At 44.9% G+C, this 57,671-nt stretch carries 57 protein-coding genes (2 of these 57 running past the window's edge); 28 read left to right on the forward strand and 29 right to left on the reverse strand.

Going from position 1 to position 57,671, the window contains the following annotated elements; genetic code table 11:
• Both FK220_RS09605 and FK220_RS09610 read left to right on the forward strand, forming a co-directional pair.
• Positions 1-607 carry the 3' portion of a DnaJ C-terminal domain-containing protein gene (locus FK220_RS09605; RefSeq protein ID WP_152574090.1) on the forward strand. Its footprint begins 287 nt before the window's first position, so the window shows 607 of its 894 coding nt (coding positions 288-894); its start codon lies beyond the left edge, outside the window; the stop codon is at positions 605-607.
• A 9-nt stretch (positions 608-616) separates the two neighbouring features.
• The gene (locus FK220_RS09610) at positions 617-910 is read left to right on the forward strand and encodes a chaperone modulator CbpM (protein ID WP_152574091.1); all 294 of its coding nucleotides are present in this window, start codon (positions 617-619) and stop codon (positions 908-910) included.
• On the opposite strand, the gene FK220_RS09615 is transcribed toward FK220_RS09610, so the two are convergent.
• The 3 genes from FK220_RS09615 to FK220_RS09625 form a co-directional block, all read right to left on the reverse strand.
• The gene (locus FK220_RS09615) at positions 907-1,854 is read right to left on the reverse strand and encodes a L,D-transpeptidase (protein ID WP_152574092.1); all 948 of its coding nucleotides are present in this window, start codon (positions 1,852-1,854) and stop codon (positions 907-909) included. The two genes, FK220_RS09610 and FK220_RS09615, sit on opposite strands and share 4 nt — an antisense overlap.
• 5 nt (positions 1,855-1,859) lie before the next feature.
• Positions 1,860-2,129 (reverse strand): heavy-metal-associated domain-containing protein, encoded by a 270-nt coding sequence (locus FK220_RS09620; protein WP_152574093.1) that lies wholly within the window; start codon positions 2,127-2,129, stop codon positions 1,860-1,862.
• 68 nt (positions 2,130-2,197) lie between these two features.
• Positions 2,198-2,953, reverse strand: a complete 756-nt coding sequence (locus FK220_RS09625) for an LOG family protein (protein WP_152574094.1) — start codon at positions 2,951-2,953, stop codon at positions 2,198-2,200.
• A gap of 174 nt (positions 2,954-3,127) precedes the next feature.
• Between FK220_RS09625 and FK220_RS09630 the strand changes: the two genes are divergently transcribed.
• The 4 genes from FK220_RS09630 to FK220_RS09645 are packed head-to-tail and all read left to right on the forward strand — an operon-like array spanning position 3,128 to position 6,525.
• A complete protein-coding gene (locus FK220_RS09630; RefSeq protein WP_238718968.1) occupies positions 3,128-3,931 on the forward strand; it encodes an MlaE family ABC transporter permease in 804 nt (267 codons plus the stop codon).
• A 4-nt stretch (positions 3,932-3,935) separates the two neighbouring features.
• Complete coding sequence (locus tag FK220_RS09635; RefSeq protein ID WP_152574095.1) at positions 3,936-4,730, forward strand: ABC transporter ATP-binding protein; 795 nt, start codon at positions 3,936-3,938, stop codon at positions 4,728-4,730.
• Positions 4,731-4,734: 4 nt separating this feature from the next.
• Positions 4,735-5,718, forward strand: a complete 984-nt coding sequence (locus FK220_RS09640) for an MlaD family protein (RefSeq protein ID WP_152574096.1) — start codon at positions 4,735-4,737, stop codon at positions 5,716-5,718.
• A gap of 6 nt (positions 5,719-5,724) precedes the next feature.
• The gene (locus tag FK220_RS09645; protein WP_152574097.1) at positions 5,725-6,525 is read left to right on the forward strand and encodes a hypothetical protein; all 801 of its coding nucleotides are present in this window, start codon (positions 5,725-5,727) and stop codon (positions 6,523-6,525) included.
• Positions 6,526-6,544: 19 nt separating this feature from the next.
• On the opposite strand, the gene FK220_RS09650 is transcribed toward FK220_RS09645, so the two are convergent.
• Genes FK220_RS09650 through FK220_RS09675 form a run of 6 tightly spaced genes read right to left on the reverse strand, consistent with a single transcriptional unit; the run spans position 6,545 to position 10,380 of the window.
• The gene (locus FK220_RS09650) at positions 6,545-7,645 is read right to left on the reverse strand and encodes a DUF6544 family protein (protein WP_152574098.1); all 1,101 of its coding nucleotides are present in this window, start codon (positions 7,643-7,645) and stop codon (positions 6,545-6,547) included.
• Between the two features lie 30 nt (positions 7,646-7,675).
• Positions 7,676-8,599: a hypothetical protein gene (locus FK220_RS09655; protein WP_152574099.1), complete on the reverse strand. Its 924-nt coding sequence runs from the start codon at positions 8,597-8,599 to the stop codon at positions 7,676-7,678.
• Positions 8,589-9,185 carry a CDP-alcohol phosphatidyltransferase family protein gene (locus FK220_RS09660; RefSeq protein WP_152574100.1) on the reverse strand — a complete coding sequence of 199 codons (597 nt, stop codon included), beginning with the start codon at positions 9,183-9,185 and terminating at the stop codon, positions 8,589-8,591. The genes FK220_RS09655 and FK220_RS09660 overlap by 11 nt, the downstream gene beginning before the upstream one ends.
• 2 nt (positions 9,186-9,187) lie before the next feature.
• Positions 9,188-9,703, reverse strand: a complete 516-nt coding sequence (locus tag FK220_RS09665) for a hypothetical protein (protein ID WP_152574101.1) — start codon at positions 9,701-9,703, stop codon at positions 9,188-9,190.
• 3 nt (positions 9,704-9,706) lie between these two features.
• Positions 9,707-9,922: a hypothetical protein gene (locus FK220_RS09670; protein WP_238718969.1), complete on the reverse strand. Its 216-nt coding sequence runs from the start codon at positions 9,920-9,922 to the stop codon at positions 9,707-9,709.
• Positions 9,923-9,930: 8 nt separating this feature from the next.
• Complete coding sequence (locus FK220_RS09675; RefSeq protein WP_152574102.1) at positions 9,931-10,380, reverse strand: hypothetical protein; 450 nt, start codon at positions 10,378-10,380, stop codon at positions 9,931-9,933.
• Positions 10,381-10,538: 158 nt separating this feature from the next.
• Here FK220_RS09675 and FK220_RS09680 point away from each other — a divergent pair, with 158 nt between their 5' ends.
• Positions 10,539-11,384 (forward strand): universal stress protein, encoded by an 846-nt coding sequence (locus tag FK220_RS09680; RefSeq protein ID WP_152574103.1) that lies wholly within the window; start codon positions 10,539-10,541, stop codon positions 11,382-11,384.
• Between the two features lie 36 nt (positions 11,385-11,420).
• Here FK220_RS09680 and FK220_RS09685 read toward each other — a convergent pair whose 3' ends face one another.
• Both FK220_RS09685 and FK220_RS09690 read right to left on the reverse strand, forming a co-directional pair.
• Entirely contained in the window at positions 11,421-12,314 is an 894-nt protein-coding gene (locus FK220_RS09685) for an SDR family NAD(P)-dependent oxidoreductase (RefSeq protein WP_152574104.1), read from the reverse strand.
• Positions 12,315-12,332: 18 nt separating this feature from the next.
• The gene (locus FK220_RS09690) at positions 12,333-13,352 is read right to left on the reverse strand and encodes a quinone oxidoreductase family protein (protein ID WP_152574105.1); all 1,020 of its coding nucleotides are present in this window, start codon (positions 13,350-13,352) and stop codon (positions 12,333-12,335) included.
• Between the two features lie 174 nt (positions 13,353-13,526).
• Between FK220_RS09690 and FK220_RS09695 the strand changes: the two genes are divergently transcribed.
• Entirely contained in the window at positions 13,527-14,708 is a 1,182-nt protein-coding gene (locus FK220_RS09695) for a polymer-forming cytoskeletal protein (protein WP_152574106.1), read from the forward strand.
• A 397-nt stretch (positions 14,709-15,105) separates the two neighbouring features.
• Here the strand turns inward: FK220_RS09695 and FK220_RS09700 are convergent, their stop codons facing one another.
• Positions 15,106-15,615: a nicotinate-nucleotide adenylyltransferase gene (locus tag FK220_RS09700; protein ID WP_152574107.1), complete on the reverse strand. Its 510-nt coding sequence runs from the start codon at positions 15,613-15,615 to the stop codon at positions 15,106-15,108.
• A gap of 252 nt (positions 15,616-15,867) precedes the next feature.
• Here FK220_RS09700 and FK220_RS09705 point away from each other — a divergent pair, with 252 nt between their 5' ends.
• The 6 genes from FK220_RS09705 to FK220_RS09730 all read left to right on the forward strand — a co-directional run bounded on the left by FK220_RS09705 (position 15,868) and on the right by FK220_RS09730 (position 24,157).
• Entirely contained in the window at positions 15,868-16,323 is a 456-nt protein-coding gene (locus tag FK220_RS09705; RefSeq protein WP_152574108.1) for a pyridoxamine 5'-phosphate oxidase family protein, read from the forward strand.
• Between the two features lie 160 nt (positions 16,324-16,483).
• Positions 16,484-18,886, forward strand: a complete 2,403-nt coding sequence (gene ppsA, locus FK220_RS09710; RefSeq protein ID WP_152574109.1) for a phosphoenolpyruvate synthase — start codon at positions 16,484-16,486, stop codon at positions 18,884-18,886.
• Positions 18,887-18,897: 11 nt separating this feature from the next.
• Complete coding sequence (locus FK220_RS09715; RefSeq protein WP_152574110.1) at positions 18,898-19,494, forward strand: hypothetical protein; 597 nt, start codon at positions 18,898-18,900, stop codon at positions 19,492-19,494.
• Complete coding sequence (locus FK220_RS09720) at positions 19,491-20,438, forward strand: 1-phosphofructokinase family hexose kinase (RefSeq protein ID WP_152574111.1); 948 nt, start codon at positions 19,491-19,493, stop codon at positions 20,436-20,438. The genes FK220_RS09715 and FK220_RS09720 overlap by 4 nt, the downstream gene beginning before the upstream one ends.
• A 410-nt stretch (positions 20,439-20,848) precedes the next feature.
• Complete coding sequence (pta, locus tag FK220_RS09725) at positions 20,849-22,942, forward strand: phosphate acetyltransferase (protein WP_152574112.1); 2,094 nt, start codon at positions 20,849-20,851, stop codon at positions 22,940-22,942.
• Positions 22,943-22,954: 12 nt separating this feature from the next.
• On the forward strand, positions 22,955-24,157 hold the full coding sequence (locus FK220_RS09730) for an acetate/propionate family kinase (RefSeq protein ID WP_152574113.1): 1,203 nt from the start codon (positions 22,955-22,957) through the stop codon (positions 24,155-24,157).
• Positions 24,158-24,182: 25 nt separating this feature from the next.
• Here FK220_RS09730 and FK220_RS09735 read toward each other — a convergent pair whose 3' ends face one another.
• Positions 24,183-24,668 (reverse strand): hypothetical protein, encoded by a 486-nt coding sequence (locus tag FK220_RS09735; protein WP_152574114.1) that lies wholly within the window; start codon positions 24,666-24,668, stop codon positions 24,183-24,185.
• A 29-nt stretch (positions 24,669-24,697) separates the two neighbouring features.
• Entirely contained in the window at positions 24,698-25,093 is a 396-nt protein-coding gene (locus FK220_RS09740) for a hypothetical protein (RefSeq protein ID WP_152574115.1), read from the reverse strand.
• A 133-nt stretch (positions 25,094-25,226) separates the two neighbouring features.
• Between FK220_RS09740 and FK220_RS09745 the strand changes: the two genes are divergently transcribed.
• The 5 genes from FK220_RS09745 to FK220_RS09765 all read left to right on the forward strand — a co-directional run bounded on the left by FK220_RS09745 (position 25,227) and on the right by FK220_RS09765 (position 27,523).
• On the forward strand, positions 25,227-25,613 hold the full coding sequence (locus FK220_RS09745; protein ID WP_152574116.1) for a hypothetical protein: 387 nt from the start codon (positions 25,227-25,229) through the stop codon (positions 25,611-25,613).
• A 130-nt stretch (positions 25,614-25,743) separates the two neighbouring features.
• Entirely contained in the window at positions 25,744-26,415 is a 672-nt protein-coding gene (locus tag FK220_RS09750) for a BON domain-containing protein (protein ID WP_152574117.1), read from the forward strand.
• A gap of 145 nt (positions 26,416-26,560) precedes the next feature.
• A complete protein-coding gene (locus FK220_RS09755; protein ID WP_152574118.1) occupies positions 26,561-26,890 on the forward strand; it encodes a YtxH domain-containing protein in 330 nt (109 codons plus the stop codon).
• Positions 26,891-26,896: 6 nt separating this feature from the next.
• The gene (locus FK220_RS09760; protein ID WP_152574119.1) at positions 26,897-27,238 is read left to right on the forward strand and encodes a hypothetical protein; all 342 of its coding nucleotides are present in this window, start codon (positions 26,897-26,899) and stop codon (positions 27,236-27,238) included.
• 9 nt (positions 27,239-27,247) lie between these two features.
• Positions 27,248-27,523, forward strand: a complete 276-nt coding sequence (locus FK220_RS09765) for a DUF6327 family protein (protein WP_152574120.1) — start codon at positions 27,248-27,250, stop codon at positions 27,521-27,523.
• A 4-nt stretch (positions 27,524-27,527) separates the two neighbouring features.
• On the opposite strand, the gene FK220_RS09770 is transcribed toward FK220_RS09765, so the two are convergent.
• Genes FK220_RS09770 through FK220_RS09780 form a run of 3 tightly spaced genes read right to left on the reverse strand, consistent with a single transcriptional unit; the run spans position 27,528 to position 32,554 of the window.
• A complete protein-coding gene (locus FK220_RS09770) occupies positions 27,528-28,598 on the reverse strand; it encodes a response regulator (protein WP_152574121.1) in 1,071 nt (356 codons plus the stop codon).
• A complete protein-coding gene (locus FK220_RS09775; RefSeq protein ID WP_152574122.1) occupies positions 28,595-31,468 on the reverse strand; it encodes a PAS domain S-box protein in 2,874 nt (957 codons plus the stop codon). The genes FK220_RS09770 and FK220_RS09775 overlap by 4 nt, the downstream gene beginning before the upstream one ends.
• A 33-nt stretch (positions 31,469-31,501) precedes the next feature.
• Positions 31,502-32,554, reverse strand: coding sequence for a mechanosensitive ion channel family protein (locus FK220_RS09780; protein WP_152574123.1), 1,053 nt, complete (start codon positions 32,552-32,554; stop codon positions 31,502-31,504).
• A 150-nt stretch (positions 32,555-32,704) separates the two neighbouring features.
• Here FK220_RS09780 and FK220_RS09785 point away from each other — a divergent pair, with 150 nt between their 5' ends.
• Together FK220_RS09785 and FK220_RS09790 are read left to right on the forward strand one after the other, a co-directional pair.
• Positions 32,705-33,487, forward strand: coding sequence for a patatin-like phospholipase family protein (locus tag FK220_RS09785; protein ID WP_152574124.1), 783 nt, complete (start codon positions 32,705-32,707; stop codon positions 33,485-33,487).
• Positions 33,488-33,571: 84 nt separating this feature from the next.
• Positions 33,572-34,219 (forward strand): YceI family protein, encoded by a 648-nt coding sequence (locus FK220_RS09790; RefSeq protein WP_152574125.1) that lies wholly within the window; start codon positions 33,572-33,574, stop codon positions 34,217-34,219.
• 11 nt (positions 34,220-34,230) lie between these two features.
• Here the strand turns inward: FK220_RS09790 and FK220_RS20045 are convergent, their stop codons facing one another.
• The 10 genes from FK220_RS20045 to FK220_RS09840 form a co-directional block, all read right to left on the reverse strand.
• Positions 34,231-36,888: a cation-translocating P-type ATPase gene (locus FK220_RS20045; RefSeq protein WP_152574126.1), complete on the reverse strand. Its 2,658-nt coding sequence runs from the start codon at positions 36,886-36,888 to the stop codon at positions 34,231-34,233.
• 124 nt (positions 36,889-37,012) lie between these two features.
• Complete coding sequence (locus FK220_RS09800) at positions 37,013-37,477, reverse strand: Hsp20/alpha crystallin family protein (protein ID WP_152574127.1); 465 nt, start codon at positions 37,475-37,477, stop codon at positions 37,013-37,015.
• 165 nt (positions 37,478-37,642) lie between these two features.
• The gene (upp, locus tag FK220_RS09805) at positions 37,643-38,296 is read right to left on the reverse strand and encodes a uracil phosphoribosyltransferase (RefSeq protein ID WP_152574128.1); all 654 of its coding nucleotides are present in this window, start codon (positions 38,294-38,296) and stop codon (positions 37,643-37,645) included.
• A gap of 164 nt (positions 38,297-38,460) precedes the next feature.
• Entirely contained in the window at positions 38,461-38,649 is a 189-nt protein-coding gene (locus tag FK220_RS09810) for a YgaP family membrane protein (RefSeq protein ID WP_152574129.1), read from the reverse strand.
• Between the two features lie 100 nt (positions 38,650-38,749).
• A complete protein-coding gene (locus FK220_RS09815) occupies positions 38,750-39,055 on the reverse strand; it encodes a hypothetical protein (protein WP_152574130.1) in 306 nt (101 codons plus the stop codon).
• A gap of 12 nt (positions 39,056-39,067) precedes the next feature.
• Entirely contained in the window at positions 39,068-42,295 is a 3,228-nt protein-coding gene (locus FK220_RS09820; RefSeq protein ID WP_152574131.1) for an efflux RND transporter permease subunit, read from the reverse strand.
• 155 nt (positions 42,296-42,450) lie between these two features.
• On the reverse strand, positions 42,451-43,533 hold the full coding sequence (locus FK220_RS09825) for an efflux RND transporter periplasmic adaptor subunit (RefSeq protein ID WP_152574308.1): 1,083 nt from the start codon (positions 43,531-43,533) through the stop codon (positions 42,451-42,453).
• Positions 43,534-43,626: 93 nt separating this feature from the next.
• The gene (locus FK220_RS09830; RefSeq protein ID WP_152574132.1) at positions 43,627-44,928 is read right to left on the reverse strand and encodes a TolC family protein; all 1,302 of its coding nucleotides are present in this window, start codon (positions 44,926-44,928) and stop codon (positions 43,627-43,629) included.
• Positions 44,929-45,050: 122 nt separating this feature from the next.
• Positions 45,051-45,950 (reverse strand): hypothetical protein, encoded by a 900-nt coding sequence (locus FK220_RS09835; protein ID WP_238718970.1) that lies wholly within the window; start codon positions 45,948-45,950, stop codon positions 45,051-45,053.
• A 92-nt stretch (positions 45,951-46,042) separates the two neighbouring features.
• Complete coding sequence (locus FK220_RS09840; protein WP_152574133.1) at positions 46,043-46,723, reverse strand: DUF6799 domain-containing protein; 681 nt, start codon at positions 46,721-46,723, stop codon at positions 46,043-46,045.
• Positions 46,724-47,261: 538 nt separating this feature from the next.
• On the opposite strand from FK220_RS09840, the gene FK220_RS09845 reads away from it, so the two are divergent.
• The 7 genes from FK220_RS09845 (at position 47,262) to FK220_RS09875 (ending at position 55,665) form a co-directional block, all read left to right on the forward strand.
• Positions 47,262-48,350 (forward strand): NAD(P) transhydrogenase subunit alpha, encoded by a 1,089-nt coding sequence (locus FK220_RS09845; protein ID WP_152574134.1) that lies wholly within the window; start codon positions 47,262-47,264, stop codon positions 48,348-48,350.
• A gap of 10 nt (positions 48,351-48,360) precedes the next feature.
• Positions 48,361-48,681, forward strand: coding sequence for an NAD(P) transhydrogenase subunit alpha (locus FK220_RS09850; RefSeq protein WP_152574135.1), 321 nt, complete (start codon positions 48,361-48,363; stop codon positions 48,679-48,681).
• On the forward strand, positions 48,678-50,060 hold the full coding sequence (locus FK220_RS09855; protein ID WP_152574136.1) for an NAD(P)(+) transhydrogenase (Re/Si-specific) subunit beta: 1,383 nt from the start codon (positions 48,678-48,680) through the stop codon (positions 50,058-50,060). The genes FK220_RS09850 and FK220_RS09855 overlap by 4 nt, the downstream gene beginning before the upstream one ends.
• A 446-nt stretch (positions 50,061-50,506) precedes the next feature.
• A complete protein-coding gene (ppdK, locus tag FK220_RS09860; RefSeq protein ID WP_152574137.1) occupies positions 50,507-53,242 on the forward strand; it encodes a pyruvate, phosphate dikinase in 2,736 nt (911 codons plus the stop codon).
• Between the two features lie 297 nt (positions 53,243-53,539).
• Positions 53,540-54,787, forward strand: coding sequence for a type III sulfide quinone reductase, selenoprotein subtype (gene sqr / locus FK220_RS09865; protein ID WP_152574138.1), 1,248 nt, complete (start codon positions 53,540-53,542; stop codon positions 54,785-54,787).
• Between the two features lie 18 nt (positions 54,788-54,805).
• Positions 54,806-55,114, forward strand: coding sequence for a TusE/DsrC/DsvC family sulfur relay protein (locus tag FK220_RS09870; protein WP_152574139.1), 309 nt, complete (start codon positions 54,806-54,808; stop codon positions 55,112-55,114).
• 77 nt (positions 55,115-55,191) lie between these two features.
• Entirely contained in the window at positions 55,192-55,665 is a 474-nt protein-coding gene (locus tag FK220_RS09875) for a DsrE/DsrF/DrsH-like family protein (protein WP_152574140.1), read from the forward strand.
• A 539-nt stretch (positions 55,666-56,204) separates the two neighbouring features.
• Here the strand turns inward: FK220_RS09875 and FK220_RS09880 are convergent.
• Together FK220_RS09880 and FK220_RS09885 are read right to left on the reverse strand one after the other, a co-directional pair.
• The gene (locus tag FK220_RS09880; protein ID WP_152574141.1) at positions 56,205-56,963 is read right to left on the reverse strand and encodes a hypothetical protein; all 759 of its coding nucleotides are present in this window, start codon (positions 56,961-56,963) and stop codon (positions 56,205-56,207) included.
• A 42-nt stretch (positions 56,964-57,005) separates the two neighbouring features.
• Positions 57,006-57,671: the 3' portion of a glutamyl-tRNA reductase gene (locus FK220_RS09885; RefSeq protein WP_166204853.1), read on the reverse strand. 549 nt of this gene lie beyond the right edge of the window; 666 of the gene's 1,215 nt are visible here — the last part of the coding sequence; the start codon falls outside the window, past its right edge — the gene reads right to left on this strand; its stop codon occupies positions 57,006-57,008.

Consider the following 57,671-nt stretch of genomic DNA (forward strand, 5'->3'; position numbering starts at 1 on the left):
CTATTCTGGTGGCCAGTCGACGGAAGATTTTTCCGATTTTTTCGAAAGCATGTTCGGGGGTGGCGGTTTCCGTTCTTCCAGGAGAGGAGGGCAGTTTCGTGGCCAGGACTACCAGGCAGAACTACGCTTGAACCTGACCGACACCCTTTCTACCCAAAAGCAGACGCTCACCGTCAATCAAAAAAATATACGAATTACCATTCCCGCTGGTGTGGAAGATGGGCAGACGATTAAAATTTCCGGTCATGGAGGGCCCGGCATCAATAAAGGTCCGGCCGGGGATCTTTACATCACCTTTCATGTAAAGAACAACACCTCTTTTAAACGCGATGGGGCCAATCTGTACAAATCGGTAGAAATACCGTTGACAAAGGCCGTTCTAGGGGGAGACATCACCATTGATACCTTGAGCGGAAAGGTAAAATTGAAAGTAAAGCCGGAAACTGCAAACGGGGCCAAAGTAAAGTTGAAGGGAAAAGGGCTGCCAAAATACAAAAAACAGGGCCAGTTCGGGGATTTGTACATCACCTATGAAGTAAAGATGCCTACCAAACTTACCGAAAGACAAAAAAAACTCTTTCAAGAGCTGGCAGAGACCAACCTTTAAGCAAAACATATGGAGCGGCACTATATACGTATTACCGATTTTTGTAAAAGCCACTACGTCGAGGAGTCTTTTATTTACGAATTGTTCGAATATGAATTGATATCGTTGGAGATCGTCGACGAACAAAAATTCATCCACGAAGCGGAATTACCCCAGTTGGAAAAAATGGTACGACTGTATCGAGACCTGAACATCAATCCGGAGGGCATTGACGCCATTCATCATTTGTTGCGTAAGACCTTATCGATGCAAGAGGAGATAAATCGACTCAGAAGACGCTTGAACCGCCTTGAGGAACCCTAATTACCATAGCCATAAATATCCTTTAAAAGAAATATTACCTGGCCTTCCTCGTAGACCTCCAAATCATAGCGGATTTTAATTTTAGTTCCTATCGGGGCATGGTAATAGATTACCCAGGCATCTGCCTCCTTTGTGCCTATACAACCGTTGGAATAGGCTTTTCCCAAAGTAGCTGGATTGGTCGTAGGGTGAATCATCTGCCCATTTCGAACCCCGTTGATTTCAGTTTCAATCCATGGTATTTGGGGCATCACAGTCGTTTTTCCATCATCCCGTTTCGTTAAAAAGAACTGTTTTCCATCTACCGGATTATAGAAATCAGGTTCCTTCACGTGGGCAACGATGAATCCTTTTCCTTCCTTGGTCCGTAAGTCGGTAATACGGTCGCCGAAGGCCAAGTACCGTTTCCGATTTTGTCCTACCCTAATAGGGAAAGTATACAGCAAAACGGAATCTTCATAAATGCGTAATTTAAACTCGGGAATATTAATGTCGATCTCGGTGTTTTCGATGGCTTGCAACAAACGGTTTGCGGTCAATGAATCAGGAATGCTGAGATTGCTTCCTTTCGATAATACAACCATTTTCCGCTGGTCGTACACAAACGAATCCCGTTGCTTCATTCGGTAATAATCGGTATTTTTCAAGGTATCGATGACCCAAGGATTGGCTCTGATCAACAGGTGTTCTGAAAGTGGATAGGGGACCAACGAGTCATATCGTGCCACCAAAGAGTCGATATAATCGAAATACTTCGCAACCTCAACATCATGGGGCACCTTGACATTTATTGGTAGTATGCGCTTTTCGATGCTGTCCTGAAGCAATTCCGTTTGGTCGAAGGTATTGTCGACCACACCCGGATTTCGATGGTTACAAGAGCACATAATCAATAAAAGCAACCATTGATACCCTATCTTACGGAGTGGAAATAGCGAAAACATACGATTTAGCCCCCTATTCGCCCCATAGCGCAGCTTACATACGATTTAGCCATTCTTCCCAGGCCATTTTTTTCATTTGCCAAAGGATAGCCCAGCTTAGCAAGTACATCTTTTACCGCATGAAAGTCTTCTTTCCTTTGATAGCCAAAGGAAACCGTACTGGAATCTGTATCGACCGAGACGTTTTCTACCTGTTCCAAAGAATTCAATTTGCCTAAAATGGTGGCTGCACAACCTCCACATTTCAGATTCTGTATTTCAATGGTTGTATGCATATTGATTTTTTTTGAAGTATAAAGGTAGGTATCGGATACGATTCGAAAAATGACATCTATCATAGTGTTTAAGGCCTAGCCTCGCCGAGCCACCAGTGAGTTTTTATGGGTTTCTTTACGAGTCCGAATTTTTTAACGGCATGTTCTTTCAGATGTTCGACCATGTCATCGACCGAATCGGTTAAAAAAAGTAACTTCATATCCTCCTCGTCGATGCTTTCGTGTTCCGCCATGATTTGAATATGCTCGTACAGCTCTTTATGGTATTTTTTTCCAAAGAGTACGACCGGGAAATGAAGAATCATTTTGGTCTGTATCAAGGTCAATGCCTCGAACAACTCATCCAGCGTGCCGATACCGCCGGGCATTACAACAAACGCGTAAGAATACTTCAAAAGCAAAAACTTGCGAACGAAAAAGTATGGAATATCGATCCATTTGTGCAAATAGGGATTGGCCTCCTGTTCCTGCGGTAAGATGATATTACATCCTATGGAATATCCGTTGTTCACATACGCCCCTTTGTTGGCCGCCTCCATGATGCCGGGACCACCTCCGGTCATCACCGAAAAACCAAGCTCCGACAATGCTTTGCCGACTTCCTCGGCCAGTTTGTAATAGGGATTGGAGGCATCAAATCGCGCAGAGCCAAAAACCGTCACGCAGGGACCCACAAAATGCAGTTTCCGAAAGGCCCGGATAAAATTATACTGCACCTTAAAAGTGAACCATAATTCCCTAAATCGGTTTCGAGGCCCCTTCAAAAAAGCACGTTCGGAGCGCGGATGCAATCCGTTGTTATTTCGCTGAATGTTGTTCTTCATAGGGTACGGTTATTCAAAATAGATGTTCAACCGAAAACAGGTTTTGAATCTGCTTACAAACTCGGTTTACCGCTAAAATTAGTTAGTTGGCCTAAGGCCAAAAATGACCATGGTCATAGTGCAGACTATGATATTGGTCATTTCAAAGCCTAAGAGGTCGCACTATATTTGAGTATGCCGGAGAAAGCAACAGTTATCGGTTTACAGCAACAAATGGCCGACCGGATAAAACTATTTTTTATCCAAATCGGTGACCTCTCCTATTTTGCCGGTCGTTTTTTCAAAGAGGTATTGAGGCCTCCTTTCGAGTTTAGGGAATTATTGCGGCAGTGCTATCAAATGGGCAACCGCTCGCTCATGCTGGTGGGTATTACCGGTTTTATCATTGGGCTGGTTCTTACCCTTCAATCCAGACCCACCTTGATTCAATTTGGCGCGGTTTCATGGATGCCCAATATGGTTGGGATTTCCATCGTTAGGGAAATCGGCCCGGTCATTACCGCCCTCATTTGTGCGGGGCGAATCGCCTCCGGTATCGGAGCGGAGTTAGGGTCTATGAGAGTTACCGAACAAATAGATGCCATGGAAGTGTCCGGTACCAATCCTTTTAAGTATTTGGTGGTGACCCGAATTTTAGCCACGACCTTAATGCTGCCGTTATTGGTGGTCTTTGGCGATCTGGTTGCGCTATACGGTTCCGCATTGGTCGAAAATCTTAAGGGGGATGTCTCTTTTCAACTTTATTTCAATACCGTTTTCGACGCCTTGGCCTATGGTGATCTGGTGCCTGCCACCGTTAAATCGTTCTTTTTCGGATTTGTGATCGGTCTGGTAGGTTGCTACAAAGGGTATTATAGTAAAAAGGGAACTGCTGGTGTGGGCTACGCCGCGAATACCGCAGTCGTAATGGCCTCATTACTCCTGTTTGTCGTAGACTTTATTGCCGTTTTTGTATCTGACATCTTTTATGAACTTTAAAATCATGAATAAGGAAGAAGTAATCGATACCGCCCATACCGCAACACCTGGCACAGGTAATGAAAGAAATGCCGTGATACGCATTCGCGATGTGTACAAAAGTTTTGGGGACAATCATGTGCTCAATGGTTTTAATATGGTGCTTTATGAGGGAGAGAATTTAGTGGTCATGGGCAAATCGGGTTCGGGAAAGTCTGTCATGATTAAATGCTTGGTCGGACTCATGGCGCCCGATAGCGGCTATATTGAAGTCATGGGGAAAGAAATTGCCACCCTCGATCATGAAACGCTCGACATACTCCGATCGGATATCGGATTTCTTTTTCAGGGCAGTGCATTGTACGATTCGATGACGGTACGTGAAAACTTGGAATTTCCCATGCGAAGGCACAAAGAGAAGTTGGGAGTGATCGATGATACCACACCCTTGGTACTGGAAGCCCTTGAAAATGTAGGCCTTGCCCATGCCATCGACCTGATGCCTGCCGAACTTTCAGGAGGGATGAAACGAAGGGTAGCCCTCGCACGTACCTTGATCTTAAAGCCTAAAATCATTCTGTACGATGAGCCTACCAGCGGTCTTGATCCCATTACCGCCAAGGAAATTATTGAATTGATGCGCTCCATTCAAAAGAAATATGGCACTTCTTCCTTGATCATTACCCATGATGTAGATTGTGCCCGGGTGATATCGGAGCGAATGATCCTATTGGTAGACGGTATCAACTATGCCGAAGGCACCTATGACGTACTATCGAAATCGACCGATCCAAAAGTAGACGCTTTCTTTAAAAAATAAGACCATGGCAAAGACAACATTGGAAAACTTAAAATTGGGAATTTTTGTCGTTTTGGGTACCGTGCTATTGCTAGTAGCCTCCTATCTAATCGGCAATCGGCAAAATATGTTCGGCAGGACCTTTCCGGTCACCGCTGTTTTTAAAAATGCGAACGGACTACAAAACGGGAACAACGTTCGATTCTCGGGAATCAGCGTGGGAACCGTAAACAAAATTGAAATGGTCAATGATACGGCTATTAGGGTGCACATGATCATCGAGGAAAAAATGAAGCCGCACATTAAAAAAGATGCGGTTGCCATGATCGGTTCCGATGGTCTGGTGGGGAGTATGCTGGTCAACATTGTTCCGGGAAGTGGAAACGCCCCAGTGATCCAACCTGGTGATGAGCTTCAATCTTATAGTAAGGTAGCGACCCAGGACATGCTTAGTACGCTGAACGTGACCAACGAAAATGCGGCCTTGCTTACCTCCGACCTCTTAAAGGTGACCCAATCGTTGATTCGGGGAGAGGGTACCTTGGGTAGGTTGCTCAACGATACGCTCATGGCGTCGGAACTACAACAAACCATCAGCAATTTGAAATATACCAGCAACCAAGCGAACACCGCGATCTCCGAATTGAACGAAATCATTGCCAGTATTGATTTTGAGGAGAGTGCGGCCGGGGTACTGCTGAGTGATACGGTCTCAGGAGGAAAAATGCGAAACATCATTGGCAATTTGGAGACTTCCAGTACCGAAATTGAAAAAATGGTCTTGGATTTGAACAGCGTGGTCAAAGAATTAAAGGAAGGGGATGGTGCTCTCCCTTATCTAACGAAGGACTCTCTGTTGGTGGGGCAATTGGAAAATACCATGCGAAATATTGAACAAGGTACTGAACGTTTCAATGAAAATATGGAAGCCCTAAAACATAATTTTTTGACCCGAAGGTATTTCAAAAGGCAGGAAAAACAACGGGTAAAGGAATCAAGGAACCAATAGCATAAGATGACCGACAAGACCTTACTACAAATAAGCTATGCCATCGTATTCCTCGCCGCCAGCTCCTGCATTATCAGTATCTACGACAACAGTATCTATCAGGATGGTGAATGGGCCAATGCCCAACTACTGGGGCAGGATATCGTTACCCTGTCCATCATAGTGCCCCTGCTGTTCGTCTCCTCGCGACAAGCCTTTCTGGAACAGCGATGGAAATGGCGGATGGTTCTTGGGGGCATCCTGTTTTACTTTGTATATACGTACGCATTTTTCATGTTCGTTACTTCCCTTACCTTCCTATACTTTTTTCACCTGCCCATATTCGGTCTATCCATTATGGGCTTCTTTGGAATAGTAGCAAAGCTTTTCCAAGAAGATTTTGGGCTGGTCTGCTACCATAAATTCGCAAAAGGAGCGGCCATCGGTTTTCTGCTCTTGATTTCCCTGATGTTGGGCTTTCTTTGGTTATCGGATATTATCTCCCATTTGACCGTTGAAGGACACCGTTCCGATACCCCGGATGGGGAGCCGCTCTTGATTGTTTATTCTTTGGACCTATCGTTAGTGGTGCCCCTGATGCTCTTGGCAGTCTTCGGTCTATGGAGAAGAAGGCGCTACGGATATCTGCTTGCGGGAATTATGCTCACTAAAGCCGCCACCATTGGTTTCGCCTTAATGGGCATGTCCTTGGCCCTGTACATCAAAAAATTGAGTTTGGATGTATTCCTTATGATATGCTGGTTTATTCTGGGGATTATGGGAACACTGACCGCACTATTATATCTACGGAAACTACGGCGAATCTGAATCTTATTTAAGAGACTGTTTAAAAAGGTTTCGTAAGATTATATTCCAAGTCGGTAATCTCTGGTCGTAACCACTCAAAATCTCCCTCCTTCAATTTCCAAATGACCGCGCATTTATAGGGAATTTTAATGCCTTCAAATTCGTTAAAGGCCACTGCTTCAATACGCCAGGTTTCCAAAGAGGCATCCTCCCCTCCTCCATAATAACGCGGTGCCTCAAAGGAAATCATCGCTCCTTCCGAAGTAAACTGAAATACTCCTGAAACTTCGTACCCCCCTATAGACAAACTTGCCTTTGCAGAAGAGGCATCCAACGCTTGCCAGCTGATATTTTTATGGAGGGCAGCCGATGGAAACCAACATATTTCCGCCAAGTACCGAAGTGCCGCGCCGGTATTGATTTTGTCATTGTTCCCTTCATGTACGACCGGTATCACGGATGCCAATTTGATCAGCATGTCACCTTTGCCATTCCGCAGTTTGTCCCTTCCCAGCGTTTTTACCATGGGCATGGCCCGAACCTCCGTCGACCATATGAACGATGTTCGCTCCATGTCAACATATTGTGTTGCTGTAAAAGGCATCCATGCACCGTCTGGTTTGTTTCGCACGCTACCCCTTTGCTTTAACCGTACCGATCGGGCCCACGTTTTCCCAACAACACCGGTATGACGCAACCACCGTTGCACAATCGGGGGTAAATCATTCAAATCGTTTTCCCTTACAATACGTGCGTCCCGTGACTCAATGTCTTGCAACAATTCCATGGTTTCGGCTCGCACCATCCGATGAAATCGATAGGTTCCAAAACCGGGAATAGCCACTAACAGAATGAGTAAATTGGCCAGGGTGCCAAAACGGGCATCCTTCCAAACCATGATAATCAATAGCTGGGAAAGTAACGCGGCCACCAGGCACAGAATGGCCCAGTAGTCTTTCTTGAGAAGAAAAAATACAAGGGTCGTCAAAAACAACACGGTGGCAAACAACCAGAGCATTCCGATCGGTTTTGAAATGCTCTGGGTCAACGCACTTATTTCTTTCAATTGAAACGCTTTCACGAAACCCATTAGATGAATGAGTCCGTGAATGGCCAGAATAACAGCGAATACTATTCTCATGGTATACAGAGTTGATACTTTTACCAAATTTCATGAAATTTCAAAATGCCGAAGTACCCTTAAGGCCCTCAACGTATTCCATCGACTGGGTTTACCCGCCTTTTCCATATCAAAATAGGTCTGTCCGGGATGTTTCGCCTGCACGTTCCAGGTACCTTCCTTGTTTCTCTTCCGTAACAAAACATCAAGAGCGGGCCGCATACGATCATCCCAGGCTACCCCGGCATGCCGAAAGTAATCCAATGCACTGAGGATATCGTACCTCCAGCGTCTTGGATAGGACAACCGCAGAAAATCCTTGTTGATTATTTTACCTGTTCTATCCGAGAGATACAAGCGATGTAGTAGCATGAATTCCTGTGAAGCGGTCAGGGCCAGTGCTACTTCTTTTTTTCGATACGAATACCTGTTTTGGAGGTACTCTGTCATCCCTTCGGCCACCGAAAGCGTGCTGTGAAGTGAGCTGTGCACGCAGCCGGAACGGTTCGAACGGCAGTTAAACCCTCCATCGGGCATCTGTTCCTTCAAGAGGCAATCGATGACCGATTCCAATTGAGCTCCATCCGCTTTAAAGTAGCTGGCATAATTCAGGAACATTCCGTTTACACAGACATCGCTTTTTTGGGCTTGAAGGAGTCGAATTCCACCATCCTCCGCTAGGCACGTATTCAGTATCATATCGATAGATTCCTTAATCAATCTATTATCGGTAGGAAAACAAAGATTTCGAAGGTCTAAAAGCGTGTAATGGGACGAAGTCCATTTAGGGTAGTAGAACTCCCTTCCCCAATGTCCGTTTTCCTTTCTTTCAGACAATAATCGCGCACCCCAACCTTCTTGGGCAATTCTATCTTGCAGATTGGGTCTTTCCGAGGACAACAGGTCGCGATGTACCTGATATTGTATGGCTACATCGCCTTTTAGAAGCCATGCCCGTATGGTATCATGGTTCATTTTTGATTTGTATTCTTCTTTCATCCCTTAAGGCCCAGTAAATTCCCTTGACATCCTTTACCCAAATATCATACATATAAATAAGGGTAATTTCTTCGATCGTTTCCAATACCCCGATGATAATCATACCATAAAATAGCCAGTAGACCGGGCCAAAGAACAACAACCATAGGATAAATACACTTTGCACCACCGCCGAAGTTTTGGCCAGGTAGGTGTGAAAGGCGGTCGCTTTACCATACTTTCGAAAGGCAAGCACCATTTGAATGAGATAGGGAACAAAGGCAACCGCAATTAAAAGAAGGTTTTCCCTAATAAACTCGTTTTCAAATAACCATAGGCCGATTAGTCCCATAATAAGGGTTAGCTGATCGCCTATGGAGTCTAATTGGGAACCTCGTGCACTGGAAATTTTCAATTTTCGAGCCAGAAAGCCATCTACCGCATCCGTGCTATAACTGATCAGTAAAAACCATGTGAACCATTCGCGTTCCCCAAACCATACCAACGCCAAAAGAAGGGGTACCGCTAGAATCCGATAGAACGAGAACCAGTCTGCGATATTAAAGTCTTTTAGTGTAAACATGGTCAAGGGTTTTGATCGAATAGGAGCGCTAGACGATCGGTAATCTTGTTAACATATTGAGGAACATTTTCAATGATCGATTCACCGGTCAAGGCATCCACACCCTCGATTTTATAAGAACCTTCGCCCGAAGTAGCCACCACAACCATACGATTCCTTTGTTCCTTGTTCTCTTCGATAAAGGCCGCCACAGGCTCAGGTGGCTTCCAATTCTCCCAAGTATGCATGATTACGATGGCGTTGAACGCATCCATATCGATTTCAGTCAATTCGTGCACATCGATGACCTTAATGTAGGTTGCGCGGGTTTTGTAATAATTTACAAGCTCCTGGGTGAGGGCGTTTTTAAAGTCGCTGCCCTGGGTAGCGATCAACAGGCTGTTCTCAAGAGCAGGGGTGTTCACTTCGTACGCGGTTACCCGATCCATCGAATACCGTTGTTGGTACCAGAACAGGAAAACAAAAAAAACAACCATCATGACCACGAGTACCGACAGTATTTTTTTCAATCTTTTCATACCCTAAGACAATGAATGGGTTTCCAAATAGTGCTTTAGCATTTGTTGTAAGCCCTCCAAGTAGTCTTTCAAGGTATGCAGGTCGATGGTAGGATGGGCGTCCGATGGAATGGTCATGGGGGTTTCGTCCAAAAATCGATACAGTTCCGGATAATCGGATTCAATCGTATAGGTCAACCGCGTAATTTCGGAAAGAACCGTTCCCAGATTTTCCATCATTCCCCTGTTTAAGTTTCCATCACACTGGTAAGTTCCTCACTATCGATAATGTATTCGGTGATATTAAACACCTCCTTTCGATTGGTCCTGAATAGCTTAACGAAATTGGCTATTTCTTCTTCCAAATGCTCATGTTCCGTTTTAATAACTCCCGCATCCGACCGGTTCGAGTCCTCGACCAAATAACCCAACTGTATCATATGCTTATGGAGTTTTTCCAGCAAATCCTTGCTTTTCACCTTCAACTCGAACAAGTTCGATTTTGTTTTTCCAACAAGATCCAAATTTTCCTTCTTCGTAATCCATATCAAATATTTATCGATTAGATGGTGTAGAAATCGCAGATCATCCTTGTAGAATTCCAGGTCGGATTTCCAATGTTGGGTAATAACATATAGCTCGTCCCATGGACCGTCTTTCAAGAAATCTTCTTCAGTGTTTTTACTTTTTGTAGCCATGATTAAGGGGTTTTACGTTACAACCTTAAATGTAGGGGAGCCTACACCCAATTAAAATGACTAAAGTCATATAAGAAGAACCTGTTAATGATTCATATCATTTTAAATTCGGATTTACCAAAGTAGTTTCACAAAAGCAATTCTAAACATCTTGGATAATGAAGAACATCCTGTATGCAACGGACTATTCCAAAAACTCCATAGCCGCCCTTAAGTTGGCCCATAAATTGGCAACAAGAATGGGATGCAAGTTAATCGTAATGCACGTATTCGACCCCCCGCTTTCACTCGCTAGTACCGTTTCGATGACCTATGTGAAAAAAGAAACCCGGTTGTTTGTAGAACACCGTGACAAATTGAAGGCCTTTTGTTTAGACCATTTGGGCGATGAATGGGAAAATGCCGATTTAAATATTGTGGTGGATGAAAATGTCTCGGCAACCGATAGTATTCTTGAAAATATTGTAAAATTGGACGTAACCATGGTCGTGGTAGGTACTAAAGGCGCAAGTAAACTAAAGGAATTTCTATTGGGAAGTACTACGAAAGCATTGATACGTAAGGCCCCAAGTGCCGTGCTTGCAGTACCGGAAACGTCCGAAGTAGCCCAAATTGAAAATATTATCTATGCCAGTGATTTCGAAAACAGCGATATATTTGCCATTCACCGACTTGTGAAAATCGCCGAACCCTTTCAAGCGACCATCAAATTGCTCCATATCGTCTCCGGGAAGCAAGGGCAGGCAAAGGAACAAATGGAATGGTTCAAGGAAATACTCAAAAGAAAAGTTTCCTATCCAAAAATTGAATTCCACCTCCGGTCTTCGGAAGATTTATTATTTGAACTACAAACGTTTCTTAAAACGGAAAAGGCCGATATGCTGGCCATGTTGGAAAGGGAAAAAAAAGGCATTTTTGGTAAACTTATCCATCGTGATAAGGTTATGCAGACCGTATCGGAGACCACCGTTCCCTTGTTGAGTTTTAGTGTGGGAGCGCTTTAACCCATGACGGGTGTTGGTTTGGACGAGGCAAAATGATTAGGCGTTGACCACGGAGCGATTCCTCTCTGCCGCAATTTTGAATCTTTTATCGTTTACGACCTTTTTACCGCCTATCATTGTAAACTGTTTTCTTATTTTTTCCCTATTGCCCTGAAGGAGCCAACCACTGAACCGAGGAAGGTATCGGGTAGCAAAACTGGTAAAACGCCCTAATGCGGTAAGTGTCACTATATTTTTCCTTTTGATGATCATCGATCGAATGCTTTTGGCAACCGACTCGGGCTTTGCCAACCGAATATTGGTTCTTCTAGGCAAATAAATCCACGTCCCGTCTACATCCAAAATGGCCTTCTTCGGATCATTTTCGGTGAAACCCACAAATGCAGTCCCGACATGTATGTTATCATCACAAAGTTCTATACGCAGGGCATCGGCAAGGGCAGCCTGTGCCATTTTGGAGGCTGAATAAGCGGAGTTATAAGGCATCCCCCTAAATCCGCCCGCACTATTGATAAAAATGAGATGTCCCTTGGTTTTCCTTAAATAAGGAATGGCATATTTACTCAAATAGGCCGATCCAATGAAGTTGGTCCGTATCAGGATATCGAAATTGGTTTCCGCCATCTTCGCTACCGAACCCCTGCTGCTGACAGCGGCATTATTGACCAATATATCGAGTTGTCCATAATAATCAACAGCCTTCTCAATAAGGTAGCTGCACTCCTCCAGATATCTGATATCTGCGGCAAAGGCGGTAACCTCATATCCTTTTTCCTTTAGTTCCGCTTCAGTACGTTCTAATTTATCGAGGTCCCTACCATTCAAGACAACCTTTGCTCCCTTCGATGCAAGGTCGGTTGCGATGGCTTTACCAATACCCATACTGGAGCCGCTTATCAAGACCACTTTATCTTTCAGATAATCTGACATAATTCCTTAAAATTTGGGTCACCAGCCAACAACTATTTTTCCCATAGACTTTCGGGACTCCAAAAAGCTATGTGCTTGTGCCAATTCAGTTATCGGGTATTCCCCTCCGACATGTGGTTCAAGAATACCTTGTTCGGTCAAATGAATGACGCTTTTCATCGCTCCGGCCACTTTTTCTGGATGTTCTTCGGCCAATTTCAGCATATTTACCCCTATCATTCCTTTGGATTGACTTAAGAACTGCACGGGGTGATAGACACCAAACTGGGCCAAGACCCGTAGCTTTCCAAAAATAGAGTTGGTTTTGTTCATCGAAGAGACCCCATAGGATACAATTCTGCCCCCTGCCCCGAGTAATCGATATCCCTTTTTGACCGATTTACCTCCCATAGGATCAAAAATGACATCCAATCCGCTTTTACCAATAATTTTTCGTACGGCCTCCCCAAAGTCGTTCTGTTTGTAATTGAGGGGATATTGCACCCCATTTGTACGGAGGTATGCGATTTTCTCCGGCGAACTACAGGTGCCAAAAACGATGCATTTTTTGTGGAGTGCCATTTGTGTCAATGCAGTGCCTACCCCCCCTGCGGCGGCATGAATCAGCACTTTGTCATTCTCTTGAAGATTCGCCATATGATGACTTAAAAAGTAGGCAGTGCTATATTGGGTAGCCAAGGCGACAGCGACCCCTGGCGGAAGGTTTTCGGGAATCTTATACACCACTTCCTTTTCGGCCACGGCGTATTCCGCATAGCCTCCAAAACGGGTCAAGGCCGTTACCCTATCGCCTTCTTGTAGATGTTCTACGTTTTCCCCACAGACCGCAATCCTACCGACCACATCATAACCAAGCACGGTCGGAATCGGAGGGGCACCCTTGTATAGCCCTAAGCGCGCCATCACATCCGCAAAATTGAGACCAAAGGCCTCCACTTGAATGAGTACCTGGTCAGGAGCGGGTTTGGGCTTCTCGATATCCCTTATTTCAAAGGCTGTAGCCGAAGGTCCGTATTTGACTAAGTGGGCAGCCCTCATAACGAGACGGTATTGTTTTGATCGCAAGTTAGGGTTTGCCGGCACCTTTCGATATGAGGAAAGTCATGATGGTTGATTTAAAAAGGAAGTAAAGGTCTTTGCTGACCTACATCATTGCCTAACTTATTGATTTTTAATTGTTTTGGACGTTACTAACAATAAATACATCTAATCATGAAAACGTTGATACTTTTCCTTGGATTGTTGTTTCCCCTGGCTGCCGTTGCCCAATACGAAAGTTCAAAACAAAAGACCATCTCCGAAAAACAGTACGATGACCTTTATCGCGCCGGAGACACGGTTAACATCGATGCTACGGTAGCAGGGGACGTGGTAATCGCCGGTGGTATTCTTACCGTGAGGGATACGGTAGAACAGGACCTCATAATGGCGGGTGGCGAGATTTTGGTCAAAGGGTATGTAGGCGACGATATACGAACCGCTGGCGGAACACTCACCATCGATTCCGAAATCGGTGATGATGTCATCATTGCCGGGGGGAAAGTATTACTTACCGAAAATGCCGTCGTTCACGGAAACCTCATCAATTTTTCGGGCGATATCGTGATGAACGGTGCGGTAAAGGGATCGGTCAGGTCGTATTCGGGTGAATTGGAAATGAACGGCACTGTTGGCAAAGGAGCACAGCTCTACGGGGAAGAAATAACGATCAACGGCGAAATATTTGGGGAATCCAAAATCGCGGCCGAGCAAATCCGCATCGGGAACGAGGCAGTATTCCGTGATAATGTCACATATTGGTCAGCCGATTCGGACGTGGACTTCAAAAACTCCTTAAGAGGCGCAACGGCCTCCTTTTCGGAGGAGCTCAAGGGTGAACGGGATGAATTCAACGGTAAAGGCTTCGGAATCGCCGCTATCGGATTTTGGATTTTCTATTTGCTCTCGGCACTTTTGGTGCTTCTACTCCTCAACTGGGCGTTCGGGGACTTTTTCTATTCGGCCGTCGAATACCTTGAGAACGTGCCCCTAAAAAGCTTCGGTTACGGTCTGGTGTACCTATTTGGTGTTCCCGTGCTTATACTAATCGCCTTTATAATCGTTATTGGTATTCCGTTAGGCTTGTTTTTGGCAGGGTTCTATTTGTTCAGCTTATTGTTCGGTCATCTAGTGACCGCCTTGTTGGCCAGTCATTATCTTAATAAAAAATCAGATGGTTCCTGGAGCTTTTGGACGATTGTATTACTGGCGCTGGGATTAGCGGCAACTTTACGTTTAGTAACCTTTATCCCATTTTTAGGTGCCCTGTTATCCATGATATTAATAGCCATTGGTTATGGGTCGCTCGCCTATACCCTATTGCAAAAAAGAGCGTTGCTAAAACTAGGTACCTAAAAGATCCTGCTAGATTCAGTTTGAACGCTAAAATACAGTCTGGAAATGGGCCAAGATACTCCTTGGCCCAAGGTGACGACATGGAACTTTCGAGGAGTAAGAGTACTTCCCCTTGGTTTCAATGGGAATAGAATTTTGCCCCCCCCCTTCAAAGCATGACTTCCCATAACCAAAAATATTCTGTGTACAGCAAGAAGACATCGATTCGGAAGATCCAGAACAAAAATGAAAGCTTAGTACTACCGAAATAAAATCAAACAAAACCAAAAAAAATCCCGGGCTTTCGAGCAGCTTGCGCTACGCCCAGCCCGGGAATAAAAGCTAACCAACACTTTTCGTCCTTAGTCCAAAACACCTAACTTCTTAGGAATTTTGTGCGAAGTGATTTCAGATTCAATTACATAAAATTACCCTGTTCATCCAACTTCACCCGAACGACCTTATCACCATTCTCCAATTTCAACTTATATTTTTTGGATACACCTTTTTTATCGTGATAGTTTACCAAATAAACATCCTTGGTAATAGTCCACCCTGGGAATCGCTCCAATACCGATTTTTTTACCGCATCAGGTAAATTAATATTCTCGAAACGCTCGGCAGTACGAACGAGCTTGCCATCTCTATCATAGGCCGCTAGAATCTTTCCTTGTGGGATGTAAAAGTTAATACGATAGAGATCCCAATCATCTTGGTAATAGTCGGAATCTTTCACATCAAAAGACGCTACTTTACGTTCCAGCATTTGAACAGGCAAGGAAGCGACCTCCCCCGTATTTACGTCATTCAAATACTTGTAATTTGTTGCATAAACGGTAACCTCTGAAAGCTCTTCCGTTTTAACGATTTGCGAGAATGCCTGGGTGGTTAGTCCAATCGCCAGTAAACCTAACAATACTTTTTTCATGATTCTTTTATTTAATTAATAATCAAGCGTTTGCATAAACCAAGTTCGGTTCATATTGCTAATTTATTCTGGTTTTGGCGGTACTACAATGACCTAGGTCAGTCAAATGTTAAAGCCCCGTAGCTAAGTTCCCGGTACCATACGGCACTGATCAAAATCATTTGTATTGAAGTCGAAAGCCCTTAGATTTGATAGTAATAGGGTTGCTCAAATATTGAGGCAGTCTTATCCACAATCCCTAAAACCATGGTTATGATAAAAGATATGGAGCTCAAGGAGTGTAAAAGTGTCCTCAGTAAAAATTATATCGGTCGGATCGGTTATATTTCACAAGGTAGTCCCGATATCCTGCCAATGACCTTTTATTATCATCCCGATCAAAATAGCATTATTTCCTATTCCTCCGAAGGCGGTAAAATTATGGCCATGCGAAACAATAGTTCCGTCTCTTTTCAAGTAGACGATATCGTTTCCGGGAATGAGTGGCGCTCCGTATTGGTGAGGGGCGAATTCGAGGAAATCAGTGGAACCGATGCCAAATACTTGCTTCATGAGTTTTCGGAAGCGGTAAAAGCGGTCATCAAGACAAGGGAAAATGCATCCCCAAAGTTTATCAGCGAATTCTCGAGCAAACTGGAATCCCAAGGCACACCCATCGTATTTCGTATAAGAATTTCAGAAATCACCGGTAAGCAAAGGGTTTCCTAGTCATTTTCAATTGCCGATTACCAGCTGACTTCCGAATTTTTCTACCTTGAGATAATCGATTCCTCTTATTGACCACATTCCAAACCCTATGACCGAAATCATTTGGAATAACCATTGATCGTACTAGTTTCGATAGTCGGCAATACCTAATGTAAAGGACATGAAAAAACAAATTAAAACCTTTGGTACCATCGGTATCTCGGATATAGCCTCCGTAGGGGGTAAAAATGCCTCCTTGGGCGAAATGTACAATCAACTGACCCAAAAAGGAGTACGCATCCCGAATGGTTTCGCCACCACTTCCAGTGCCTTTTGGCATTTCCTCGAAGAGCATGACATACGGGAAGCCTTAAAAAAAATCTTGACCGAATTGGATAGAAAACAGTTTTCGAATCTATCGGTTATAGGTGAAAGAGCAAGAAATCTCATTCTCAAGCATCCCTTTTCAGCTACCTTTTCCACAGCTATCATCCATGCCTACAGAGAATTATGTGGTCAAGAATACAAAGCCGTCGCCGTACGTAGTAGTGCGACTGCCGAAGACCTACCCGATGCCAGTTTTGCCGGGCAACACGACACTTTTTTAAACATTCAAGGGGAGGAAGCACTCCTAGTGGCCGTTAAAAAGTGTTTTGCCTCCCTCTACACGAATCGTGCCATCAAGTACCGGGAAGACAAGGGCTTTGAACATTCCGAAATAGCCTTGTCGGTAGGGATTCAGTTAATGGTACGTTCCGATAAAGGATGTTCAGGCGTTGGTTTTACCATAGAACCTGAATCTGGCTTCGATAATGCCATACTCTTATCCGGGGTTTGGGGCCTTGGGGAGAACATTGTCCAAGGAATTGTAAATCCGGATGAATTCTATGTGTTCAAACCAGGACTAAGGAAAGGCACCTACCCCATCATACAAAAAAAGTTGGGTGATAAGGAATTGACCATGGTGTATGCTTCCAACGAGGTAGCAGCCACGACACTAAATGTCGATACGCCACCTGAACGACAGCAACAGTATGTGTTATCGGACGAAGAGATCGTTACCTTGGCGAAATGGGCCTTACTGATAGAGGACCATTACAAAAAACCCATGGATATCGAATGGGCGAAAGATGGTGTTACGAATGAACTGTTCATTACCCAAGCCCGCCCGGAAACCGTACATCATACCAAAAATAAGAACATTCATATTGAATACCGGTTAAAGGAAAAAGGCAAGGTGTTGGCCCAAGGAAATGCAGTGGGTTCAAAAATAAAAGTTGGCCATGCCCTATTATTACAATCACCTAGAGAGGCCATTGATCTAAAACCTGACACGATTATCGTTACCGATACCATCACACCGGATTGGGACCCCTTGCTTAAAAGAGTGGGCGGAATTATTACAAATAAAGGGGGCAGAACCAGTCATGCAGCAATCGTAGCACGGGAATTAGGGGTGCCGGCAATCGTGGGGTGTGGGAATGCCACAGCAACCATTGAAAATGGCAAGACCGTAACGCTTTCCTGTGCACAGGGGAAAACAGGATACATCTATCAAGGAGCACTCGCCTTTGAGGAAGAGGAAATCGACTTTTCCAATATACGAATGCCCAAGACCGAAGCCAAGTTTATTTTGGCCGATCCCGAAAATGCCTTTTCACTTTCTTTCTATCCTAATAATGGCGTAGGTCTATTGCGAATGGAGTTCATTATCACGCATATGGTGAAAGTGCATCCCATGGCGTTGATCAAGTTTGATGAAGTCACGGATTCCGAAGACAAAAAAGAAATTGAAAAACTCACCAAGAATTATGTTGACAGATCCGCCTATTTTGTGGATACACTCTCGCAGGGCATCGCAACGATCGCAGCGGCTTTTTACCCAAAAGAGGTAATTGTACGTTTAAGTGATTTCAAAACCAACGAATACGCCAATTTGATAGGAGGAACCCCTTTTGAACCCAAAGAGGAAAATCCGATGCTCGGTTTTAGGGGGGCTTCTAGATACTATAGCGAACTTTATAAGGATGGATTTGCATTGGAGTGCGCCGCAATCAAAAAAGTACGCGATACCATGGGACTCACCAATCTAAAAGTGATGGTTCCTTTTTGTAGAACCGTTCAAGAAGGTAAACAAGTACTGCGCATCATGGAAGCAAACGGATTAAAACAAGGAGTCAACACCCTCGAAGTATACACCATGATAGAGATACCCAGCAATGTAATTCTGGGCGAACAATTTGCAGAAATCTTTGACGGATTCTCGATCGGTTCCAACGATTTGACCCAACTCACTTTGGGTATTGATCGCGATTCTGAAATCATGGGGCAATTATTCGATGAAAATGAGGAAGCCGCAAGAAAAATGATTGCGCTGGCCATTCAAACGGCACGTGAAAAGTCTGTAAAAATCGGTCTGTGCGGACAGGCTCCAAGCGACTTTCCCGAATTTGCCGATTTTTTGGTAAAGGAGGGCATCAACAGTATCTCTTTCAATCCGGATGCGCTGCTAAAAGGGATCAATAATATCAATAAGGCGGAGCGAAAAGCAATTGAATCGGGAACCTTGATCGGCAGCAACTAAAGAACTTTCACATGACACGAAAAAAAGGAAAACTGATACTTACCATCATTGTCGGGGCATTGGTATTTCTTTGGATAGTGCTAACATTCGTTGCACAGCGCAAAGGACCGGAACGGATGGCGAGCTTCGGTAATGAATCAAGTTCCCAAAAAGCGTTGATCGTTTACAACCCGGATGTGTTCTACAATTTAGACGAACAGGTCTGTACCGCATTTGCCGAAGGACTTACCGAAGCGGGCTGGTATGTCACCATTGCCACCGTAGCGGCGGCCGAGAAACTATCCCACGAAACCCATGAACTTCATGTTTTCTGTGCCAATACGTATAATTGGGCACCGGACTGGCCGACGAGCAATTTTATTGAAAACCATCCTTCGCTGGATAAAAGCAAGGTAGTTGCCATCACATTGGGAAGCGGCTCCACCAAAAGATCGCAATCGCTACTGGAGGAAATCATCCAACGAAAAGAAGCAGAGCTCCTTTCTTCGGAAGTTTATTGGTTGATGCGGCCAAACGAAGATACCAGCACCGAGAAATCGAACATAGAAGCTGCCCTTGAAAGCGCCAAGGCTTTGGGAAAAAAGACCGCACAAAGCATCCTGGAATGAATAATATCATCACCCTCACCGTAAACCCGGTGGTAGATAAGAATACCACTGTCCCAAGACTCATTCCCCATTCGAAGTTGCGCTGTACAGCACCTATCTACTTTCCAGGAGGGGGTGGTATCAATGTCTCGAGGGCCATTCGTAACCTAGGAGGTGCCTCCACCGCCATTTATTTGGCTGGCGGGGCTACAGGCATACGCCTCAGAGAATTAATGAACGAATCGGACATCGTACAGCAAACAGTACCTTTAAAAGGGGAGACCCGTCAAAATCTTTCGGTAATGGACCAATCGACCCAATTACAATACCGTTTTAGTCCTCCAGGTCCGTGGGTACATGAAAAAGAATGGAAAAAAGCCTTATTACTAGTCGAAAAAAGCCTTAGTCAAGGAGATTATCTGGTCGCCAGTGGAAAACTACCACCGGGTATTCCCCCTGATTTTTTTGTAAAGGTGGCCACAATTGTGAAGAACAAAAATGCCAAATTAGTGCTCGACACCAAAGGGGAAGCACTGAGACATGCCATTAAAGCGACTATTTTTCTTTTCAAACCCAATATTTCCGAGCTGGCCAGTTTGCTAGGAAAATCTTCGATTGTATTCTCTGAACTAGAAGTATTGGTCCAAAGTTTTATGAAAACCCATCCCTGTGAAATAATGGTCGTTTCCTTGGGTTCCCAGGGCGCTTTATTGGCGACCAAAACACAAATAGAGTATATTCCTGCACCCATCGTACCGCAAAAAAGTCTTATTGGCGCCGGCGATAGCATGGTCGCAGGCATGGTTTTAAGCTTGATGGAAGGTAAAACGCTTCGTGAAATGGCACAATTTGGCGTTGCTTGCGGTAGTGCTGCCACCATGCGTACAGGGACACAGCTTTGCGAAAAAGAACAAGTGCAACCCTTGTTTGACTGGATCAGGTCTAATGTTAAAGTTTTAAAATAATGGTAAAACTGACTTAGGTCATTTTATCTCGTACAAAAGCCTCGTAAATTAGCCCCATCATTAGCAGTAAAGCGGTTCTTTAGCAAATTAATGATATTGGTCCGTATCCCTGCAAGGGGGTATTGATCATAGTGGGGGATCGACGAAATCTTTGCTCCGATCGACCTCTAGTCCATTTTAGCAATAAAGTGGTTTAAAGGATGGATTGAAAGTATTGATGAACTTAATCTCTCATGGGAAACAGGAAGCTTCGGCTTCCTGTTTTTTTTTGTAGCGGAACAATAACCCCAATAACAATCGTTTTAGCGATAGGAAGCTCCTATTTTTATCTTTTACTTAACCTAGCCGGCATTCCCATTCATAAAATCTTTGCTTAACTTCGGCCCTTTTAAAACAAGTAGCTTTTATCAATGAGCAAAGCCATTTACATTGCCACTACCGAGCCCAATAGCGGCAAATCGATCGTTTCATTGGGACTCATGCAACTCTTATTGGGAAAAACGGCCAAAGTCGGCTATTTCAGACCAATCATCGACGATTTTAATAATGGGGAAACCGACAATCACATCCGCACAATATTGACCCATTTTGAGCTGGATATGGAATTTGCAGATGCCTATGCCTACACCCGTAGTAAGGTGGTGCAAAAAAAGAACGAGGATAAGGACGATGAAATTCTGAGTTACATCATCCAAAAGTACAAAGCTATTGAAGAGCGGTTCGACTTTGTATTGGTCGAGGGAACCGATTTCTCCGGTGAGGGAGCTATCATCGAATGGGATATCAATGTACTGGTCGCCAAAAACCTAGGTATCCCAGCTGTGATTATTACGGCTGGCACGGGAAAAACCCTCGAAGAATTGCTCGGAAACCTCTATATGGCCTATGATTCCTTCAAGGAACAAGGGGTTGAAGTGCTATTGACGGTGGCCAACAAAGTGCAGCCCGAGAATCAGGAATTGGTGGTTTCCGAACTTCGGAAAACACTTCCCAATAATGTATTGGTAGGATGTATTCCCTTGAATCCCATGCTCGCGAATCCATCGGTCAAAGAGATTGCAGACAAGCTAGGGGCCGAGGTATTGTTCGGGGAATCGTTCCTGAACAATCAGGCTGGCAGATTTAGTGTGGGCGCTATGCAGCTACGCAATTACCTTACCCATCTCAAAAAAGATAGTCTGGTTATTACCCCAGGTGACCGAGCAGACATTATTCTAGGTGCCTTACAGGCCAACCTATCGGCAAATTATCCCAACGTATCGGGCATGATCCTTACCGGCGGATTGGTACCCGAGGAGCCGATTATCAAACTGATCGAGGGGCTTTCGGATATTGTTCCCATTTTATTGGTGAAAGGGGGAACTTTTTCCGTCACCAATCGAATCGGTGCCATACGGCCCCGTATTTATGCGGAAAATATCCAAAAGATTACGACATCGATACAGGATTTCGAGAAGTACATACCCGTCAATGACCTCGCGGAACGGCTCATTACCTTCGAAGCAAAAGGGATTACGCCCCGAATGTTTCAGTACAATTTGCTCAAACGAGCCAGATCTGCAAAAAAACATATCGTTTTACCAGAGGGAATGGACGAACGAATCCTTATAGCTACAAAAAAATTAATTGATTCGGAAGCGGTGAGCATTACCTTGCTGGGCGATCAAGAGCAGATTCAAGCCAAGATTGCCGAGTTGGACATCGACCTTAAAACAAGTAGTATCGATATCGTTGACCCCAAGAAATCTCCCCATTTTATAGACTATGCAACCACCTTGTTTGAATTGCGAAAACATAAAAATGTAAACCTCGCCATGGCCATGGACCTCATGGAAGATGTTTCCTATTTTGGAACCATGATGGTGTACAAGGGACATGCCGATGGAATGGTGTCCGGTGCCGTACATACCACCCAACACACCATACGACCTGCGCTCCAATTTATTAAGACGCGTCCCGAGGTCTCCATTGTATCCTCCATCTTTTTTATGTGTCTCCCTGATAGGGTAACGGTTTTCGGTGATTGTGCCATCAATCCGAATCCTACTGCAGAGCAATTATCGGAAATCGCGATATCCTCTGCAGCCACCAGTGCCGCTTTTGGCATCGAGCCCCGTATCGCCATGTTGTCGTACTCTTCCGGTGCGTCCGGAGTGGGCGAGGATGTAGACCGCGTACGCCTGGCAACCGAAATAGTCAAACAGAAAAGACCGGACTTAAAAGTAGAGGGACCCATTCAATATGATGCCGCCGTCGATAGTAAGGTCGGTAAAAGCAAGTTGCCCGACTCCGAAGTGGCCGGGCAGGCGACCGTATTTATTTTTCCCGATTTAAATACGGGTAACAACACCTATAAAGCGGTACAACGGGAAACAGGTGCCCTAGCCATTGGACCCATGCTGCAGGGACTTAAAAAACCGGTAAACGACCTGAGCCGGGGGTGTACCGTGGACGATATTTTCAACACGGTCATAATTACCGCGATACAGGCCGAGGGAATCTAAGGAATTAAAACTATGAACATTCTCATCATCAATAGCGGGAGCTCCTCGATAAAATACCAGTTGTTCGATATGCCTTCAAAACGGGTGATATGTGCTGGAGCTATTGAACGTATCGGCAGTGATGAAGCTATTTTTAAGTATAAGGCCAAAGACGTTTTTGTCGAAGAAGAACGGAAAATACACACTCATAAACGAGGGCTAGAGGAAATCGCGGACATGTTGCGCGATACCCATAAGGGGGTCATAAAAATGGCGGATGAAATCCATGCCGTAGGTCACCGAGTAGTGCATGGTGGCAACCGCTTTTCAGAAACGACCTTGATCAATAAGGAAGTTAAGGAAAAAATCAGCGCCTTTTCAACCCTTGCCCCGCTGCACAACCCTGCAAACCTAGAGGGCATCATACTGGCCGAGGAGATCTTTCCAAAGGCCAGTCAGGTTGCGGTTTTCGATACCGCTTTTCATCAGACGATGCCTAAAAAGGCGAAAAAATATGCGATTCCAACAGCCTTATTTACCGAACATGGCATACAGGCTTACGGCTTTCACGGTACCAGTCACAAATATGTCTCCGAACGGGCCCTGGAATATCTAAATCAAGACAACCCCAAAATGATATCCATTCATCTAGGGAATGGCTGTAGCATGACGGCGATCAAGAATGGAAAAAGCGTTGACCACAGTATGGGTTTTGCACCTTCCAACGGATTGATCATGGGCTCCAGAAGTGGGGATATCGATCATTCGATTGTTTTTCATCTGACAGAGCAGCTGGGCTATGGGCAGCACGCGGTAAAGGAAATGCTACTAAAAAAAAGTGGTTTGTTGGGGCTCACCGGATACAACGACCTGAGAGACATACAGGCAGAGGCTAAAAAGGGAAATGCCGATTGTTCACTGGCCCTGGAAATGAGTGCCTACCGAATTAAGAAGTATATCGGTGCCTATACCGCCGCAATGAATGGACTCCATGCCATACTTTTCACTGCGGGAATTGGTGAGAATTCGAGCATCCTGAGAAAAATGGTCTGCCAGGAAATGACGTATTTCGGTATTGAACTGGACGACTTCAAAAATGAATCGGGATCAAGTGGCATTCGGGAAATAAACACTGCTTCATCCAGGGTAAAAATCCTCGTGGTGCCGACTAACGAGGAGCTGGAAATCGCACAGCAAACATTTGCACTTTGCGGGAAGCTAGGTAAAGGCTTTTAAACCCGTCTTGTGTTAATAATCGGATTCACCGTTGCCCTTCCTCCTGCGACTCCATTAGTCCAGGATGGTATTTCTTCAAAAATGCGTTTCTCAACGAGTCCATTTGTTTGATGATGCCTTCCATATCGGAATGATGCCGTTCCCAATTTTTGAAGAAATAGTCTTCCTCGAAAAAATCCTTCATGAACAGGGAATCCTTTCTTGGAAAAGAAGGAAAAAAACCGTTCCGCGAAAGCGGTGCCTCCTGATCGAAATAACTTCGAAAAGAATCCATGATACTGTCCAAATTTATCTTGAGCGATTCCCCATTAGGGTTTGAATAGGAATAGGAATAAATCGAATCGTACCGAATCAGGTTCCCGAATTCGTCATACTCTTTTTTCACCTCCCATTGCCCCTCGGGTATTTCGGTGGAGTCCTTTTTTACCTCGGCCTTTTCCAATTCGCTTTCTTCTTGCCCTTTACAACCGGCAAAAAGCAAAATCAACACCATAAACATTATTCTCTTCATGATTGTTATGATTTAAAAGGATACATATTTCAATCATTGCTCCGGCGTACACCACGATTGCTACGACCTCTATTCGCATTGTGCTCTTCATGGTAGCGTCGAATATTGTCATCGTTGTAATTTCGAATGCGCTCATAGCGCGACCTTCTCAAGTCGATATTGCGATACCGTGTCGGCAATACCTTTCTACGTACCCAGACCCCGGCATCTAGATAAACGTACGTGCGTGACGACAAGTCGTAGTAAAAACTGAACTCGGGAAAATAGACATAGCGTACCAGTTCGAGTCTGTTGGGATAAAACCAAGGAGGAGGGGGATCGGCCACCCTGGTGGTAAGCACCACCGGACCACAGCTTGCCAAGAGTAAAAACAGCACATAAACAAAAAATAACAATAACGACCGGTAACAAGCTCTATATTCCATTTTCGAGGGTTTGATACTACAAAATAAATGGAGCAGGTTTGTTTTCGAAATGACCTACATCATTTTCAAACCGCTCTGTATCAAATAATTTTGAATATCATATTCATACGACATACAAACAAATACACAGGCCATGGAAAAAGAGATCATATACGATTCAAACCTACATTTTGAACATATTCATTGGAAATCCGAACTCGCTTTTTGGAAAGACGAACTCAGGTCTTTCAATAACAGATTAAGTGAATTGGTAACCCGTTGGACCAAACAGGAGGTATTGAAACAACTGGAGCATTTCCAGAACGAGTTCATATTACATGGTGGAATCATCGACGATTTACTGGAAACCATCGAAGAGCACGAAACAAGCATTGAGGGCCATAGCAAGATGGGGCGGGAAGCGATGGATATAGCGCTCGTAAAAAAACATATGGAATTCAGGGATCAAATGGAGACGCAGCGCCAGATTTATGCCGATTTAAAAAAAGAGTTCTTTCAATTTTTGACCAAGTATATGTAGGGTTACCAAAGACTCCGATTACCTCCTCCGACTATGATACCCGAACCTTATATGAATTTGGTCAATCCCCTATCATTGTTTGGCGTGCATTTCACTCCCATGTAACTATCTTTAAGAATACTTGAACGCAATGAAAACAGATGCAGAAATCAGAAGACATATCCTGGACGAATTAGCTTGGTTACCGGGTGTTGATGAATCCCATATCGGCGTCACAGTCGAAGACGGTATCGTAACCCTGAGCGGAACGGTAGATGAACACAGTAAAAAAGTCGCGGCCCATGAAGCGGTAAAGTGTGTGGCCGGTGTGAAAGCCGTAGCCGAAGATATCGAGATTGTACACGGTGAAGATTATTCGAAGACCGATAATGAAATCGCAAAGGCGGCAGTCAGCGCGTTGGAATGGAACGCCTCGGTACCCAAGGAAAAAGTAATGGTATTGGTAGAGGATGGCTATATCTATCTTACAGGAAACGTGCCATGGGAGTATCAAAAAAAAGCCGCCCAACGTACGGTGGAAAACCTCCGTGGGGTAAGGGGAGTAATCAATACGATTGAAATTATCCCTACGGCAGAGCCGAGCGATGTTGAAAATGAAATAAAAAGAGCGCTGGAACGTTCGGCCAATCTGGAGGAAAAGGGTATCAGGGTGCAAGTAGACGGACGCACTGTGCAACTCAAAGGCAGGGTACATTCCTTAAAGGAAAGGGAGTTGGCGGAAAAAGCCGCTTACAAGGCGCCGGGCGTACAAAAAGTTCAAAACGATATTGTAGTTCAAATCCATCCTGCATACTCTACCTGACGGCTCTAACCTAAAAAATACTTCATCCCAATATCGACCGGGCCCTTACACCTGGAACCGTATGATATAAATCATTTCAATTCGATCGTCTTTGATTTACATTTGATACAGAGTATTAAAGATTCGTTAACTTAAAATCATCATCATGACAAACGATAGTGGAAATGTAGTTTTTGCCTTGTTAACAGGGGCGGCGTTAGGAGCCGCGTTCGGTGTATTATTTGCACCGGACAAGGGTTCGGAGACCAGGGAAAAAATTAGAACCAAAGCAGTCGATGCCAAGAACGACCTCACCGATAAGGTCACGCATGCGAAAGAGGAACTGAGCAAGACCATAAAGGATAAGAAAGAAGAGTTCGATCACAAACTGGAAGAAACCCTCAGCCACATGAGCTATAAGGCCGATGACATCATCGCTACCTTGGAACGCAAATTGGAGGAATTAAAAAAGAAAAACGCCCAACTTCAGAAATAGCGGCCCATGGCTTATGATGAACTAAAAAGAGACCTCACGGAGGCAGATGCCGATGTGAGGTCCTATCTCGAACACAGTGAAGAGTATTTTAAACTCAAGGTTTTCAAGGTGCTCATGGGGTCGGTCACTGCAGCCGCCAAAGCCTTATTGGTAGGAGCCGCAACGCTGGTGGCGCTGCTCATGCTATCCTTTGCAGCCTCCTATGCCTTTGGATTGGTCCTGGGCAGTAATTATCAGGGATTTTTGATCGTTGGCCTTTTTTATGTACTGGTCGCCATCCTATGTTACCTATTTCGAGATAAATTGGACACACCTTTGCTACGTAAGTTTTCCGACTATTTTTTTTGAAACACCATCATGAAGCGATATAGTTCTTTTGAAGAGGTCGACACCCGTTTACGAGTTTTGGAACTCCAACGGGAAATCGATAAGGAAAATCTAAAACTCAATCTGAACAGTGCCAGGACAAATCTCTTGCCCTCGCAGCTCAGGAGCGGATTAGGCCTAAACGACACGCTTAAAAAATTGGCGCTTACCTTTGTACTGAAAAAGGTGTTAAAACGGTATAAGGATCGCAGGGATGAGCGCCTTTTGGAACAAAGACGTGAAACAATTGCCGAACAGACAACCTAAAAAACTACCTAAAATCCGCCACACGTTTTAGTTCTTCCTTGTTCAACAAAACAATCCTCCTACCTTGATCGGTGGTAATAAGACCTTCCTCCTTGAAATCGGATAAGGTTCGTATCGCGGTCTCGGTCGCTGTACCTATCATTCCCGCAAAATCTTCCCGGGGAATCCCCACACCTCCGTTCACCTTATCCATGATAATTCCTTTTTGGTACAACTCCAATAAGGCCTTGGCGGCACGTTGTCGTACGGATGCATAAGCCATATCCACCAAATGCTCCTGAACATCGATCAGGTTATTGGATACCATTCCTATGAACTTTTGGGAGACCAGGTGATTGCCGTACAACAACTTGGTGAAATCATCCTTTGGTATGGCGCATACCTCGGCGTCCTCCATGACCGTTGCCGTTTCGATATAGGTTCCTGATTTATTCAGAAGGGATAACTGCCCCACAAAATCACCGGCTTTATAAATGCCGGTCACGAATTCTTTCCCCGACTCGGTCCCTTTATAGGTTTTGATGGTTCCACTCTCTATGAAATAGAGGGAATGTGCGCCGTCTCCCTCCCAATAAAGAAATTCCCCTTTTTCGAGCTCCTTTGGACGATATTCTTTCGAAAGCTCCTCCAAATCCATGTACTGGGATGCTTCTTCCAGAAAAGTATTAAGGCCTTTAATATTTTTGGCGATTTCTTTCTTGAGGAAATTGTTCTTTTGAAGGCGGCAGTCGATCGCTTCCAAAAGTTCCCTTTCTTCAAAGGGTTTCGTCAGGTAATCATCCGCACCCATATTCATCCCGAGACGCATGTCGGCCCTCGCTGTCTTTGCAGTTAGGAAAATGAAAGGAACACTGGCTGTAGCACTATTTTTCCCTAGTTGCTCGAGTACCTCGTATCCATCCATTTCAGGCATCATGATATCGCATACCACGATGTCAGGTATAAATTGTTTGGCTTTTTCCACTCCTTTTAGGCCATTTTCGGCTGTGGCCACTTGGTAGTTTGCGAGTTGCAAAATCTCCGCCGTGTTTTCACGTACGTCTTGGTTATCCTCAATGAGTAGTACTTTTTTCATTTTCTTTTCAGGTTTAAGGGTAATTCTACGATAAAGGTGCTTCCCTTACCTTCTTTACTTTTAAATCGCACAGCGCCACCCATAAGTTCGGTGTATTGTTTAACGATATGCAGTCCAAGGCCGGTACCTTGAATATTGGTGACGTTCCCGGCACGGAAAAATCGTTGGAACAGGCTCTTTTGTTCCTTTTTAGGAATGCCGATGCCCTGGTCCTTAATCTTGATCAAAAGCTTTTTTCCCTCTGTGGCGATACGACATTTAATCTTCGTATGCTCCTCGGAATACTTGATAGCGTTCGAGAAAAGATTGTTTAGGACATGGCTGAGCAGTTTTGGGTCTAGATACACCAAAACTTCCGTATTGTCCTGTTCTAAAATAAGTTCCTGTCCTTCCTTCAGGTTTACTTCCATCTCATCTATCAATGACTTGACAAAATCGATCAGTTCAAATTGTTGCGCATGCATTTGTACCTTGCCTTCTTCCAATTTGCTCAAGGATAGGAAATCGTTCAGGATTACCACCAGATTCCGCACATTCGCCCGAATGCGCATCACGTGTTTTTTTCTTTTCTCTTCCTGACCCGGTTCGTTTTGTTTTCCGATAAGAATCGCAGAGGATAGGATGGCACTCAGAGGCGTGCGAAATTCGTGGGAAGCCATGGAGATAAAGCGCGACTTTAATTCATTGAGTTCCTGTTCTATTTTCAGGGCATTCGACAATTCTTGTTGTACTTTTTTCTGATCGGTAATATTGCTGTAAACAAACAAGGCCCAAACAACGTCGGGATCATCCGACCACAAGGGAGTGGAATTCGCCGTATAGCTATTTCCCATGTACTCCAGCTCGAAAGTAAGATGACTTCCGTTCAGGGTTTTATTGACATCTTCACGGATTTTCCCGATCTGTTCTTTTGAAAAAATCGGAAGATCATCAATACGTAATCCCTCGAAATCGCCTTTTCTAAGGTTAAACCGTTTCAGTTCCTGTCCCTCGACATATACCAATTCGAAATCTTGATTGAACACTACGATGACACCTTTGGGAAAGTTTTGGGCAATGGCCGAAAATAGTGCTTGGCTTCTTCGCGCCCTGCTTTCAGCGGACCTGGTTTCCTGTATCTGATCTTCCAGGCTTAAATTGATTTCCACCAGTTGCTGTACCGTGTCCTTAAGTTCTACGGTACGTTCTTTTACCCGCTGTTCCAAGGTTTGGGCGTAGGCCTCCAATTGTTTCCTACTCGTAAACAACTCGGTTCTAATATCATGATGTTCGATTGCCAGGGCACTGAGTTGGGTAAGATCGGCCATGATCTCTTTGTACGCTTCCAATGATGTCTCCGGTGTCTTGCAATAAACGGCGAAAGTACCCAGCACCTCGTCTTTCACCGATAAAATGGGGAACGCCCAACAAGAGACAAATCCATTGTGTAAGGCGACCTCCTTATTGTTTTTCCAAAGCGGGTGGGTAGCAATATCGGGCGTAAAAATCTCCTGTTTCGTATGCGCCGCAGCCCCACAACAACCCGCTTCCGGTCCCACGGCCAATCCTTCCATGGCTTTGACGAACGGTTCCGGGAGGTGGGGCGCTGCCAAATTGCGTAGGATACCTTTATCATCCACTAGTTGAATGGCGGCCCTACAGCCTTTTACGTGTTTTTCGAGTGCTTCCACCAAGCAATTACCTATCGCATCCAACGGGTGGTCCTGCGCAATCATCTCTAAAATCTTTCGGATATCATCCTTAAGCTGAATCGCCTTTTTTTTGTCCGTTACGTCGTGCTGTACCCCGATGAAATGGGTTAATCGCTGTTCTTTATCATAAACGGGGGTAAGCGTAAGCTCGTTCCAAAAGAGTGTGCCGTCTTTACGATAATTGCGTAGGGTCTCTTTACAAAGCGTACCCGTCTTGATGGCTTTGCGAATATTTTCAATCCCGGGCTGATCTCGATCGTCTTTCTGCAAAAAGCGACAGTTTCTTCCCAAGGCTTCACTACTTCTATACCCCGTCATATGGGTAAAGGCAGGATTGCTATAGATAATCGGAAGATCGGGTTGTTGCGCATCCGCAATCAAAATACCGTTCCCCGCGGCATCCAAAGCCCTATTCCGAATGTGTAATACGTCTTGTATTGCCTTATTTTGGGTGATATCCCTAACAAGGGTGAGGAGACGGTGATTGTTTAATCGCACCGTACGGGCTTCATAGACTATCTTTCCCTTTTCACCTTGCATGGTGTATTCCCGAATTTGTACCTCCTTTTCCTTGATCGCTTTTCGATGTGTTTTGAGTATCTCCCTGGCCATTTCCGGTGGAACCACCTCCTTGATGTTTTTACCAACCAAGTCTTCTTCACTTACTTGAGAATCTCCCCGGTTGGGCATGTAACAGTCGAGGAAATCCCCTCGGAAATTATGAATGAACATCATATCCGGAATGGCTTCCAAGAGCGCATTGCTCTTTGCCTCATTGGCCCTTAACTCCTGTTCCACCAGATACTGTTGCGTAGCGTCCTTTACAAAAGCAATCGTCACCGAATGGTCGTTGACCACCGCTGGACTAAGACTGATTTCTACCGGAAATTGGGAGCCATCCTTTTTTAAACCCCATAGGTTCCGGTTCTTGCCCATGGGCCTGGCCATCGGGTTTTTGATGTATTTTCTCCGATGTCCGATGTGCTTTTTTCGCAGGTTTTCCTGAATCAGTTGTTCTACCCTGCATGCTGTAAGTTCTCCGTTGTCATAGCCGAACATATGTTCCCCGGCCGGGTTTATTGTAAGAAGTGACCCATCATCATCGACAACGAGAATTCCTTCTACCGAGGATTCAAAAATGCTCTGAAAAAGCTTCGTATTATCCAGTTCGTCTATCATAAGAACTTATTACTTAGTACATTTCCCAAGCCGTTATACAGCCTGTAAATCAACCATCCGAATTTTAGGGAGTGCATTTGGATGATTTTCCCGTATGAACGAAATCAGTTGTTCCCTTATATCGCAACGTAGGTTCCAAACGTCGGTCGCATTTTTTGCGCTAAAAGTGGCCCTTAACTGCATCGCACGGCTATCGCTATCGGTCACCAGTAAGTCTGCCTCCTTTTTGTCCCATAAGCGATGATTCTTAAGCAGTTTGAGGAATTTCTCCCGCAACTCGGCTACCGGAAACGTATAATCCACATAGAGATATACACTCCCGATAAGCCTGCGGGAAGCAAAGCTCCAGTTCACAAACGATTTGTCGTTAAAGTAGTTAAGTGGTAATACCAGCCGACGCCAGTCCCATGTTCGCACGACCACGTAGGTCAACGTGATGTCTTCAACCGTTCCAAACTCTCCCTCGATAACGACTTCATCATCGATTTTAAGCGTTTGGGTAAAAGCGATTTGAAATCCGGTAATCAGATTGGCAATCGATTTTTGGGCAGCTACCCCAACGATAATGCCCAAAACCCCCGCCGAAGTCAGAATGGTCTCCCCTAACTGTTTCGCAGTGGGTATATTCCATAAAATGGAGGCCAAGGCTATGGTAGCGATGACGACTTGGGCAATACTCTTCATAAACCGCAGTTGTGTGAGTACCTTCCGCTCCTTTGCCTGATGAACGCCATCAACGTTGAATGTATGTTTTACCGCTTCCTCCAACGCGCCTAAGGCAGTGATGAACAACCATGCCAAATTCACAATGATCAACATCTCCAAGAGTTTGTGCCAAAAAGAGTCCAGTCCTATATAAGGAAGCGTCAAATATGTGAACAGCAGCGGAAGGAACCAAAAGGTGGGGGCTTTCAAATGCGTTAAAAGCTCCTCTTTTAAAACGGAGGGTTTTTTGCTATTGTAGAGTTTAAAAATGGCAAAAAGAATCCACCGTACCGCTAGTCCCAAAAGAATGCTGGCCCCGGGTACCAATAGATAAGCCAACCAAGGCATATCTTCAAACAAATTCGAAATGAACATTTCCATTTCCGTTCTTTTATCAAATGTATCATTGCTTCTCGGGCTTAAAAATGATTTTGGTCATCATTCAACGACCACGCTGCCCTATATGACAAGGGTCATAGTATCCCCACTTGTCAGCAGGTATTTTTACCATGGAAACCGAAAAAAAAGAGCATGAAGACTGGTTTGGTACTTTCAGGGGGTGGTGCTCGCGGTATAGCCCATATAGGAGCGATCAAGGCATTGGAGGAAGAGGGAATACATCCGTCCTATATCGCAGGTACCAGCGCGGGTGCCATTGTTGGTGGATTATATGCCGGTGGATGTACCTGGGAAGAAATATTGGATTTTTTTAAAACACTCGAGATATTTACCATCGATAAATATGCCCGGAAAAAACCGGGATTTGTCGATACTACCAAGTTTTATTCCGAACTGAAGAATTACTTGCCCGACGACAGCTTTGAAGCATTGAAAAAACCGTTGTTCATAACCGCCACCAACCTACTGGATGGTAGCTTGCAGGTGTTTCATCGAGGCGAATTAATAAGCCCGCTACTCGCATCCGCGGCGGTTCCCGGAATATTTGCACCGGTACAAATCAATAATGGTTACTACGCGGACGGTGGCATGCTCAACAATTTTCCCGTGGATTTGATCAAAACGTACTGTGCCCAAATTGTCGGGGTATATGTAAATCCGTTCGAAAAGGTACAGATCAAGGATTTAAAACACGCGTATAGTGTTATGGAGCGCGCCTACCACATCAAAGTCGCCAGCGAATCGTTCTCCAAATTCGATGATTGCAATCTTTTGGTACGTCCCAAGAATATGAGCAGTTTCGGGATGTTTGCCCTAAAAAATATCGATGTGATATTTCAATTGGGATATGATGCCGCCAAAGAGGCCTTACGAGCCGAACACACCCTACAGCTTCCTACTTCTTCCCAAGGTTGATTTCGTTTTGGATCAAGGCACTGACCTAGGTCATTCATTGGCTTCAAGGTAGCAGCTACTTTTGGGGTATTAATTGCCTTACCAATGAAGAAAGGAAACAATCGAGTGTTGATTTGGTTGATGGTTCTAATGGTTCTTTCTTGTAAGCAGAGTGGGACAAAGGACCAATCTACCGCAACGGGGCCTGCAACAGCCAAGTCTGGGCAACCCTATTCAATCGACACCTCCGAAACGGTATTACAATGGACCGCCTATAAGTTTACAAACAGAGCGGCGGTAAACGGAACCTTTAGCGACTTTGTGCTATTTACAAAAGGTACATCGGAAACTACAAATGTCCTTTCACCAGGGGATTCCATCGTTATCAACACCCTCTCGGTCGATACCGGTAATGGCATTCGGGACGACAAATTAAGAAGGTACTTCTTTCAAGTACTCCATTCCGATACCATTAAAGGTACCATTTTGGAAGCAGGGGAAGAAACAGGTAAAATGTCTTTGGAAATCAACGCTCTTTCCAACACAGTAGATTATCGTTATTCCCGAAAAAAAGATACGCTGATACTAACCACGGGCATCGATTTGTCCGATTGGGAAGGGGAAGAGGCCATCAACTCACTGAATCGGGAATGTTATGAACTTCATATGGGCCCTGACGGAATCTCAAAATTATGGCCGACCATTGATATTTCCTTGAAACTACCCATGAAAATCGATTCGGTAGCGCGGTAGTCATCACCTATTCAAGATACCCTTAAGCGTATTAAACGTTTTACCAGTTGTGCCAATACCAAAGACCCGGATGCAAACATGATTACCGTACCCATCTGTGCAAGGGAGAGCGGGCCCAGAGAAAGGTAGGTGGCGACGACAGGAACCAAATAGGCCCCAAAGGTAATCGCCAACGACAAAAGAATCGCTCCCCATATCCAATGATTGGCCGTTACCTCATTTTTGAAAAAGGATTCGCTTCGCTTGGGCATATTAAAAACATTGACCAATTGTGCCAATACCAAGGTATAAAAGGCCATGTTATTGATGGTTTTCGATGGTAGGTTCAAAACCGAATCCGCATAGACCACCACACCCAACACGGCTATACCGATACAGAGACCGTAAACTAGTATGGCCACCCAATCACTTGATGTAATAATCGGATCTTTCGGGTTCTTGGGGGGTTGCTCCATAACATCTTCCTCTCCTTTTCCAAGTCCAAGTGCCAAGGCCGGAAAGACATCGGTTACCAAGTTCAAAAATAGGATTTGTAAGGGCAGCAATGGGGACGGAAGATTTAAAAGGGCCGCAGTACCGACAGAAAGAATTTCCGCCAGATTACAGGACAATAGATAGACCACAAATTGACGGATGTTCTGAAATACCACCCTCCCTTGACGAATCGCCAGTTCTATGGCCGTAAACCGATCGTTCTTAAGGATAACATCAGCCACTTCACGAGCCGCTTCCGTACCCCGTACCCCCATGGCGATTCCGATGTCTGCCTTCTTCAAGGCGGGCACATCGTTGATACCATCACCGATCATGCCCACGATATGGTTATTTTTTTGGTAAAAACGTACCAAATCCAGTTTCTGTTCAGGAGTGACCCGAGCAAAAATCGAAGCATTTCGTAGTTGTTCGTTATGTACCTCGGATGCATTCATATAGGTAACGAGGTCCTTGCCCCGATATACGGCTTGCCGCGTACCGTCATCTTCCCTTTCCAATAAACCGATATCCCTGGCAATTTTTTCCGAAGTTCCAGGGTGATCACCGGTAACCATGACCACCTTGATCCCTGCCCTTTTGTAGGTGTCGATGGTTGCCTTTACATCTTCCCTAGCTGGATCCAAGAAACCCATAATCCCCAAAAAAACAAGTTGTTCCAAAAGGGTCTGCTTTACGGGCTCCTGTTTTACTTCCTTATATGCAAAAGCCAAGGTGCGCAACCCCTGTTCCGCCAAAATATCGACCTTTTTACCCCAAATTTGCCTATTCACGAAAGGCTTCGTTCCATCGGCACACATAATACGGTCGCAATGGGCGGTTAGGTTCTCAAAAGCCCCTTTTGCATATACATGAAAGTGGTCTTGATGCCGATGTGCGGTGGCCATCAGCTTCCGCTCTTCGCTAAAGGGCAGCTCTAATTTTTCTGGATTTTTTTCCCTAACGGTAATGGGGTCATATCCCATATGCGTTGCAAAATCAATTAGGGCCCGTTCAATCGAATCACCCTGTTTTTCAATCGATTCGACATCGATATTATTACAAAGAATAGCGGTCATCATCATTTTGTGAAAAACAGGATGTTGCTTTATGGAAGTTAAAAAATCATTTTTCCGATGATAGATATCGGCCAATGATTGCTCCCCAAATTCCAGGGAATGAACTTTCATTTGGTCTTCGGTCAAGGTTCCCGTTTTGTCGGTACAGATAATATCCGTAGCGCCCAAGGTCTGAACGGCTTCCAGTTTTTTAATGATTACCTGTTTTTTTGAGAGTCGCATCATGCCCTGTGCCAGGGCGATCGTAGCGACGATCGGGAGTCCTTCGGGTATCGCCGCGACTGCCAATGCCACCGCCGTCTCGATCATCAGCAGCAACTCTTCCCCGCGTATGTAGCCCATGATTATAATGATCAACGCGAAAAACAACGTTAACCATATCAACCACTTGCTCAACTCCTTCAGTTTTTTCTCCAAAGGGGTTCGTTCCTTCAATGCATCGACACCCATCTGCTGTATATGACCTAATTGGGTATGTCTTCCAGTAGCCGTCACGATAGCCTTCCCCGACCCCGTAGTGACCGTAGTACCGCGAAAAAGCATATTGGATCTATCCGTTAAGGGGATATCGGCATGTAATATATTCGTTGTTTTGGAGACTTGGGCACTTTCACCTGTAAGGGCCGATTCTTTCACGGAAAGATTTTCGACCTCGATCAAACGTGCATCCGCCGCTACCACATCCCCACGTTCTACCAGTAAAAGATCTCCGGGAACGACTTCCGAAGCCTTGATATGCACTTTTTGACCCGACCGGAGCACATAAGTCATCGCTTGACCCATTTTCCGGAGTTCCTCCAAGGAACGCACCGTCTGCAGTTCCATGAAAAAGCCAATGGCGACCGAAATCAAAATAACGATAAGGATGGCCATACCCTCAAGAAAATCATTGAATAGGAATGCCAAAACGGCCGCTACGACCAAAATATAGATGATAGGGTCGGCTAAATGATCCGCCAGTATGCGCCATCGTTTCTTTGGACCGCTTTCTGGTATTTGGTTGGGGCCATGCGCTGAAAGACGCCCGAGGGCCTCTTCTTCTTCGAGCCCCCTAACCCGATCTCCCATCAGATGGGTGATTACATCCTCTACCGAAACAGCAAACGGATTTTGAACCATTTGGAAATATTTTAAAAAATGCTTGACAGGAAAACGAAGCCCCTGCACCCAACCTGAATACATGGACAAAATTCAGGTTTTGGTACAAGGGCGTTTCAAAAGAAAAGTAAGCTATCTCACATTGCTATGAAATCTCCACTTTTTTAGGTGGTATCTTTTTAGCCTCTTCTTTTTTAAGAAGATTAAAGCTAAGGATACCATCTTTGTATGCAGCCTTAATTTCTTCCTGTTTTACACTTTCAGGTAATTGCAGGGATCTTTCGAAGGAGTTATAGCTGAACTCCCTACGGGTATAATTCTCCTCTTTTTCCTCTTTCTCCATTTTCTTTTCGGCGGAAATGTTCAAGCAACCATCTTCAATAGTCACTTCAAAGTCTTTCTTGGCAAATCCAGGGGCTGCCAATTCAATCTCAAAATGATCATCTGTTTCTTTGATGTTCAGTGCGGGTTCCCCTGTTTTTCCTGTCCAAAAACGATCGGGCAGCATGTCCCTGACCCATTTTCTATTGTCAAAAAAATCGTCCATGTCAAAAAAATCTTGGGTGATCAGGTTTCCAAAGGGTCTCCTTTTAAATTTTACTAGTGACATAATATTGCATTTTTAGGTTAAACATTTTTTCTACGTCGAAAGTAGCACCCTAAAGTCGGATGGGAAATGATCTAGGTCAGTATGGCCTCTTTTTCACACAAAAAAAGAGAGAAGAAATCAAAACAGCGAGGTCTCGGCAAAATGACACCGCCATGACAGCTTTGTCTATAACTTAGGGCCAAAGGCCAAATCACCCGCGTCGCCCAAGCCAGGGATAATATAGCCTTTGGAAGTAAGTTGTTCATCAATGGCTGCAATCCATAAGTGTGTGTTTTCGGGAAAAACCTTATTGACATAAGCGATGCCGTCTTTTGAGCCAATCACTGAAATGATATGTATTTGTTTGGGCTCCCCATGGGTTTTCAAAGCCTTCAATACATTTTCCAGGGTACGCCCCGTGGCCAACATGGGGTCGGTAAGCACTAGGGTCTTGCCTCCCAAGGCGGGAGCGGCAAAATACTTCACAATGACTTCAAAGGCGTCACCCCCATCGGTATGATGGCGATAGGCAGAAATGAAGGCGTTTTCGGCCCGGTCAAAATAATTGAGCATGCCCTGGTGTAGCGGTAATCCGGCACGTAGTACGGAACACAGCACCATTTGATTCTCAGGTAGGGACATATCCTTGGTTCCGAAGGGTGTCTGTACCGTTTTTACCGAATACTTCAGATTCTTGCTCAGTTCATAACTCAGTACTTCCCCGATACGCTCTATATTTCGCCTGAATCGCATGGGGTCTTTCTGAACCTGCTCGTCCCGGATCTCGGCAATAAACTGGTTTAAGAGCGAATTTCCTTCGCCAAAATGGTGAATGGTCATGACGGATTATTTTATGAAGTGATTTTTTAGTGCCACAGTCTTAGCTACTGTGCTCAAAAACGACAAAATTAGAGTGCAAAATAAAACATGCAGGTAAAATAATAAGTCTAAATCACTTCGTATCCTAAAAGTACGTTTTTAAATTTTGGTCGCACTCTTCCTCTTCAATCCGTCACTCCGAATTTCTTCAAAATATCTTCCATCAAACACCATTTGGTAAAGGCAGATTGCAAGAGGTTCAGACCGACGAACGCGGTAAACCAGAGCCAATGAATGTTGACATAAATCGCCAATAGCAAACTTATCAGTATAAAAGTGCCAGCAACCGCCCTTACAATTCTATTTTTTTTCATCTGTTTGAATTTTATCGTTTATTCAAGGTCATAGCGCATTCGTTATCGACGATTTCGGTCGGTATCAACTTCCCCTTGTTGCCCGTTTTGTAATTCTCGTTTAGATAAATTTTTCAATGGGAACCACTATCGCCTTTATGGGATTGTTGGTCTCTAAAGCTTCATTGAATTCCTCGATCAATCGAAACAGTGCTTCGATCTTTTCATTCTCTGTGAACGAAAAGAACAAGCTCGACTCTACCCCACCGCTTTCACTAGGGAACCAGCTCGCCGTGCGCACCATCGAGGTGGGGTTTTTGTACCCGTCAATATCCGAGCTGCTAAAACTTTCGATATTGGCTTCTTTAAATAGCCTCAGGATATCCTTTTCGAATTCCTCAACAACCGTTACGATCAGTAGTTTCATTTTTCGTTTTTTTTAGTCTTTTTCAACATCACTCTCCGGTTCTCCCTCGGTCGGATACTTCTTTCGTTCAATCATATAGTACACCAGGGGCACTACCAACAAGGTCAATACGGTAGATACAATGGTACCCCCCATCAATGAAATGGCCAAACCTTGGAAAATGGGATCAAAGAGAATGACAAAGGCCCCGATAACGACCGTACCCGCCGTCAACAAGATGGGAGTGGTTCTAACAGCGCCCGCTTCAATGACCGCTTGCTTTATCGGGATACCGTCGGCAAGTCTTATATTGACAAAGTCGATCAACAAGACCGAGTTCCGCACCATGATACCCGCCAAGGCAATCATACCAATAAAGGAAGTTGCGGTAAAGAATGCCCCCAATAACCAATGCCCCAGTACGATACCCACCAACGAAAGCGGAATCGCCACCATCATCACCACAGGGGCCTTAAAGTTCTGGAACCAACCCACGATCAAAATATAAATGATAACGATGACACCTAAAAAAGCGATTCCCAAATCACGGAACACTTCCAATGTAATCTGCCATTCGCCATCCCATTTTACGGTATAGTCATCCTCAAAATCGGGTTGCTCCATATAAAGCTCATCAATGGAATGGCCCTCTGGAAGCTCAATTTCCTTCAACTTATCCGTCATGCCTAGAATTGCGTACACCGGACTCTCCAGTTCCCCCGCCATATCGGCCAATACATACACCACCCGTTTTTGGTTCTTACGGTAAATGCTCTTGGCACTGGTCGTTTCCTCAATATCGACCAAATCGCCAATGGGTACCACAGTTCCATGATTCGATTGTACTTTCAATTGGGAAATGTCGTTGATGGTCGATTTTTCCTTTTCATCCAATGCCAATAAAAGATCTACTTGCTTAGAGGCATCCTCATCGTACAAGGTGGTGATGGCCTTTTCGGACAAGGCCATATGCATCGTATGGGCGATTTGTTGCGGTGCCACCCCATAGGTCATTGCTTTTTCCTTATCAATGACAAATAGATATTCGGTTTGGTCGGCTTCCACCATCCAATCTACGTCGACCACATCGTCCGTTCTTTTTAGAATATGTTGTACCTGATTGGCGATATCGATTTGCGTATCGTAATCGGGACCGTAAATTTCCCCGACGATGGTCGACAACACGGGTGGACCCGGGGGCACTTCCACTACTTTTATATTGGCACCGTACTTTGCACCGATTCGTTGTATATCGGGTCTTAACAGACTTGCAATACCATGACTTTGGGCGCTGCGCTCGCCTTTGTCGATCAGGTTCACCTGAATATCAGCCATATTGCTACCACCACGAAGATCATAATGTCGTACCAGTCCATTAAAAGTAATCGGGGCCGAAGTACCTACGTAGTGTTGATAATCGATTACCTCCGGGCGCGTTCGAAGGTACTGGGCAATTTCCTTGGCGACCACTCCGGTTCGTTCCAAGGTCGTTCCCTCGGGCATATCGATGACTACCTGAAATTCATTCTTGTTATCAAAGGGCAGCATTTTAACGGCTACCGATTTGGTGAAGAACATTCCAACCGAGCCTAGTAACAAAACGAACGTGGTCCCCAAAAAGAGCCAACGGTATTTCTTGTTCTCGATCAGGGGTCGTTCCAACTTGTCGTACCACCGGTAAATGAGCGAATTTTCCAGTGCTTTTTCCTTTTTTTCGCTGCCTTTTTTTTCTTTCTCACGTAAAAAGATATAGCCCAGATAGGGTGTAATGGTCAAGGCCACAAAGAGCGACAGCAACATCGCGATCGAAGCCCCGATGGGCATGGGCGACATATAGGGGCCCATCAAACCCGATACAAAGGCCATCGGAAGTACCGAGGCAATGACCGTAAACGTCGCAAGGATAGTCGGGTTCCCTACTTCGTTGATGGCATATAGCGCCGCTTGCTTAAATGGCAATCGCTTCATCTTAAAATGGCGGTGCATGTTCTCTGCGATGATAATGGAGTCATCCACCACGATACCCGTCACGAATACCAATGCGAACAAGGTAATCCGATTCAGGGTGTAGTCAAGCATATAGTAGCTCAGCAAGGTCAACGCAAAGGTGATGGGTACGGATAGGAATACGACCAGTCCGCCCCGCCAGCCCATGGCCAGCATCACCACGAAGGTTACCGCAATGATGGCCCCGATCAGGTGTAGCAATAATTCCGAGACCTTGTGTGAGGCGGTTTCCCCATAATTCCGGGAGATTTCCACATGCACGTCATCGGGAATCAATGTTTTTTTTAAATGTTCGACTTTGTCAATGATCACATCGGCAATCTTCATGGCATCGGCCCCTTTGCGTTTCGCAATGGCAATGGTCACGGCGGGATACTCCGATTTAAAATCGACCGCTTTCGTACTAGCCTGCCCAAACCCATGGAATACATAGTCCTTGGGTACTTCCGGGCCATCTTGGACCTTGGCAATCTGTTTCAAGTAAATCGGACGATTTTGTTGGGTACCCACTACCAAATTTTCCACATCGGAAACCGTTTCAAGGAACTTGCCCGTGGTGACCATGAATTCAGTGTCGTTCTTATCAAAGGTGCCCCCGCTCAACTGTTGATTGTTCGCTTTGATCATTTCGGCAACGGATAAAAAATCGAGCCCGCTAGCGGCCATTTTATCCTTATCCAGTACCACACGCAGCTGACGGTCTCGCCCCCCTATCTTTTTGGTGGCGGAAACATCGGTCACTTTTTCGATCTCATCGGTCAGTTCCTGTGCGAGTTGTTTGAGTCGGTAATCGTCATACGTTTCGCTCCACAACGTCAATCCCAACATCGGCACATCATCAATGGCCCTCGTCTTTACGAGCGGAAAGGTTACGCCTTGGGGCATAATATCCATATGCTTGTTGATTTCGTTATACAACTTCACGAACGAACGTTCAATATCTTCCCCAACATAAAACTGAACGATCACCATCCCCTGCTCCTTCATTGAGGTCGAGTATACGTACTCTACACCCTTGATGTTCGAGATCAGCTTTTCCAACGGTTTTACCACTCGGCTCTCTACCTCGGTAGGACTCGCTCCTGGGTAGCCCACAAAAATATCCGCTATGGGGACGTCGATCTGGGGCTCCTCTTCCCGTGGTATTAAAAATGAGCTGTATACCCCGATGACCATGAATACGATCATCAGCAATACCGTTAGCTTGCTGTCTAAAAACAGTTTGGCGATCTTACCGGCTAATCCTTCCTTCATTTTTTGGATTTTGTATTTGGGCGTTCCCTTCGCACTTGCCCGTTACGATTTTTAAAACCTTCGGAACATATGCTCGGGTCGGGCTTTCCGCTACTACTCCTTCCACGCCATGGCGTGATGCGGGGTATCCGCTGCAATCCCTAACGCAGTTTTGTTTATTGAATGGCAATTTTCGCCCCATTGAATAATTTCCCGTCTGCAGAAACGATGTATTGCTCATCGGCCGAAAGACCTGAAAGCACTTCCACTTCGTCCCCAAAGGTTCTACCGAGGCGCAGCCACCGCAATAAGGCGGTATTGCTTTGGCTTACGGTGTAGACCCCCGTCAACTGTCCGTTTTCAACAAGCGCATCTTTTGGTATCATAATGGCTTTGGCAATCGTTTTGCGTTGTATCGGAAATTGTACGGTAGCGTACATTCCCGATAGGATAGCGGCATTGGCTTCTTCCAGTTCCACTTTCACCAGGTATTGTCCGCCCGTGTTCTTTGCAGAGGTACTCACCTCCGTAACTTTTCCTTCTACCTTTCTATTCAGGGATTTTAAAAGCACGTCGACCTCGGTGTCTGTTTTTATTTCCAAAATTTCCGACTCGGGCACCATGGCCAAGACTTGATACTTGCCTGGTGATTCCACCTCCATCAAAGGCATTCCAGGATTCGCCATATCGCCCACTTTGATAAACTTATTCGTTACCACGCCGCTAAAAGGGGCACGGATATTGGCATAAGATAATTGGGCGTTGACCTCGTTTTTCATTTCCTTGGCAGCCTCCAATCGGGCCTTGGCCATATTATAATGGGCCGTTATGTCATCCAATTCTTTTTGCGAAGCACTATTGTCTTCGAATAGGACCGTAAACCGCCGATAATCTTTCTCGGCGTTTTCGTAGGCCGCTTGGGCTTCCGTAATTCCGGCATTTACTTGACCCAATTTGGCCGATACATCGGCATTGTTGATACTCAGTAACAGTTGTCCGTTTTTGACCCTGTCTCCCACCCGCACGTAAATTTTATCGACATAGCCCATCATTCGGGTACCGATATCGGCGCTTTTGACCGCTTCAACCTTTCCACTCACTACGAGCAGGGGGGCACTACCCTCTTCTGAAACCGTATGTATCCGTACCGATACGGGAGGGGCGGTATCGGCAACGGCTTTTTGGTCTTTTCGTCCGCAGCTTAAGAGCGCAATTGCCATTCCTAAAACCGTTGCCGTTATGTAACTTTTATACTTCATCATTTTTGGTATTACTTACTTTATCAAGTATTGAATTGTAGGGTTATGTCATTAGTTCTACCGGAACTCCTCGAAGTCACTACATACATTTCATTATTTTGTCAAAAACCGAACATATGCCAGTGCATAATTATGCTGGTAGATCGTACTATAGTATTCCAGCTGTTTTTGCGAATACTGGGTTTCGGCCATTAAGAGATCGGTGGTTTTTTCCAAGCCTTGGCCATAACGGTTGGTCCGTATGCGTAACGACTCCCTGGATTGTTCAAGGGCAAGGGCCGTAAGCTCCAAATTGTTCTTGGCATCTTGAAGCATCCGTTTTGCCCTATTCAGCTCAACTTGACTTTGCGCTTTGTATTGTTCCAACTCCAATTTCGATTTTTCGTATTCTGCCTTACTTTTCTGGGCTTTTCCAAAACGTTTGCTACCCTCGAGAATATTCCATTTCAATTGCGCCCCGAATAAATAACCATCGGCCCCACCCTGAAATACCTGGTCATCATGCAACTCATAGGTCCCGAAAGCGTTTAAACTGGGTAAAAAGCGCATCTTATCGGCCTTGTACATTTGTTGGTACGCCTTACTGGCCGATGCCATGGCCAGGATATCGGCCCGGTTTTCGGAAAGATAATCTGCCGACAACCGCTCGGTCTTAATGGTTAGTGAATCTGTTGGTTTTAATACGGCATAGTTTGTCTCGTTCATCAAAACGGACAATTGATTACTGGCGTTAAGAATGTTGCTTTTTGCGTACTGCAATTGATTCTCGATTTCCGTAACCCGAACCTCTACGGCCAGTACATCCGATTTTTGGAGATATCCCTGTTTGAAGCTATTGTTGGCAATGCGTTTGTTCTCCAGCGCTGCTTCTTGTGCCTTTTCCAGAACCTCCACCGTTTTATAGGCCAATTGCAGCTGCATGTAAGCCTTTTCTACCTCTAGGTCCAGGTACTGTTGGGTACGTTCCGATTGCAACTCGGTAGCGGTCCACTTGGCTTTGGCCGCCTTACGATGGTAAATACCATCCAGATTCACGAGCGGTTGCTGTACCTCGATCCGGGTGGCATAATCTTCTATTTGTCGAGGATTGTTCAACAAGTCGGGATTAAAATCCCCCTGGGTTAAAATGGACTGGTTTAATTTGGATCCAAATGCCATCAGGGGATTGGTGGTGGCAATCCCTGTATGGGATATGCCTATATTGGGCATCAAAACGGCATTGGTCTGCCGATAATCGCCTCGGGCAGCCAGTATATTTTGTTCGGATATTTTGAGGGTATTGTTGTTCCTATTCACTTTGGCAACTACCTCGGCCTTGGAAATCAATACCGGCTCCTGCGCTTGCAGGGTCCATAATCCCATCAAAAAACCGATTTGTAGTAGGTAGTACTTCATCTTGCTATAATTATGTCAGGCAAAATTAGAACGGGGAAAAAGAGTAGGCAGTAACTAATGTTACGTTGGCTTCGATACAGCGATCGGGATGCAGCCTTATGCGTTTCCATACTATCGGCAAATCACGGTTGTTTTTTAGTATTGAACCAATAGCCGATGCCGGCCGAAAAATAGAAGGTGCTGTCCAAGTCTTCACTGATCACGCTATCCTCCGTGGTAATGGTGGCGCTGGTCTGTGGTAATGCCAATACCGGTGTAAAGGAGAAAATAAACTGTTTGTGGTAATATTGCAGGGGAAGACTAATTTCCACATTCAGAATGTTAAACTCCGATGCCTCCTGTATTTCCACGGTGGTCGCCACGGCGGGTTCCGAATCCATGGTTCCCCTACCCTGACCCTTTCTGTTCCCCAGACGGCTGGTACTATAGTATTCTTGATAAAAATATTGGGATCCGGCATACATGGTAATCGAAGGATTGATCAAAAAACTTTTGTCACTACTGTAAAAAATGCGGTCTAACATCAATCCCGTAAAAATATCGGGCGAACCACCGTTGTTGAAATAGGTACTGACCATTGCGGACACTTCCAGCACTTTTAAGTCGTAGCTCAAAAAGCCCGAGAGATCGGCGACGACTTCCGATTTCACGTTATAACTGGCGTCGTTAAAGAAGTAGGCCGTCCCTGAAATACCCCCGCTCAATTTTTCACCATTTGTTATATAACCGACACTCCCTAAAAATAGGTCTACACGATTCTCCTCCGAGCCCACCAGGTAGGATACGGAGGCATCGACATAAAAACCAGACTTGTCGTAATAACCAATGGAAGGAAAGACATAAGGGGCGGCAACGGAGTCCCTTCTACCCATAAATACCGCATCGTTGATATAGCTTATGTCGGCAAGGACGTACGACGCCTCGCCATTTGCCTTTTCCTTCACGGAATTCGTATTGTTCTGGGCGATTAGAAACCCAGGTACAGAAAAGACCACTAACAAAATATGCTGCCAAGTTCCCATGGTGAAAAGTTGAAGTGAAAAACTTGGGACATCGGTGAAAAAAGCAACACCCGGTTGCTTGATTTTTTACCAGACGTCCCAGTAAGAAAATCTTATTGGGTACTTTTTTTCTTTTTTTGAACAGAAGGTTTTTTCAAAGGTTTTTTCTTCATACCTTTTTTACCTTTCATCTTGTTTTTTTGGACCATCATTTTCCGATGCTGAAGTGTATTCCGGAACATTTCGCCATCTAAATTGATGCACTCACCCTCCTGGAGCCGTAGTTGTTTCATATTACGAATCTCATAATTTCCGTCGGTATCCACTATGACACCTTTACCGAGATCCAATTGCTTCTGCAATTGCTCTTGAGCCTGGGTTCGAACTACGTACATTTCCCCGTCGACCAAGGTATAATGTACCCGATTTCGATTCCGTTCCCTGATCTCAGCTTCCGTCAAACCTTGCGTCCCTTCTTGGATTTTACGGCGGTATTGATACTCATTGCGATATTTAATGCCATCGCTATCCAAACATTCGCCTTCTTGTAATTGCATTTGTTGGCCATCCTTGGTCACATATTTCCCATCCGGACTTAGGACGGTACCATCCTCTAATTGCTGCTTGTCCTTTAGTCTTTTTTGGGCCTGTTCCCTGACTTCCAACATGGCGCCGTTAACCATCACCAGCTTGGTGCGATCTTGATCTCTAATTTGGTCGCGATCTCTTTCTTGGGCGGTAAGCATCGTGGTTCCCAGAACCACAAACACTGCCATAATAAGTTTCCTTTTCATCGTTGTAAAATTTTAGGGTTTATAACAGGATAAAAGTAGGCGGTCGAGAATGAAAGCAAAATGACCTATGTCATTTGAAGCCAATAAATACGGGGGTTCTGTGTAACTTTTGTTACATAAGAAACGCTCCCGTAAAGGGGAGCGTTCTTTTTCATCAATCAAAAAAAACAATCTAACTAAAACCAAATCATGGGAAGTTCTTCACTTTAGTTCATTCTCTAGAAGCCAATTTCCAAAATATTCGGTAATGGTACAGTTACTTTTGTTACATAACATACATTGAACCAATTGTCTTCAGGCAAATATCTTGAAACCGAAGGCAAACCATTCGTAAAAGAGCAATAACCTTTCAAGGACAGATCAAAAACATGGAGTCGAAATTTTGGACTCCGTGCTTTCTTTTGTAAATACGGCGTTTTTCTCCCAGAAATATCAGAAAAATGCATAATTTGTTCATTCAAACCAAAAACTTCGTCGTAAACGCTTGAACTGGGCCGATCAGTCGCCTGTTTGTCGTATGCGATAAAAAACAGAAACTATGACCATAGGTGTTTTTAAGGAAACATTTGGAAACAAGGTAGGTTTGGTACCCAAGGTCATTAAGAAACTGATAAAAAGAGGATATTCGGTACTGGTCGAAGCAAAAGCCGGTAGAAAGGCATTCACCGCGACCGCCGAATTTGAGGCGGTCGGTGCCAAAATTTGTAGTAGGGAAGACCTCTTTGAAAAAGCCGACATACTCTTATCCTTTACCCCCTTCTCGGATGAAGAAATACATTCCATACGACCAGGGTGCATTTATATTTCTCATTTTAAGCCCTATATCTATAACGGAGTAGCGGAAAAACTGGAAAAGCGGAATATTTGGGCTTTTAGCCTGGATATGATTCCAAGATCCTCCATTGCGCAATCGATGGACGCTTTGTCCTCAATGTCCTCGATTGCCGGCTATAAAGCCGTTTTAAGGGCTGCGGATTTGTTACCCAGGTATTTACAAATGATGATCACCTCCGCTGGTAGCATCAAACCTGCTCAAGTATTTGTAATCGGCGTGGGTGTAGCAGGCTTGCAGGCCATAGCGACCGCAAAAAGACTCGGTGCAGTGGTAATCGCTATGGACATGAGGCCCGAAACCGAAGATGAAGTAAAAAGTCTGGGTGCCAAATTTTTAAAGGTGCCCGAAGACAGGCAGCCTACCCCGGTAGACCAAAGTCACGCGCAAAAAACCACGAGTAGTATTAAACAGCAACAGCTGCTATCCGATACCGTAGCCGATTCCGATGTCGTCATCTGCGCTGCTACCGTTCGAGCCGCGAAAGCACCTATCATTATCACCAAGGAAATGGTCGAAAGAATGAAAAGGGGAAGCGTTATCGTAGATTTGGCAGCGGATGCGGGAGGCAATTGTGAGCTGACCGAAAATGACAAGACCATTGTCCACAATTATGTGACCATCGTAGGGGATTCCAACCTTTCCGATGCGGCAGTGGTAGATGCCAGTGCTCTTTTCGCGAATAACGTTTACAATTTTTTGAAACACATTTCCAACAAAGGGGATTTACAGATACGTACCGATATGGGGAAAGACGAAATATTTTCATCTTCCTGCATAGCACGACCCCATTAAACCATACCGTATGTCCGGAATTCTTGATTTTTTTGAGCAGCATATCGAAATTATCTACCTACTGACCTTTACCATCTTCCTTGGGTTTGAGGTAATTTCAAAGATACCTACCGTATTGCATACACCCTTAATGTCGGCTTCCAATGCCATCAGTGGTGTGGTCCTGATAGGTGCCATTCTGGTAATTCGGGTAACAGATCCCACTGATTATTTCGCATTGATCATGGCCACTTTGGGAATCATTTTGGGTACCATCAACTTGGTAGGTGGCTTTGCCGTTACCGGCAGAATGCTGGAAATGTTCAATAAGAAAAAACGAAAAACGAGGTGAATATAGTCCTATTGAACGGGGTCCTATTTCTAGCCTCGATATTGTTGATTATTGGTCTTAGGAAATTATCCCACCCGGATTCCGCGCGAAATGGGAATACGTTAGGTGCCATTGCCTTGGCATTGGGGGTTTTGGTGGCTCTCGTATATCCTTTAGAGACTCAAAACAACAACTATATTTTCATTGTCCTCGGTATTTTGGCCGGTAGCGTAATCGGCTTACTTGCGGCAAAAAGGGTTCCCATGACCGCGATGCCCGAAATGGTTTCGTTGTTCAACGGATTTGGCGGGTTATCAGCGGCCCTTATATCGTTGGTTTGGTTGGTAAACAATAATTCTGAAGGAAGTGGGTCGGACCTGGGCATTGTGCTGCTGAATCTTTTTTTGGGCCTTGTGGCGTTTATTGGAAGTATGGTGGCTTATGGAAAGCTAAGCGGTTTCCTGAAAGACCATCATCTTAAAATTCCTTTTAGCACGGTGGTCAACATAGTGTTGCTTGTAATCGCGATCGGCTTGCTATTTTTCCTGAGCTATAACGGATTTCTCAGCACCCCTCAGCTTGCCTTGTTTTCCGTATTGGCCTTAGTTTACGGCATAGTGTTCGTCGCCCCAATAGGCGGTGCCGACATGCCTGTGGTGATTTCCACCTTAAACTCACTTACCGGAATCACGGCTGCTGTATCCGGGATCATTACAGATAATAAGTTAATGCTTCTTGGAGGGGTGCTCGTGGGTTCTTCCGGTATCATCTTAACCTTACTGATGTGCGAAGCAATGAACAGAACATTTGTAAATGTTATTTTCGGAAGTTTTTCGTCGAGCAAGGGGACGGGCGCAGGGGCGGAGGGAACCGCCAAGGAAATAAATACTTCCGATTTGGCCATACAGTTGGCCTATTCGCAACGCGTGTGCGTGATACCCGGCTATGGCATGGCGGTAGCACAGGCCCAAAAAGTGATTAAGGAAATGGAAGAGCTACTGGACGATAAGGATGTGGAATTCAAATATGCTATTCATCCGGTTGCCGGAAGAATGCCGGGCCATATGAATGTGTTGTTGGCCGAAGCGAATGTGTCCTATGACAAGTTGCTGGATTTGGAGGACGCCAATGCCTATCTGGAGTCAACGGACGTGGTCATCGTGGTCGGCGCGAACGATGTGGTAAACCCCTCTGCCTTGGACGATCCCTCCAGTAAAATCTACGGCATGCCTATTTTGGATGTGTCCAAATCGAGGAGTGTCGTCGTTTTAAAAAGAAGCATGAACCCAGGATATGCGGGCATACAAAATCCACTTTTCTTCAAGGAAAACGCCAAAATGTTGTTCGGGGATGCCAAAAAGAGCATAGAGCTCATCCTTAGCGAACTAAAGGATGTTTAGACCTGTTATTTACTTACCGTACGCTAAATTTTTCATCACAGGTACCGGAAAAAATCGATCATAGCGTCGTATCTATTCCCGGTTAGGAACCTTCCCAAGGAAACTTTGGATTACCTCAATATAAAACAGGCAAAGCTATCCTGACAAAGGTCAATTGGTGTAATACACCGGTCTTTATTCCTTACCCAATGCTTGTCAAAAAAACGTTCTACCCTGTTTAAAAAACACTTGGAACAACGTGCGTCAATTGTGGCGACGCTGTTTTTCTTTCGAAGCGACATCCAACCAAAAAACCGTAATACCTTAAAAACCAACACCAAAGAACAACCTGGATGTAAACCAAGTTACCAAACTTAGTTCCCTTTCATGACAATTATCATAAAAACGTAGTCCACGTAGTCCTACTTTTGGACCATACATTCTAAGAACACCTAAAATATTTTATTATGCAGCTAGCACAGGACGTTCGGACCCGGGTCTATAAATTTGGCAATAAGACCGCCGACGGAAATAGTACGATGAAAAATCTCCTTGGGGGAAAAGGAGCGAACCTGGCGGAAATGAGCGCCATTGGAATTCCCGTGCCTCCCGGCTTCACCATTACTACCGAAGCCTGCACCGAATACAACGAGTTGGGCGAGGATATCCTTATTGGCATGATCAAAGAAGAGGTAGAGAAGGCCCTACAAAATATCGAAGAAATCATGGGAGCCAATTTTGGGGATGAGGAAAATCCCCTGTTGATTTCCGTCCGTTCCGGTGCCAGGGTCTCTATGCCCGGAATGATGGACACCGTTTTAAATTTGGGCCTCAATGATACGGTCGTAAAAGGACTGATAGCCAAGACGGGGAACGAACGTTTTGCTTGGGATTCGTACCGTAGATTCATTCAAATGTACGGGGGCGTGGTGCTGGGGATGAAACCTGAATCAAAAGACGATATCGATCCCTTTGAAGAAATTATAGAACATCTGAAAGAGAAACGGGAAATACAACTGGATACCCAGTTTACGGTTCAAGATCTCAGGGACCTCGTCTATGATTTCAAGGATGTCGTAAAAAAACGCACGGGGAACGATTTCCCCACCGATCCCTGGCAACAGCTTTGGGGCGCTATCATAGCGGTATTCAACAGCTGGAACGGAAATCGCGCCGTGTACTATCGAAACATGCACGGATATCCCGCCGATTGGGGAACCGCCGTGAACGTACAGGCCATGGTCTATGGAAACATGGGTGATAATTCGGGAACAGGCGTATGCTTTACCCGTGATGCCGCCACTGGTGAGAACATCTTTAACGGTGAATACCTTATCAATGCCCAAGGGGAGGATGTGGTAGCGGGCGTTCGTACACCACAACAGATTACCAAAGTAGGTTCCATGCGATGGGCCGAACTGGCAAAGATAGAAGAGGCCGACAGGGCCGAAAACTACCCCTCATTGGAAGAATTAATGCCTTCGATCTATGAAGAACTCTTCCGGTATCAAGATATGCTGGAAAAGCACTATCGCGATATGCAGGATATGGAGTTTACCATTCAGGACGGAAAGCTTTGGATACTCCAGACCCGAAACGGAAAACGTACCGGGGCCGCCATGGTCAAAATTGCGATGGACCTCCTGAAGGATGGCTCGATTACCGATAAGGAAGCGTTGCTGCGTATCGAACCCAATAAGTTGGATGAATTGCTACATCCCGTCTTTGACCCCAATGCCCTTAAAAGGGCGACCATTATCGCCCAAGGTTTGCCCGCCTCCCCCGGTGCCGCAACCGGACAGATCGTATTCTTTGCCGATGAGGCCAAAAAATTCAGAAATACCATTTTGACCCGGATCGAAACCTCACCGGAAGATCTAGAGGGTATGAACCTGGCGAAAGGGATCCTCACCTCGAGGGGCGGTATGACCTCCCATGCGGCCGTCGTGGCCAGGGGGATGGGAAAATGCTGTATTTCCGGGGCCGGAGCCTTGAAAATCAACTATAAAAAACGAATCCTTACCGTAGGGGATAAGGAGTATCACGAGGGGGATTGGATATCCTTAAACGGTTCCACCGGGAATATCATCGAAGGAAAAGTAGCCACTAGGATACCGGAGTTGAGCGGTGAATTTGCCGAAGTCATGGAGCTTGCCGACAAATATGCCACTATGGATGTGCGTACGAATGCCGACACACCCAAGGATGCCAAGGCAGCACGAAATTTTGGGGCAAAAGGCATCGGACTCGCCAGAACGGAACATATGTTCTTTGAAGTGGACCGAATCAAAGCAATGCGCGAAATGATTTTGGCCGATACGGTCAAAGGAAGAAAGCATGCCCTGGAAGAGCTACTCCCGATGCAACGGGAAGATTTTGAAGGCATCTTCGAAGCGATGCAAGGCCTGCCCGTCACGGTACGCTTACTAGATCCGCCCTTGCACGAATTCGTACCACACCAGTTGGCTACTCAAAAAGAATTGGCCGAGGACATGCATATTTCGTTGTCGGCAGTGAAGAACAAGGTGGCGGATTTGCAGGAATTCAACCCCATGCTAGGCCATCGTGGCTGTCGTTTGGGGAACACCTATCCGGAAATCACCGAAATGCAGACCCGCGCAATTATGGAGGCTGCCTTGAACTTAAAAGCGAAGGGTATCGAATCCAAACCGGAGATCATGGTACCCTTGGTAGGAACCGTCAATGAGTTTTTGGAACAGGAAAAGGTCATTAGAAAAACCGCCAATACCGTTTTCGAGGAATACGACGATACCGTAGACTACCTCGTGGGCACGATGATGGAAGTTCCCCGGGCCACTATAATGGCGGAGGAAATCGCCAAACACGCCGATTTCTTCTCCTTCGGTACCAATGACCTTACCCAACTGGTATTTGGCTATTCCAGGGACGATGCCAGTAAATTCTTGCCCATTTATTTGGAAAAGGGAATCCTCAAGGTCGATCCCTTCGAAGTATTGGATCGGGAAGGAGTCGGAAAATTAATAAAAATGGGGACTTGTCACGGAAGGCGCACCAAACCCGAGCTGAAAGTAGGTATCTGCGGAGAACATGGTGGGGAACCCATTTCAGTGGAATTTTGCTTTGAACAAGGGATGAACTACGTAAGTTGCTCCCCTTTCCGGGTACCCATTGCGCGGGTGGCGGCTGCCCAGGCTGCCCTAAAGGCGCCAGAAAGGAAATAAACCGAACATCAAAGATAGGTTTGGCACATAAGACGAACCATGCAATGCAATCCGTTGAACACCGATAAAAGGCTTCAACGGATTACTTTGTTTTTGGTGACAGCCGGAAGTCCTAAGACCTACAAACTTCTAAGAACCCGACAAGCACAAAATACTGTAAACCATCATTTTAGACTCTTTTCCATGTAACATTTGTTACCGTATTTTAACGGTCGACCTGATAATTGTCATAAAATTTAGAGGCTCCCTTGGATACCTTTATTACAAGAAAATTAGGAACCGCTAAAACGCAGAAAGATGAAAAATTTGGTCATATTGGGAGCAGGTACCGCCGGTACCATGATGGCAAACCACCTCGTTAAAAAACTCCCTCGTAAAGAATGGAAACTAACCATCGTAGATCAGTACAAAACACATTACTACCAACCAGGTTTTCTATTTCTTCCCTTTGATATTTATAGCACCAAACAGGTGAAGAAAAACGGGAAAAAGTTTATCCCAAAGGGAGTAGATTATATTCAGAAAAAAATTGAACGTATCGTTCCCGAAACGAATAAGGTACTCCTTGAGCAAGGTGATGAATTGGCCTACGATATCTTGATCATTGCCACGGGAACAAAGATTGCCCCGGATGAAATCGAAGGTATGAACGGGCCCATGTGGTATAAGAACATCTTTGATTTCTACACCTATGAAGGAGCAAAAGCCCTACGCGATAAACTAAGGGAATGGAAAGGCGGTAAACTGGTCGTACATATTACCGAAATGCCCATCAAATGTCCGGTCGCTCCGTTGGAATTTGCCTTCTTGGCCGATTCCTACTTCAAGAACAAGGGTATGCGGGATCAAGTAGACATTACCTTTGTAACCCCTTTGGGTGGGGCATTTACGAAACCGAAGGCTACAAAAGCCCTTCACTACCTCTTGGAAGAAAAGGGTATCAAGGAAGTGACCGATTTTAATATCGAACGGGTCGATTATGAGAACAACAAGATTATCGACTACGCCGATACCGAAGTCGAATACGACCTTCTGGTAACGGTTCCTACCAATATGGGTGATGCCGTTATCGAACGTTCAGGAATGGGCGATGACCTGAATTTTGTTCCGACCAACAAAGGCTCCCTACAAACCACGGATTACGAAAATATCTTTGCTATAGGCGATGCCACGAATCTTCCTGCCTCCAAGGCAGGATCTGTTGCCCATTTTGAAGCAGAAATCTTAACAGATAATATCCTTCGATACATCCAAGGGCAGCCTTTGAAAGAAGAATTCGACGGTCATGCCAATTGCTTTATCGAAACAGGAAATGGGAAAGCCCTTTTAATCGATTTCAACTATACCCACGAGCCAGTGGAGGGAACATTTCCTTTTCCAGGTGTGGGTCCGTTACAGCTATTAAAAGAAAGTCGGACCAATCATATGGGTAAAATGGCGTTTCGATGGGTGTACTGGAACCTATTGATCAAAGGGGTGCATATACCATTTGTCTCCGCAACAATGAACGAAAAAGGAAAACATTTTGAAGAAGTAACACAGTAATAACAAAAAGTAAGAACCATGAGAAAGCTAATAGCGCATACAGAAGTAGAAGTAAACGAAGAAGGGTACCTAACCGATTTTAGCCAATGGACCAAAGAGGTTGGCGAATGTATTGCCGATGAGAACGGTATTTGTTTGACCGATCGACATTGGGAAGTTATTGAATACATTCATGAAAAATACTCTTGTGAGGAGCCTTTATCAATTCGGGGCATCAAAAAAAGTGGTGTCATCGATATCAAGGAATTTTACAAGTTGTTTCCCGGAGGTCCGCTTAAAAAAGCGACCATGATTGCTGGAATTCCTAAACCTAAGAGCTGTATTTAAGGTATTCGAGACGACTCCCGAATCTTGGGTATTCGGTAATAACCCACAATTGATATCAACCATCAAAAGAAAAAATCATGAGTACAAAAGTTAAAAAGATGATGTTTATCCTCTCCAAGGCGACCATAGAGAATGTGTATGCAGCCTTTATAATGGCCAATGGAGCCAGGATGGAAGGCATCGAATCGGAGATATTTTTTACGTTCTTTGGATTGGAGGCCATCCAAAAGAAAAAATTGGAGCATTTACATGTGGCCACGGTAGGGAACCCGGCCATGCACATTCCTACCATGTTGGGAGGATTGCCCGGAGTGGAAGCCTTGGCGACCCGAATGATGAAAAGCGAAATGGAGAAACTCGATATTCCGCCCGTCAGCGAGTTCCTTGAAATCCTATCCGACTCGGGATGCCGCCTATGGGCCTGTAAACTGGCGGTCGATATGTTCCATTTGAAAGAGGAAGACCTTATCGACGAAATAGAGGGCGTCCTTACCATCGGGGATTTTTACGGCAGGGCCGACCAGGATGGTACACAGCTTCTGTTCATCTAGAGACAAACGCGCATAACTAACTCAACTACATAGTGAATCTCGTCATTTTTAAGATGACGGGGTTCTTTTTGTCCATTGTCCCAATGAAAACGGATTCGATAAGAATGAATGTTAGGGTTCATTTGGGCATACATCGGCATGTTTGGCGTATCTCTTGCCTACCCTATATGGGATGGTTCGGTTTTATGTACCAAAAGGAGCGTCACGTACTAACGGCATCTACCACCTAGTTCCGCAGCGTATGGGTAAAGGATTGCCCCGATGACCGCCGCTTTCATTGGTTCTTGCTACTTGTTCACTATAAAAATTCAATGGGCCGTTTTAGCAGTGTCGGCCATATTCTGAATATTTTAAGTCGATAAATACCAGGTTTAACAAAATTGTATCGACATGGCTTTTGACCTCTTGAATCCTCTTAGCTCTAACAACAGGGTAGACAAGTTGGGGATGGAACTAAAAATGCAGAAGACCGTCCATTAAATTTGGAATGCCGATAAATCAACATTATTCATGGTGTTTGAAGGCTTGATGCAAACAAGCTATTGAATGACAGTACCCTCTTCAACTAGGATTGGATAGGAATATCCGCTTCCAAAATCTTGGTCCAAACGGACTATTCCCCGAACGGTTATAGTCGCTCCCTTGGCCACTTCCTCTTCGGAGGTAATCACAAGGTCAAAATCATCTTGGCTACCATCCCTCAGGTGTATCCAATTTCTTTGAAGTATTCCGGCGTTTACTTTTACACATTTCCCACTTAGTTCGATTATTTTGTCCTGGAATCGCCGGGGATTTTGGACGAGCTCCGCGATCGTAATCAATTCAACGGATGCCTCTTTCATATCCATGGAAATGCCCTTTCCTGCATTATCCAGCCCGGATTTCGTCAAAAGACCTGCTCCTTTGTTCGTATTTGCGAGTATAAATCCGTGGTCCTTTGGAAGTAATTTGTTAACCAGATAAAGCGTATCGAAAACCCGTTCGTGTTCCTTACTTTCAAAGGAAGTCTTCAACAGGGCCTCCGCGTAGAAATAGGTGCTATCTTTTTGTACCGTTTGTTTGCCGGTTGCAATCCAGTATTCGCGTCTTCCTTCTTTGACCTTTGCATATGTATATTGATTGGCAGGAAGTATTTCTTTGACCACCACTTCATGGACAACACCTTTTTTACGGGTTTCATGGTTTTCGCTTTTAGGTAGGGACGTCATGGTGATTTTTGGACCGGAATTACAGCTTACGATCAGTAATATGACCCATATGCCAAACAATGGCCGCCTCTTTTTCACGATCAGATTCATAGTCCTAATTTTGAAATTTAAAAAATCCTTTGTTTCTCAACTTCATTGCAGATGTTCTGCCACTAGCATCTCTACCTTTTCCGTCCAGCCCGATGTATCGGGATATTTCATGAGCTTACGCATGACCCGATTTGTTATTAAACTGATTCTTGAATCATCGGACGGTTCTTTTTGTGTGGTCAAGCGCTTTTTTATGCTATCGTTCAATATCACTTTGTATGCCGCCAACAATTCCCTCAGGGGCGCCTGTTCACGCCACTTCCTGAATTCGGCCAGTTCCTCTTCCTTTATGCCATAAACCTGTTCAATCGCAGCCAATCTTTTTTCCTTGTTGTCCTCTATTTCGGATGAAATAGTGTCCAGATCGTAAAAGTTGATATTGGCTATATCGCCAATGCTCGGCTCTATATTTCCGGGTAGTGCCAAATCCAGGAACAACCTCGCATTACTGTTGGCTGCCGTCCCGGTGATAAGGTGATGGCAATTAGCCACTGCACTTAACACGATTTCAAAATCCTGAAAGTCGTTGACTACAACTTTATCCCAATCAAACCATTTGCAACGGTACCTTTCCATCAACGAAACTGCTCTACTTTTAGTCCGGTTGGCGATATAAATATTTTCAAAACCAAATTTTTCATTGTACTTGAACAATTGCCTCACGATATCCCCAGCCCCGATAAACAATATCTTTTTATGCTTCGCCTT

This window comes from Pelagihabitans pacificus (assembly GCF_009371985.2).
Classification (GTDB): domain Bacteria; phylum Bacteroidota; class Bacteroidia; order Flavobacteriales; family Flavobacteriaceae; genus Pelagihabitans; species Pelagihabitans pacificus.

Coding starts and splice junctions, on each gene's coding strand:
- FK220_RS09610 (WP_152574091.1), top strand. CDS start 617: ATGGAGCGGCACTATATACGTATTACCGATTTTTGTAAAAGCCACTAC.
- FK220_RS09615 (WP_152574092.1), bottom strand. CDS start 1,854: ATGTTTTCGCTATTTCCACTCCGTAAGATAGGGTATCAATGGTTGCTT.
- FK220_RS09620 (WP_152574093.1), bottom strand. CDS start 2,129: ATGCATACAACCATTGAAATACAGAATCTGAAATGTGGAGGTTGTGCA.
- FK220_RS09625 (WP_152574094.1), bottom strand. CDS start 2,953: ATGAAGAACAACATTCAGCGAAATAACAACGGATTGCATCCGCGCTCC.
- FK220_RS09630 (WP_238718968.1), top strand. CDS start 3,128: ATGCCGGAGAAAGCAACAGTTATCGGTTTACAGCAACAAATGGCCGAC.
- FK220_RS09635 (WP_152574095.1), top strand. CDS start 3,936: ATGAATAAGGAAGAAGTAATCGATACCGCCCATACCGCAACACCTGGC.
- FK220_RS09640 (WP_152574096.1), top strand. CDS start 4,735: ATGGCAAAGACAACATTGGAAAACTTAAAATTGGGAATTTTTGTCGTT.
- FK220_RS09645 (WP_152574097.1), top strand. CDS start 5,725: ATGACCGACAAGACCTTACTACAAATAAGCTATGCCATCGTATTCCTC.
- FK220_RS09650 (WP_152574098.1), bottom strand. CDS start 7,645: ATGAGAATAGTATTCGCTGTTATTCTGGCCATTCACGGACTCATTCAT.
- FK220_RS09655 (WP_152574099.1), bottom strand. CDS start 8,599: ATGAACCATGATACCATACGGGCATGGCTTCTAAAAGGCGATGTAGCC.
- FK220_RS09660 (WP_152574100.1), bottom strand. CDS start 9,185: ATGTTTACACTAAAAGACTTTAATATCGCAGACTGGTTCTCGTTCTAT.
- FK220_RS09665 (WP_152574101.1), bottom strand. CDS start 9,703: ATGAAAAGATTGAAAAAAATACTGTCGGTACTCGTGGTCATGATGGTT.
- FK220_RS09670 (WP_238718969.1), bottom strand. CDS start 9,922: ATGATGGAAAATCTGGGAACGGTTCTTTCCGAAATTACGCGGTTGACC.
- FK220_RS09675 (WP_152574102.1), bottom strand. CDS start 10,380: ATGGCTACAAAAAGTAAAAACACTGAAGAAGATTTCTTGAAAGACGGT.
- FK220_RS09680 (WP_152574103.1), top strand. CDS start 10,539: ATGAAGAACATCCTGTATGCAACGGACTATTCCAAAAACTCCATAGCC.
- FK220_RS09685 (WP_152574104.1), bottom strand. CDS start 12,314: ATGTCAGATTATCTGAAAGATAAAGTGGTCTTGATAAGCGGCTCCAGT.
- FK220_RS09690 (WP_152574105.1), bottom strand. CDS start 13,352: ATGAGGGCTGCCCACTTAGTCAAATACGGACCTTCGGCTACAGCCTTT.
- FK220_RS09695 (WP_152574106.1), top strand. CDS start 13,527: ATGAAAACGTTGATACTTTTCCTTGGATTGTTGTTTCCCCTGGCTGCC.
- FK220_RS09700 (WP_152574107.1), bottom strand. CDS start 15,615: ATGAAAAAAGTATTGTTAGGTTTACTGGCGATTGGACTAACCACCCAG.
- FK220_RS09705 (WP_152574108.1), top strand. CDS start 15,868: ATGATAAAAGATATGGAGCTCAAGGAGTGTAAAAGTGTCCTCAGTAAA.
- ppsA (WP_152574109.1), top strand. CDS start 16,484: ATGAAAAAACAAATTAAAACCTTTGGTACCATCGGTATCTCGGATATA.
- FK220_RS09715 (WP_152574110.1), top strand. CDS start 18,898: ATGACACGAAAAAAAGGAAAACTGATACTTACCATCATTGTCGGGGCA.
- FK220_RS09720 (WP_152574111.1), top strand. CDS start 19,491: ATGAATAATATCATCACCCTCACCGTAAACCCGGTGGTAGATAAGAAT.
- pta (WP_152574112.1), top strand. CDS start 20,849: ATGAGCAAAGCCATTTACATTGCCACTACCGAGCCCAATAGCGGCAAA.
- FK220_RS09730 (WP_152574113.1), top strand. CDS start 22,955: ATGAACATTCTCATCATCAATAGCGGGAGCTCCTCGATAAAATACCAG.
- FK220_RS09735 (WP_152574114.1), bottom strand. CDS start 24,668: ATGAAGAGAATAATGTTTATGGTGTTGATTTTGCTTTTTGCCGGTTGT.
- FK220_RS09740 (WP_152574115.1), bottom strand. CDS start 25,093: ATGGAATATAGAGCTTGTTACCGGTCGTTATTGTTATTTTTTGTTTAT.
- FK220_RS09745 (WP_152574116.1), top strand. CDS start 25,227: ATGGAAAAAGAGATCATATACGATTCAAACCTACATTTTGAACATATT.
- FK220_RS09750 (WP_152574117.1), top strand. CDS start 25,744: ATGAAAACAGATGCAGAAATCAGAAGACATATCCTGGACGAATTAGCT.
- FK220_RS09755 (WP_152574118.1), top strand. CDS start 26,561: ATGACAAACGATAGTGGAAATGTAGTTTTTGCCTTGTTAACAGGGGCG.
- FK220_RS09760 (WP_152574119.1), top strand. CDS start 26,897: ATGGCTTATGATGAACTAAAAAGAGACCTCACGGAGGCAGATGCCGAT.
- FK220_RS09765 (WP_152574120.1), top strand. CDS start 27,248: ATGAAGCGATATAGTTCTTTTGAAGAGGTCGACACCCGTTTACGAGTT.
- FK220_RS09770 (WP_152574121.1), bottom strand. CDS start 28,598: ATGAAAAAAGTACTACTCATTGAGGATAACCAAGACGTACGTGAAAAC.
- FK220_RS09775 (WP_152574122.1), bottom strand. CDS start 31,468: ATGATAGACGAACTGGATAATACGAAGCTTTTTCAGAGCATTTTTGAA.
- FK220_RS09780 (WP_152574123.1), bottom strand. CDS start 32,554: ATGGAAATGTTCATTTCGAATTTGTTTGAAGATATGCCTTGGTTGGCT.
- FK220_RS09785 (WP_152574124.1), top strand. CDS start 32,705: ATGAAGACTGGTTTGGTACTTTCAGGGGGTGGTGCTCGCGGTATAGCC.
- FK220_RS09790 (WP_152574125.1), top strand. CDS start 33,572: ATGAAGAAAGGAAACAATCGAGTGTTGATTTGGTTGATGGTTCTAATG.
- FK220_RS20045 (WP_152574126.1), bottom strand. CDS start 36,888: ATGGTTCAAAATCCGTTTGCTGTTTCGGTAGAGGATGTAATCACCCAT.
- FK220_RS09800 (WP_152574127.1), bottom strand. CDS start 37,477: ATGTCACTAGTAAAATTTAAAAGGAGACCCTTTGGAAACCTGATCACC.
- upp (WP_152574128.1), bottom strand. CDS start 38,296: ATGACCATTCACCATTTTGGCGAAGGAAATTCGCTCTTAAACCAGTTT.
- FK220_RS09810 (WP_152574129.1), bottom strand. CDS start 38,649: ATGAAAAAAAATAGAATTGTAAGGGCGGTTGCTGGCACTTTTATACTG.
- FK220_RS09815 (WP_152574130.1), bottom strand. CDS start 39,055: ATGAAACTACTGATCGTAACGGTTGTTGAGGAATTCGAAAAGGATATC.
- FK220_RS09820 (WP_152574131.1), bottom strand. CDS start 42,295: ATGAAGGAAGGATTAGCCGGTAAGATCGCCAAACTGTTTTTAGACAGC.
- FK220_RS09825 (WP_152574308.1), bottom strand. CDS start 43,533: ATGAAGTATAAAAGTTACATAACGGCAACGGTTTTAGGAATGGCAATT.
- FK220_RS09830 (WP_152574132.1), bottom strand. CDS start 44,928: ATGAAGTACTACCTACTACAAATCGGTTTTTTGATGGGATTATGGACC.
- FK220_RS09835 (WP_238718970.1), bottom strand. CDS start 45,950: ATGGGAACTTGGCAGCATATTTTGTTAGTGGTCTTTTCTGTACCTGGG.
- FK220_RS09840 (WP_152574133.1), bottom strand. CDS start 46,723: ATGAAAAGGAAACTTATTATGGCAGTGTTTGTGGTTCTGGGAACCACG.
- FK220_RS09845 (WP_152574134.1), top strand. CDS start 47,262: ATGACCATAGGTGTTTTTAAGGAAACATTTGGAAACAAGGTAGGTTTG.
- FK220_RS09850 (WP_152574135.1), top strand. CDS start 48,361: ATGTCCGGAATTCTTGATTTTTTTGAGCAGCATATCGAAATTATCTAC.
- ppdK (WP_152574137.1), top strand. CDS start 50,507: ATGCAGCTAGCACAGGACGTTCGGACCCGGGTCTATAAATTTGGCAAT.
- sqr (WP_152574138.1), top strand. CDS start 53,540: ATGAAAAATTTGGTCATATTGGGAGCAGGTACCGCCGGTACCATGATG.
- FK220_RS09870 (WP_152574139.1), top strand. CDS start 54,806: ATGAGAAAGCTAATAGCGCATACAGAAGTAGAAGTAAACGAAGAAGGG.
- FK220_RS09875 (WP_152574140.1), top strand. CDS start 55,192: ATGAGTACAAAAGTTAAAAAGATGATGTTTATCCTCTCCAAGGCGACC.
- FK220_RS09880 (WP_152574141.1), bottom strand. CDS start 56,963: ATGAATCTGATCGTGAAAAAGAGGCGGCCATTGTTTGGCATATGGGTC.